51 protein-coding genes, 3 pseudogenes and 1 riboswitch (2 of these 55 only partly in view) are annotated in these 56,541 nt (G+C 71.8%); of the genes and pseudogenes, 31 read left to right on the forward strand and 23 right to left on the reverse strand.

Annotation, left to right across the window (positions count from 1 at the left end; genetic code table 11):
* From NAMU_RS07510 to NAMU_RS07560, 11 genes are all read left to right on the forward strand, one after another.
* On the forward strand, window positions 1-1,661 hold the 3' portion of the coding sequence (locus tag NAMU_RS07510; RefSeq protein WP_015746807.1) for an Rne/Rng family ribonuclease. Its footprint begins 1,582 nt before the window's first position; 1,661 of the gene's 3,243 nt are visible here — the last part of the coding sequence; its start codon lies off the left edge, out of view; it ends in the stop codon at window positions 1,659-1,661.
* 268 nt (window positions 1,662-1,929) lie between these two features.
* Window positions 1,930-2,241, forward strand: coding sequence for a 50S ribosomal protein L21 (rplU, locus tag NAMU_RS07515; RefSeq protein WP_015746808.1), 312 nt, complete (start codon window positions 1,930-1,932; stop codon window positions 2,239-2,241).
* Window positions 2,242-2,288: 47 nt separating this feature from the next.
* Window positions 2,289-2,573, forward strand: a complete 285-nt coding sequence (gene rpmA, locus NAMU_RS07520) for a 50S ribosomal protein L27 (protein WP_015746809.1) — start codon at window positions 2,289-2,291, stop codon at window positions 2,571-2,573.
* A 101-nt stretch (window positions 2,574-2,674) separates the two neighbouring features.
* Window positions 2,675-4,189: a GTPase ObgE gene (obgE, locus tag NAMU_RS07525; RefSeq protein ID WP_015746810.1), complete on the forward strand. Its 1,515-nt coding sequence runs from the start codon at window positions 2,675-2,677 to the stop codon at window positions 4,187-4,189.
* Window positions 4,190-4,200: 11 nt separating this feature from the next.
* On the forward strand, window positions 4,201-5,424 hold the full coding sequence (gene proB, locus NAMU_RS07530) for a glutamate 5-kinase (RefSeq protein WP_083786011.1): 1,224 nt from the start codon (window positions 4,201-4,203) through the stop codon (window positions 5,422-5,424).
* Complete coding sequence (locus tag NAMU_RS07535) at window positions 5,411-6,757, forward strand: glutamate-5-semialdehyde dehydrogenase (protein WP_015746812.1); 1,347 nt, start codon at window positions 5,411-5,413, stop codon at window positions 6,755-6,757. The genes proB and NAMU_RS07535 overlap by 14 nt, the downstream gene beginning before the upstream one ends.
* 16 nt (window positions 6,758-6,773) lie before the next feature.
* Window positions 6,774-7,394, forward strand: a complete 621-nt coding sequence (gene nadD, locus NAMU_RS07540; protein ID WP_015746813.1) for a nicotinate-nucleotide adenylyltransferase — start codon at window positions 6,774-6,776, stop codon at window positions 7,392-7,394.
* Entirely contained in the window at window positions 7,391-7,804 is a 414-nt protein-coding gene (gene rsfS, locus NAMU_RS07545; protein WP_015746814.1) for a ribosome silencing factor, read from the forward strand. The genes nadD and rsfS overlap by 4 nt, the downstream gene beginning before the upstream one ends.
* Complete coding sequence (locus NAMU_RS07550; protein WP_015746815.1) at window positions 7,801-8,448, forward strand: histidine phosphatase family protein; 648 nt, start codon at window positions 7,801-7,803, stop codon at window positions 8,446-8,448. Before rsfS ends, NAMU_RS07550 begins: the two co-directional genes overlap by 4 nt.
* 33 nt (window positions 8,449-8,481) lie before the next feature.
* On the forward strand, window positions 8,482-9,378 hold the full coding sequence (locus NAMU_RS07555) for an ATP-grasp domain-containing protein (RefSeq protein WP_015746816.1): 897 nt from the start codon (window positions 8,482-8,484) through the stop codon (window positions 9,376-9,378).
* 6 nt (window positions 9,379-9,384) lie between these two features.
* The gene (locus NAMU_RS07560) at window positions 9,385-10,224 is read left to right on the forward strand and encodes an LLM class F420-dependent oxidoreductase (protein ID WP_015746817.1); all 840 of its coding nucleotides are present in this window, start codon (window positions 9,385-9,387) and stop codon (window positions 10,222-10,224) included.
* A gap of 346 nt (window positions 10,225-10,570) precedes the next feature.
* Here NAMU_RS07560 and NAMU_RS29120 read toward each other — a convergent pair whose 3' ends face one another.
* The gene (locus NAMU_RS29120; RefSeq protein ID WP_138179997.1) at window positions 10,571-10,828 is read right to left on the reverse strand and encodes a hypothetical protein; all 258 of its coding nucleotides are present in this window, start codon (window positions 10,826-10,828) and stop codon (window positions 10,571-10,573) included.
* 575 nt (window positions 10,829-11,403) lie between these two features.
* Here NAMU_RS29120 and NAMU_RS07565 point away from each other — a divergent pair.
* Window positions 11,404-12,216, forward strand: coding sequence for a hypothetical protein (locus NAMU_RS07565; RefSeq protein ID WP_015746819.1), 813 nt, complete (start codon window positions 11,404-11,406; stop codon window positions 12,214-12,216).
* Between the two features lie 9 nt (window positions 12,217-12,225).
* Here the strand turns inward: NAMU_RS07565 and NAMU_RS28115 are convergent, their stop codons facing one another.
* The 3 genes and pseudogenes from NAMU_RS28115 to NAMU_RS07575 form a co-directional block, all read right to left on the reverse strand.
* Window positions 12,226-13,698, reverse strand: a complete 1,473-nt coding sequence (locus tag NAMU_RS28115; RefSeq protein ID WP_169312476.1) for a cutinase family protein — start codon at window positions 13,696-13,698, stop codon at window positions 12,226-12,228.
* A 193-nt stretch (window positions 13,699-13,891) separates the two neighbouring features.
* The gene (locus tag NAMU_RS27135; RefSeq protein WP_015746821.1) at window positions 13,892-14,557 is read right to left on the reverse strand and encodes a hypothetical protein; all 666 of its coding nucleotides are present in this window, start codon (window positions 14,555-14,557) and stop codon (window positions 13,892-13,894) included.
* A 289-nt stretch (window positions 14,558-14,846) separates the two neighbouring features.
* Window positions 14,847-15,065: pseudogene (locus NAMU_RS07575) on the reverse strand (ATP-binding protein); the annotation flags it as partial.
* A 141-nt stretch (window positions 15,066-15,206) separates the two neighbouring features.
* Here NAMU_RS07575 and NAMU_RS30385 point away from each other — a divergent pair.
* Together NAMU_RS30385 and NAMU_RS07585 are read left to right on the forward strand one after the other, a co-directional pair.
* Window positions 15,207-16,394, forward strand: a complete 1,188-nt coding sequence (locus tag NAMU_RS30385) for a ComEA family DNA-binding protein (protein WP_217180775.1) — start codon at window positions 15,207-15,209, stop codon at window positions 16,392-16,394.
* Between the two features lies 1 nt (window position 16,395).
* Complete coding sequence (locus NAMU_RS07585; RefSeq protein ID WP_015746823.1) at window positions 16,396-18,768, forward strand: ComEC/Rec2 family competence protein; 2,373 nt, start codon at window positions 16,396-16,398, stop codon at window positions 18,766-18,768.
* Here the strand turns inward: NAMU_RS07585 and NAMU_RS07590 are convergent.
* The 5 genes from NAMU_RS07590 to NAMU_RS07610 all read right to left on the reverse strand — a co-directional run bounded on the left by NAMU_RS07590 (window position 18,760) and on the right by NAMU_RS07610 (window position 23,552).
* Window positions 18,760-19,656 carry an LLM class flavin-dependent oxidoreductase gene (locus tag NAMU_RS07590; protein WP_015746824.1) on the reverse strand — a complete coding sequence of 299 codons (897 nt, stop codon included), beginning with the start codon at window positions 19,654-19,656 and terminating at the stop codon, window positions 18,760-18,762. The two genes, NAMU_RS07585 and NAMU_RS07590, sit on opposite strands and share 9 nt — an antisense overlap.
* 7 nt (window positions 19,657-19,663) lie before the next feature.
* Window positions 19,664-20,557 (reverse strand): DUF6319 family protein, encoded by an 894-nt coding sequence (locus NAMU_RS28850; RefSeq protein ID WP_015746825.1) that lies wholly within the window; start codon window positions 20,555-20,557, stop codon window positions 19,664-19,666.
* 36 nt (window positions 20,558-20,593) lie between these two features.
* Window positions 20,594-21,484, reverse strand: coding sequence for a MurR/RpiR family transcriptional regulator (locus NAMU_RS07600; RefSeq protein ID WP_041370056.1), 891 nt, complete (start codon window positions 21,482-21,484; stop codon window positions 20,594-20,596).
* A 122-nt stretch (window positions 21,485-21,606) separates the two neighbouring features.
* Window positions 21,607-22,572, reverse strand: a complete 966-nt coding sequence (locus NAMU_RS07605) for a phosphotriesterase family protein (protein WP_015746827.1) — start codon at window positions 22,570-22,572, stop codon at window positions 21,607-21,609.
* Window positions 22,569-23,552 (reverse strand): NAD(P)-dependent oxidoreductase, encoded by a 984-nt coding sequence (locus NAMU_RS07610; protein ID WP_015746828.1) that lies wholly within the window; start codon window positions 23,550-23,552, stop codon window positions 22,569-22,571. Before NAMU_RS07610 ends, NAMU_RS07605 begins: the two co-directional genes overlap by 4 nt.
* Before the next feature lie 236 nt (window positions 23,553-23,788).
* Between NAMU_RS07610 and NAMU_RS07615 the strand changes: the two genes are divergently transcribed.
* Window positions 23,789-25,027 (forward strand): IS110 family RNA-guided transposase, encoded by a 1,239-nt coding sequence (locus tag NAMU_RS07615; RefSeq protein ID WP_015746829.1) that lies wholly within the window; start codon window positions 23,789-23,791, stop codon window positions 25,025-25,027.
* Window positions 25,028-25,044: 17 nt separating this feature from the next.
* Here the strand turns inward: NAMU_RS07615 and NAMU_RS07620 are convergent, their stop codons facing one another.
* Complete coding sequence (locus NAMU_RS07620) at window positions 25,045-25,638, reverse strand: glucose-6-phosphate isomerase family protein (protein ID WP_015746830.1); 594 nt, start codon at window positions 25,636-25,638, stop codon at window positions 25,045-25,047.
* 550 nt (window positions 25,639-26,188) lie between these two features.
* On the opposite strand from NAMU_RS07620, the gene eda reads away from it, so the two are divergent.
* The 12 genes and pseudogenes from eda to NAMU_RS07680 all read left to right on the forward strand — a co-directional run bounded on the left by eda (window position 26,189) and on the right by NAMU_RS07680 (window position 38,044).
* The gene (eda, locus tag NAMU_RS07625) at window positions 26,189-26,878 is read left to right on the forward strand and encodes a bifunctional 4-hydroxy-2-oxoglutarate aldolase/2-dehydro-3-deoxy-phosphogluconate aldolase (protein ID WP_015746831.1); all 690 of its coding nucleotides are present in this window, start codon (window positions 26,189-26,191) and stop codon (window positions 26,876-26,878) included.
* Window positions 26,875-27,735, forward strand: coding sequence for an SDR family oxidoreductase (locus NAMU_RS07630; RefSeq protein ID WP_015746832.1), 861 nt, complete (start codon window positions 26,875-26,877; stop codon window positions 27,733-27,735). The genes eda and NAMU_RS07630 overlap by 4 nt, the downstream gene beginning before the upstream one ends.
* Window positions 27,736-27,746: 11 nt before the next feature.
* Window positions 27,747-28,856, forward strand: coding sequence for a galactitol-1-phosphate 5-dehydrogenase (locus NAMU_RS07635; RefSeq protein ID WP_015746833.1), 1,110 nt, complete (start codon window positions 27,747-27,749; stop codon window positions 28,854-28,856).
* Entirely contained in the window at window positions 28,853-29,956 is a 1,104-nt protein-coding gene (locus NAMU_RS07640) for a zinc-dependent dehydrogenase (protein ID WP_015746834.1), read from the forward strand. Before NAMU_RS07635 ends, NAMU_RS07640 begins: the two co-directional genes overlap by 4 nt.
* Window positions 29,953-31,467, forward strand: a complete 1,515-nt coding sequence (gene glpK / locus NAMU_RS07645) for a glycerol kinase GlpK (protein ID WP_015746835.1) — start codon at window positions 29,953-29,955, stop codon at window positions 31,465-31,467. Before NAMU_RS07640 ends, glpK begins: the two co-directional genes overlap by 4 nt.
* Window positions 31,467-32,455: pseudogene (locus tag NAMU_RS31720) on the forward strand (shikimate dehydrogenase family protein). Before glpK ends, NAMU_RS31720 begins: the two are co-directional and overlap by 1 nt.
* Window positions 32,456-32,541: 86 nt before the next feature.
* A complete protein-coding gene (locus tag NAMU_RS07655; RefSeq protein WP_015746836.1) occupies window positions 32,542-33,678 on the forward strand; it encodes a sugar ABC transporter substrate-binding protein in 1,137 nt (378 codons plus the stop codon).
* A 35-nt stretch (window positions 33,679-33,713) separates the two neighbouring features.
* Window positions 33,714-35,297: a sugar ABC transporter ATP-binding protein gene (locus NAMU_RS07660; RefSeq protein ID WP_015746837.1), complete on the forward strand. Its 1,584-nt coding sequence runs from the start codon at window positions 33,714-33,716 to the stop codon at window positions 35,295-35,297.
* Window positions 35,294-35,545, forward strand: a complete 252-nt coding sequence (locus NAMU_RS07665) for an ABC transporter permease (RefSeq protein ID WP_041368551.1) — start codon at window positions 35,294-35,296, stop codon at window positions 35,543-35,545. Before NAMU_RS07660 ends, NAMU_RS07665 begins: the two co-directional genes overlap by 4 nt.
* A gap of 77 nt (window positions 35,546-35,622) precedes the next feature.
* Window positions 35,623-36,378 (forward strand): annotated as a pseudogene (locus NAMU_RS30875) (ABC transporter permease).
* Between the two features lies 1 nt (window position 36,379).
* The gene (locus tag NAMU_RS07675) at window positions 36,380-37,258 is read left to right on the forward strand and encodes a sugar phosphate isomerase/epimerase family protein (protein ID WP_015746838.1); all 879 of its coding nucleotides are present in this window, start codon (window positions 36,380-36,382) and stop codon (window positions 37,256-37,258) included.
* 3 nt (window positions 37,259-37,261) lie between these two features.
* Window positions 37,262-38,044 carry an SDR family NAD(P)-dependent oxidoreductase gene (locus tag NAMU_RS07680; protein ID WP_015746839.1) on the forward strand — a complete coding sequence of 261 codons (783 nt, stop codon included), beginning with the start codon at window positions 37,262-37,264 and terminating at the stop codon, window positions 38,042-38,044.
* Here NAMU_RS07680 and NAMU_RS07685 read toward each other — a convergent pair.
* Both NAMU_RS07685 and NAMU_RS07690 read right to left on the reverse strand, forming a co-directional pair.
* Window positions 38,041-39,456 carry an NAD(P)/FAD-dependent oxidoreductase gene (locus tag NAMU_RS07685; RefSeq protein ID WP_015746840.1) on the reverse strand — a complete coding sequence of 472 codons (1,416 nt, stop codon included), beginning with the start codon at window positions 39,454-39,456 and terminating at the stop codon, window positions 38,041-38,043. The genes NAMU_RS07680 and NAMU_RS07685 overlap by 4 nt on opposite strands.
* 80 nt (window positions 39,457-39,536) lie before the next feature.
* The gene (locus tag NAMU_RS07690; RefSeq protein ID WP_015746841.1) at window positions 39,537-41,795 is read right to left on the reverse strand and encodes an ATP-binding protein; all 2,259 of its coding nucleotides are present in this window, start codon (window positions 41,793-41,795) and stop codon (window positions 39,537-39,539) included.
* 78 nt (window positions 41,796-41,873) lie between these two features.
* Here NAMU_RS07690 and NAMU_RS07695 point away from each other — a divergent pair, with 78 nt between their 5' ends.
* Complete coding sequence (locus NAMU_RS07695; protein ID WP_041368555.1) at window positions 41,874-42,167, forward strand: hypothetical protein; 294 nt, start codon at window positions 41,874-41,876, stop codon at window positions 42,165-42,167.
* Window positions 42,168-42,264: 97 nt separating this feature from the next.
* Here NAMU_RS07695 and hemL read toward each other — a convergent pair whose 3' ends face one another.
* The 8 genes from hemL to hemE are packed head-to-tail and all read right to left on the reverse strand — an operon-like array spanning window position 42,265 to window position 50,804.
* Window positions 42,265-43,575, reverse strand: a complete 1,311-nt coding sequence (gene hemL / locus NAMU_RS07700) for a glutamate-1-semialdehyde 2,1-aminomutase (RefSeq protein WP_015746842.1) — start codon at window positions 43,573-43,575, stop codon at window positions 42,265-42,267.
* On the reverse strand, window positions 43,572-44,564 hold the full coding sequence (gene hemB / locus NAMU_RS07705; RefSeq protein WP_041370070.1) for a porphobilinogen synthase: 993 nt from the start codon (window positions 44,562-44,564) through the stop codon (window positions 43,572-43,574). Before hemB ends, hemL begins: the two co-directional genes overlap by 4 nt.
* A complete protein-coding gene (locus NAMU_RS07710) occupies window positions 44,561-45,352 on the reverse strand; it encodes a uroporphyrinogen-III synthase (protein WP_015746844.1) in 792 nt (263 codons plus the stop codon). Before NAMU_RS07710 ends, hemB begins: the two co-directional genes overlap by 4 nt.
* A complete protein-coding gene (gene hemC, locus NAMU_RS07715) occupies window positions 45,349-46,266 on the reverse strand; it encodes a hydroxymethylbilane synthase (protein WP_015746845.1) in 918 nt (305 codons plus the stop codon). Before hemC ends, NAMU_RS07710 begins: the two co-directional genes overlap by 4 nt.
* On the reverse strand, window positions 46,263-47,486 hold the full coding sequence (locus NAMU_RS07720; RefSeq protein ID WP_015746846.1) for a ferrochelatase: 1,224 nt from the start codon (window positions 47,484-47,486) through the stop codon (window positions 46,263-46,265). Before NAMU_RS07720 ends, hemC begins: the two co-directional genes overlap by 4 nt.
* Window positions 47,483-48,202 (reverse strand): hydrogen peroxide-dependent heme synthase, encoded by a 720-nt coding sequence (hemQ, locus tag NAMU_RS07725; protein ID WP_015746847.1) that lies wholly within the window; start codon window positions 48,200-48,202, stop codon window positions 47,483-47,485. The genes NAMU_RS07720 and hemQ overlap by 4 nt, the downstream gene beginning before the upstream one ends.
* Complete coding sequence (locus tag NAMU_RS07730) at window positions 48,199-49,638, reverse strand: protoporphyrinogen/coproporphyrinogen oxidase (RefSeq protein WP_015746848.1); 1,440 nt, start codon at window positions 49,636-49,638, stop codon at window positions 48,199-48,201. The genes hemQ and NAMU_RS07730 overlap by 4 nt, the downstream gene beginning before the upstream one ends.
* A 47-nt stretch (window positions 49,639-49,685) precedes the next feature.
* Window positions 49,686-50,804: a uroporphyrinogen decarboxylase gene (hemE, locus tag NAMU_RS07735; protein WP_015746849.1), complete on the reverse strand. Its 1,119-nt coding sequence runs from the start codon at window positions 50,802-50,804 to the stop codon at window positions 49,686-49,688.
* A 137-nt stretch (window positions 50,805-50,941) separates the two neighbouring features.
* On the opposite strand from hemE, the gene NAMU_RS07740 reads away from it, so the two are divergent.
* Entirely contained in the window at window positions 50,942-52,234 is a 1,293-nt protein-coding gene (locus NAMU_RS07740) for a glutamyl-tRNA reductase (protein ID WP_041368559.1), read from the forward strand.
* 97 nt (window positions 52,235-52,331) lie between these two features.
* Here NAMU_RS07740 and thrC read toward each other — a convergent pair whose 3' ends face one another.
* A complete protein-coding gene (gene thrC / locus NAMU_RS07745; protein ID WP_015746851.1) occupies window positions 52,332-53,621 on the reverse strand; it encodes a threonine synthase in 1,290 nt (429 codons plus the stop codon).
* A 13-nt stretch (window positions 53,622-53,634) separates the two neighbouring features.
* A riboswitch (SAM riboswitch) is annotated at window positions 53,635-53,775 on the reverse strand.
* A gap of 132 nt (window positions 53,776-53,907) precedes the next feature.
* Here thrC and holA point away from each other — a divergent pair.
* Window positions 53,908-54,897, forward strand: coding sequence for a DNA polymerase III subunit delta (gene holA, locus NAMU_RS07750; protein ID WP_015746852.1), 990 nt, complete (start codon window positions 53,908-53,910; stop codon window positions 54,895-54,897).
* Window positions 54,898-54,929: 32 nt separating this feature from the next.
* Here the strand turns inward: holA and rpsT are convergent, their stop codons facing one another.
* Window positions 54,930-55,190, reverse strand: coding sequence for a 30S ribosomal protein S20 (gene rpsT, locus NAMU_RS07755; RefSeq protein WP_015746853.1), 261 nt, complete (start codon window positions 55,188-55,190; stop codon window positions 54,930-54,932).
* Window positions 55,191-55,331: 141 nt separating this feature from the next.
* Complete coding sequence (locus tag NAMU_RS07760) at window positions 55,332-56,255, reverse strand: lipase family alpha/beta hydrolase (RefSeq protein WP_015746854.1); 924 nt, start codon at window positions 56,253-56,255, stop codon at window positions 55,332-55,334.
* A gap of 105 nt (window positions 56,256-56,360) precedes the next feature.
* Here NAMU_RS07760 and NAMU_RS07765 point away from each other — a divergent pair, with 105 nt between their 5' ends.
* On the forward strand, window positions 56,361-56,541 hold the 5' portion of the coding sequence (locus NAMU_RS07765) for a dihydrofolate reductase family protein (RefSeq protein WP_245544909.1). The gene runs 548 nt beyond the window's last position; 181 of the gene's 729 nt are visible here — the first part of the coding sequence; it begins with the start codon at window positions 56,361-56,363; its stop codon lies off the right edge, out of view.

Consider the following 56,541-nt stretch of genomic DNA (forward strand, 5'->3'; position numbering starts at 1 on the left):
TCCGGACCGCCGCCGAAGGGGTCTCCGAGGAGGAGCTGGCCCGTGACGTCGAGCGGCTCAAGGCGCAGTGGGAGGAGATCTCCCGCCGGGCGCAGGCCAAGGGCAGCGCCCCGACGCTGCTCTACGCCGAGCCGGGCACCCTGATCAAGGTCGTCCGCGACCTGTTCAACTCCGACATCAACCGCCTGGTGGTCGACGGCGACGCCGGCAACGACACCGTCTGGGGACCCGTCTCCGACTACGTCAACGCGGTCGCGCCCGAGCTGGCCGACCGGCTCGTCCGGTGGGACCACGACGGCCAGGACGTCTTCGCCAACTACCGGATCGACGAGCAGATCGCCAAGGCCCTGGAACGCAAGGTCCACCTGCCCTCCGGCGGGTCGCTGGTCATCGACCGGACCGAGGCGATGACCGTCGTCGACGTCAACACCGGCAAGTACACCGGCTCGGGCGGCAACCTCGAGGAGACGGTCACCAAGAACAACCTGGAGGCGGCCGAGGAGATCGTGCGGCAGCTTCGCCTGCGCGACATCGGCGGCATCATCGTCGTCGACTTCATCGACATGGTGCTGGAGTCCAACCGCGAGCTGGTCATGCGGCGGCTGACCGAGGCGCTGGGCCGGGACCGCACCCGTCACCAGGTCGCCGAGGTCACTTCGCTGGGCCTGGTGCAGATGACCCGCAAGCGCATGGGCACCGGGTTGGTCGAGGCGTTCTCCGAGCCCTGCCCGCACTGTGGCGGGCGCGGCATCGTGCTGCACGAGATGCCGTTGGCCACCGCCGGCCAGGAGAGCGCACCCGCCCCGGCCCGGGGCAAGGGACGCCGGCGCGGCCGCGACGGCGGCAAGCCGGCGCCGGTCGAGGAAATCGTCATCCCGCGGGTCGAGCTGGCCGCCGGCCGTCGCCCGGATCCGCGTGGGCCCAAGCCGCCGCCGTCGGTGTTCGGCGCCCACGACTCCCATGACCCCCGTGACGCCGACACCGGCGAGCACGACGAGCAGCCGATCGAGTCGTCCGGCCGCCGCGACGACCGCGAGGCCGATCTGGTGATGGCCGTGGCGGACGCCGCCGCGATCGCCGCCGAGGCCGCCGACGAAGCGGGCGAGCCGGTGGCGACCGGCGAGCCGGCGGCCGGCGGGGTCGACGACTCGGTCCCGGACGCCCCGACCTCTCCGGAATCTGCGGAACCGGTGGCATCCGGGTCACCGGCCGAGGCCGGCGACGTCGTGATGACCACGGCACCGGCGGCCGAGGCCCCGGCATCGGCGGCCGAGCCCGTCCGTGAACCGGTGGCCGCGCCCGAACCCGTCCCGGCCCCGCCGGCGGCGGCCGAGCCGCCCCGGTCGGCACCCCGGCGACGGCGGGCCGCGGGCCGCCCGGCCGGCGCCCCGTCCACCACGGCGGCCGCGGTGGACATCGTGGTCAGCCCGGTGGCGGAGGCGGCCGGCAATGGTCACGCCGCCGCGACCGAGCAGGAGCCGCGCACCGGCGGGTACCTGGTCGAGGATGCTCCGGTGCGCACCACGCGCCGGGCGGCGTCCCGTCCGGCCGGTCCGTCGGCCCCGATCGACGGGGTGCCCGACGGGGAGATCGATGGCGAGATCTCCGGGGACCCGGACGGGGGAGACGTGATGGCGCAGACCGCCGGCGCCCAACCCTGACGGTCCCGCGACCCGGCCGGTTTGCCCCGGCCGGGCGGGCCGCGTACTCTGGGCTGTCGGCACGCTGCGCTGCAGCGTGCTTTCGTACTGCCCTGGTTGACCCGCTGAGCACGGGTCGGCAGAACCTTGTGTTCGCGGGGCGTGCCTCGGAGGTGCCACCGTCTCTCGCCGAGCGAGGGGTGGCCGGTGCGCCGGGGACACACCAGCAGGACGGGACCGCTCGACCCACCACTGACATGGCACGACAAGAGGCAGGAAGGCGCGTCTGATGTACGCGATCGTCAAGACCGGCGGCAAGCAGTACAAGGTCGCTGAGGGCGACGTCATCGAGGTCGAGAAGCTCAAGGGCGACCCGGGCGCTGCGGTGACCCTGCCGGCCGTTTTGGTGGTCGATGGCCCGTCCATCACCACCGCCGTCGAGAAGCTGGCCGATGTGACGGTGTCCGGTGAGGTCGTCGCCCACACCAAGGGGCCGAAGATCGTCATCCACAAGTTCAAGAACAAGACCGGTTACCACAAGCGGCAGGGCCATCGTCAGCCGCTGACCAAGGTCCGCGTCACCGGCATCTCCGTCGGCTGAGCCGACACTTCTCGATCCAGCTAGAAGCCAGGTAGAAAGAGGCCGTCATGGCACATAAGAAGGGCGCGTCCAGCTCCCGCAACGGTCGTGACTCCAACGCCCAGCGGCTCGGGGTCAAGCGGTTCGGCGGGCAGTCGGTGAACGCGGGCGAGATCATCATCCGGCAGCGCGGCACCAAGTTCCACCCCGGTGAGGGCGTGGGTCGCGGCCGCGACGACACCCTGTTCGCGCTGGTCGCGGGCGAGGTGGCGTTCGGCGTCAAGCGCGGTCGCAAGACCGTCAACATCGTCTCCCCGGAGCCGGCCGCCGTTCCGGAGCCGGCCGCCGTCTGACGCTTTTTGCAATGACCTCGACAGGGGCGGCCCGTATCGACGGGACCGCCCCTTTCGTGGTTTCCGCACTTCCTGCTCGCGCCCCCTGAAAGGAGGCGACCATGGCCCGATTCGTGGATCACGCGGTGCTGCACCTGCAGGCCGGCAACGGCGGTCACGGCTGCGCCTCGGTGCACCGGGAGAAGTTCCGCCCGCTGGGCGGCCCGGACGGCGGGAACGGCGGCAACGGCGGCGACGTCACCCTCGTCGTCGACGACAGCGTGCACACCCTGCTGGACTTCCATTTCCGGCCGCACGCCAAGGCCGGGAACGGTCGGCCCGGACAGGGCGACAACAAGGACGGCGCCAACGGCGAGGCCCTGGTGCTCAAGGTGCCCGCGGGCACCGTCGTGCTCGGCCCGGACGGGACCGTGCTGGCCGACCTGGTCGGTGCCGGGTCGCAGTACGTGGCCGCCCGCGGCGGCCGGGGTGGGCTGGGCAACGCCGCGCTGGCTTCGCGGGCCCGCAAGGCGCCGGGTTTCGCGCTGCTCGGCGAACCCGGCGAGTTCGCCGAGATCGTGCTGGAGCTCAAGTCGGTCGCCGATGTCGGGCTGGTCGGTTTCCCCAGCGCCGGCAAGTCCTCGCTGGTCTCGGTGCTGTCCGCGGCCCGGCCGAAGATCGCCGACTACCCGTTCACCACGCTGGAGCCGAACCTGGGTGTGGTCACCGCCGGCTCCGAGGTGTTCACCGTCGCCGACGTGCCCGGCCTGATCCCCGGGGCCAGCCAGGGCAAGGGTCTCGGTCTGGAGTTCCTGCGGCACATCGAGCGGTGCTCGGTGCTGGCCCACGTCATCGACTGCGCGACCTACGAGACCGGCCGCGATCCGCTCTCGGACATCACTGCGCTGGAGTTCGAGCTCGCCGAGTACGGCGCCGACCTGGCCAGCGACCTGACCGAGAAGCCTCGGCTGGTCGTGCTGAACAAGATCGACGTGCCGGAGGCGCGGGAGCTGGCCGAGTTCGTCCGGCCCGATCTGGAGGCCGCCGGCTACCGGGTGTTCCTGATCTCCGCCGTGACCCACGAGGGCCTGTCCGAGCTGAAGTTCGCGATGGCCCAGGCCGTCGCCGCCGACCGGGCCGCCCGCCCGGCCGCGCCGGCCCCCCGGCTGGTCGTGCGGCCCAAGCCGGTGGACTCCGAGGAGTTCCAGGTCAGCATCGACCCCGAGGTCGAGGGTGGCTTCGTGGTCACCGGGGCCCGGCCGCAGCGCTGGATCCGGCAGACCGACTTCACCAACGAAGAGGCCGTCGGCTACCTGGCCGACCGGCTGGCCCGGCTCGGGGTCGAGGAGCAGCTGGCCGCCATCGGGGCCCAACCGGGGGCGCCGGTCACCATCGCCGACATCACCTTCGACTGGGAGCCGACCACGCTGGCCGGCGTCGACACCGTGCCGATCACCGCGCGCGGCACCGACCAGCGGCTGGCCCGCAGCGACCGGGTCGGCGCGGCCGAGCGCAAGGCGCTGCACCGGTTGCGTCGCGGGTTGGACGTCGACGGGCACACGCTGGACTCCTCCCTGGACTCGTCGGTGGACAGGCCGGACCCGACCCCGGACAGTCGGGCCGGGTCGCAGTCGTGACGCGCTCGGCCCTGTCCGCGCCCCGGCTGGCGGTCGGGCGGGCCCGCACCGTGGTGGTCAAGGTGGGGTCCTCCTCGCTGACCACCTCGGCCGGGGGCCTCGATCCCGCGCGGCTGGACACGCTGGTGGATGCGGTGGCCGGCCGGGTCGCGGCCGGCTCGCAGGTGGTGCTGGTCTCGTCCGGGGCGATCGCCGCCGGGCTGTCCCCGTTGGGCCTGCCGAAGCGGCCGCGGGACCTGGCCACCCAGCAGGCGGCCGCCTCGGTCGGCCAGCAACTGCTCGCGCATCGCTACGCCTCGTCCTTCGCCCGGTACCGGCTCACCGTCGGTCAGGTGCTGCTGACCAGCGACGACGTCGTCCGGCGGGCGCATTACCGCAACGCCCAGCGCACCTTCGGCAAGCTGCTGGCCTTCGGGGTGGTGCCGGTGGTCAACGAGAACGACACGGTGGCCACCGCCGAGATCAAGTTCGGTGACAACGACCGGCTCGCCGCGCTGGTCGCGCACCTGGTCGGCGCCCAGGCGCTCATCCTGCTCTCCGACGTCGACGCGCTCTACGACGGCGATCCCCGGCTGCCCGGCTCGTCGCCGGTGTTCGAGGTGCCGGATGCGTCCGTGCTGGCCGGGGTGGGCATCGCCGCGTCCAGCAGCGACGTCGGCACCGGGGGGATGGCCTCCAAGCTGACCTCGGCGCTGACCGCCACCGGGGCGGGGATTCCGGTGCTGCTGGCCTCGGCGGCCGACGCGGGCGCCGCGCTGGCGACCTCGCCGCCCGACGACGACACCTGCGGGCCCACGGTCGGCACCGCCTTCGCGCCGGCCACCCGGCGCACCTCGGCGCGGCTGTTCTGGCTGCGGCACGCGGCCACCTCGTCCGGCTCGATCGGGTTGGACCACGGGGCGGTCACCGCCGTGCTGGGCCGCCGCAAGTCGCTGCTGCCGGCCGGGATCACCCATTTCTTCGGCGATTTCGAGTCCGGCGACGTCGTCGACCTGCTGGCGCCGACCGGCGAGATCGTGGCCCGGGGTTTCGTCGGGCACGACGCCGGCGAGCTGCCCGGCATCATCGGCCGCTCGCTGCCGGAGCTGCCCGAGCAGTTGCGGCACCCGGTCGTGCACGCGGACGACCTGGTCGCGGTGCCCACGGCCAACGGCCTGGGCAGCGTCGGGACCGGGTCTAGGGTCGAATCAGCATCAGAGCAGCGCAGCGGAGGTTCCCAGCATGTCCACTCTTGAGCAGACCGCCCCCGAGCAGACCGCTCCCGAGCAGACCACCGGCGCCCGGCGGGCGTCGGTGCCGGCCACCCGCGAGGAGGTGCTGGCCTCGGCGCGGCGCGCGCGGGTCGCGGCGGCCGAGCTGGCGGTGGCCACCCGGGCGATCAAGGACGGCGCCCTGCGGGCGATGGCCGACGCCGTGCTGGACCGGCGCGAGGAGATCCTGCGGGCCAACGCGCTGGACGTCGAGGCCGCGGTCGCCGCGGCCACCCCGGACTCGCTGGTGGACCGGTTGCGGCTGACGGCGTCCCGGGTCGAGGCGATGGCCGCCGGCCTGCGCGAACTGGCCGGGCTGCCCGATCCGGTCGGCACCATCGTGCGCGGCTCGGTACTGCCCAACGGGCTGGAGCTGCAGCAGGTGCGGGTGCCGATGGGCGTCGTCGCGATCATCTACGAGGCGCGACCCAACGTCACCGTGGATGCCGCCGGGATCGCCCTGAAGTCGGGCAACGCGGCCCTGCTGCGCGGCTCGGCCTCGGCGCACGAGTCGAACAAGGTGCTGGTGGCGATCCTGTCGGCGGCCGCCGCGGCGGCCGGGTTGCCCGCCGACGCGGTGCAGCTGGTGCCCGGGACCGACCGGGAGTCGGTCACGCACCTGATGACCGCGCGGGGGCTGGTCGACGTCATCATCCCGCGCGGCGGGGCCGGCCTGATCGCCGCCGTCGTCAACGGCTCGACCGTGCCGGTCATCGAAACCGGCGTCGGCAACTGCCATGTCTACGTGGACGCCACCGCCGACCACACCATGGCGCTGCAGATCCTGGTGAATTCCAAGGCGCGCCGCCCGTCCGTCTGCAACGCGGCCGAGACCCTGCTCGTGCACGCCGATGCCGCCCCGACGTTCGTGCCGCTGGCGGTCGCCGCGCTGCGGGAGGCCGGGGTCGTCGTGCACGCCGACGCGGCCGTCCGCGAGCTGGTTGGCGACGTGCCGGGCGTGGTGCCGGCCACCGACGAGGATTTCGACACCGAGTTCCTGTCCCTGGACATCGCCGCCGCGGTGGTCCCGGACATCGACGCGGCCATCGCGCACATCACCGCGCACGGGACCGGGCACACCGAGGCCATCGTCACCTCCACCCTGGCCGCGGCCCAGCGGTTCACCGCCCGGGTCGACGCGGCCGCGGTGATGGTGAACGCCTCGACCGCGTTCACCGACGGCGGCGAGTTCGGGTTCGGGGCGGAGATCGGCATCTCCACCCAGAAACTGCACGCCCGGGGGCCGATGGGCCTGGCCGAGCTGACCAGCACCAAGTACGTGGTCACCGGCACCGGGCAGATCCGGGCCTCCTCGTGATCGTGGTGGTCGCCGGATGAGCCCGGCGGCCCGCCGGATCGGGGTGATGGGCGGCACCTTCGACCCCATCCACCACGGTCACCTGGTCGCGGCCTCCGAGGTGGCGCACCAGTTCTCGCTGGACGAGGTGGTCTTCGTGCCCACCGGGAACCCGTGGCAGAAGAGCGGCGAGAGCGGGGCCGAGCACCGCTACCTGATGACGGTCATCGCCACCGCGTCCAACCCGCGATTCCGGGTGTCGCGGGTCGACATCGACCGTCCCGGACCGACGTACACCCGGGACACGCTGGAGGATCTGCGCGAGGCCGACCCCGGCGCCGAGCTGTTCTTCATCACCGGGGCGGACGCGCTGGCCGCCATCATGTCCTGGAAGGACCCGGAGGAACTCGCCGGGCTGGCCCACTTCATCGGGGTCACCCGGCCCGGTTACCAGCTGACCGATCCGAACCTGCCCGGCGGCCGGGTCACCCTGATCGAGGTTCCGGCGCTGGCGATCTCGTCCACCGACTGCCGGGACCGGGTCCGTTCGGGCGCTCCGGTCTGGTACCTGGTGCCCGACGGGGTTGTCCAGTACATCGCCAAACACCATCTGTACCAAGAAGAATCAGTGTCTGAACGAGGAGAGATGTCGATATGACGGCAACCGAGGCCAGCATCGAGCTGGCGACGATCGCCGCGCAGGCGGCGGCCGACAAGAAGGCGACCGACATCCTGCTCGTGGACGTCTCGGACCGGTTGGCGATCACCGACGTGTTCGTGATCGTCACCGGCGGCAACGAGCGGCAGGTCGGCGCGATCGTCGACGAGATCGAGGAGAAGATGGGGGCCGCCGGCTCGCGCCCGCCGCGGCGGGAGGGGCAGCGCGACGGGCGTTGGGTCCTGCTGGACTTCGTCGACATCATCGTGCACGTCCAGCATCCCGAGGAGCGGGTATTCTACGCCCTGGACCGGTTGTGGAAGGACTGCCCGGTGATCGAGTTCACCGACCAGGCCCTGGCCGGCACCGATTCGGTCACCAATGGCACGGAAGCGACGCTCGCTCAGTGACTCTCGAGCATCTGATTCTCATGCGGCACGGGGAGACGACCTGGAACCGGGCCCAGCGCCTGCAGGGTCACCGGGACATCCCGCTCTCCGACGTCGGCCGCGCTCAGGCGGTGGACGCGGCGCCGTCGTTGGTGGCCCTGCGTCCCGAGGTGATCGTGGCCTCCGACCTGTGCCGGGCCCAGCAGACCGCGGAGGCGGTCGCGACGCTGACCAATCTGCCGGTCGGGGTCGATCGGCGGCTGCGGGAAACCTCCATGGGCAAGTGGGAGGGGCTGACCCGGGACGAGGCGATCGCCGACTGGCCCAAGGAGTGGAACGCCTGGCGGACCACGTCGGCGCACGCCAGCCCGCCGGGCGGGGAATCCCGCTGGCAGGTCGCCGCCCGGGCCGCAGCCGTGGTCTACGAGCTGGACGCCGGGAACGCGTCCCGGGCGCTGCTGGTCACCCACGGCGGGACCATCGTCGGGCTGACCGGGCGGCTGCTGGTGCTGCCGGAGGACTCCTGGGGCACCCTGGTCGGGGTCGGCAACTGCCATTGGGTGGTGCTGCACCGGTACGCCGGCGCGTGGCGGCTGCACTCCTACAACGCCGGGCTCGGCGGTCTCGTGCTGCCCAAGGGTGAGGACCAGGTCGCGGGCACCTGATCGGCCGGAGAGCCGCCGCGTTACCCTCGCCTGATGCGAGTGGCCATCGTGTCGGCGACCCCGGCGTTGGGAACCGACGACGACGAGCCGCTGCTGGTGCCGGCCCTGCACGCCGCGGGCGCGGATGCGCAGATCGTGGTCTGGGACGACCCCGCGGTGGTCTGGTCCGCCTTCGACGTGGTGGTGCTCCGCTCGACCTGGGACTACACCATGCGGCGGGACGAGTTCCTGGCCTGGGTGAGCGCCACCGACGCGGTGACCCGGCTGCGGAACCGGCCGGACGTGGTCCGCTGGAACAGTGACAAGGTCTACCTGCGCGACCTGGCCGCGCTCGGGGTGCCGGTGGTGCCGACCACCTTCTTCATGCCGGGGGAGCGCCCGACGCTGCCGGAGCACACGCCGTTCGTGGTCAAGCCGACGGTGTCGGCAGGCAGCCGCAACACCGCCCGGTACGCCGCGGACGAACGGGCGGTCGCGCTGGGGCACGCCCGCTGGCTGCTCGACCGTGGCCGGACGATCATGTTGCAGCCGTACGTGGCCAGCGTCGATGACCGCGGTGAGACCGCGATGGTGTTCCTCGGCGGCCGGTACAGCCACGCGGCGAGCAAGGCCGCGCTGCTCGAGCCGGGCGCCCGGGCCAGCGAAGACAAGCTGTTCGCCACCGAGAAACTGGCCCCCGTGCAGGCGTCCGACGCCGAACGGCAGGTGGCCGAGGCGGTGCTGGACGCGATCCCGTTCCCGCGGGAGGAACTGCTCTACGCCCGGGTCGATCTCGTGCTGGGCGACGACGGCGATCCCGCGGTGCTGGAGCTGGAGCTGGTTGAGCCCTCGCTGATGTTGCCGCAGGCCCCGGCCCGGGCGGCCGCCGATCTGGCTCAGGCGATCCTGCGAACAGCCGACGTAACCTCCCCAGTGACGGAAAGGGCCTGACGGGCAATGGATATCGGACGGTACGGGGTCTGGCGGCACAAGGACCGGATCACCGCGGCCCAGGCCCGGCGGATCGAAGAGCTCGGCTACGGCGCGATTTGGGTCGGGGCGTCGCCGGCGGGTGACCTGAGCCCGATTCCCGAGTTGCTGGCCGCGACCGAGCGGATCGTGATCGCCAGCGGCGTGATCAACATGTGGGCCACCGGCGCCGAGGTGGCGGCGCAGGCCTACCACCGGCTCGCCGCCGAGTACCCCGGGCGGTTCCTGCTCGGGGTCGGGATCGGGCACCGTGAGACGTCCGCGGGGTACCAGAGCCCGTACGCGACGATCGTCGACTACCTGGACCAGCTCGACGCCGCCGGCGTTCCGGCCGCTGAGCGGGTGCTGGCCGCGCTGGGACCGCGGGTGCTGCGGTTGGCCGGGGAGCGGACCGCCGGTGCGCACCCGTACTTCACGACCCCCGGGCACACCCGGTTCGCCCGCTCCGTGCTGGGCGCCGGCCCGTTGCTGGCGCCCGAGCAGAAGATCGTGCTGGACACCGACGGCGCGCGGGCCCGGGCGATCGCCCGGCCGACCGTCGAGTACTACCTGTCCCGGGTCAACTACGTGAACAACCTCAAGCGGGACGGCTGGACCGACGAGGACGTCGCCGGCAGCGGTTCGGACGCACTCGTCGACGCGCTCGCCGTGCACGGGGACGCCGCCACGCTGGCCGCCGGTCTGACCGCGCACCTGGACGCCGGGGCCGACCACGTCTGCGCCCAGGTGCTCACCGAGGCCGGCGGCGATCCGCTGCCCGCGCTGGAGGCCGTGGCCGAGGAGTTGGGGTTGTCGGCCGCGGGCTGAGCAACCGTGGGGATACCACAGATCGTTGCTCAGGTCCGTCCCCAAAAGAGCTCCGGTCTTCGACCAAGAAGAGTCAGCTGCCGCAGGGAGACCGCTAGGCTTGGACAGGTCGCCCTTCGAACCCCGTCACGCGATAGGCAAGAAGCTGACCTTTGGAATGATCGCCGTCCGTTCGGGTCGAGACCGGTGCGGACGGCTGTAAAAGCATCCTGTCGGCGTCTTCGACCCAAACTTAAAAGGATTCGTGCCGCCGGGAATCTCGCCCCGGGGACCCATCGACAATTTGTGGTTCTGGTGCTCAGGCCGGACGCATCGGGTTGCGAGGAGTCGATTCCTCGAGTTTCGGTCAGTGCTTTCTTGGTGATGGCCGAAGCATTGCGCGGTTCTTGATCGATTTCGGGTCAAGTCGAAGACCGCGTGCTGGGATGCGGTCGATGATGGCCTGCTCGCGTCCATGCCCAAATTTCACGCGATACGTCGTGACGAAGAATCCGGACCGCCCGACGATGACGCCGGCTGTGCCTTTCGCTACGTGGAATCGCCGGAGACGGTCCTGGAGCGCGCGCGTCGCGATGACATGCGTGCCCGTGCTGAAAATCGCCACACCGCACCTCCTAGTGAACGCGAGCCTATCGGCTGCCGGTCACTCGCTCACCTTGACCAGGTTCGAAGGAGAACCTGAACTGGGGGCGTGCAGAGAGTTGCCGCACCTTTACTGTAAGTGAGCGGCAACAGATGAACCTCGTTCTGATCTCAAGCTCGACATCATGCCGGGTGCGTGGCGAACTGGCTACCATTGAGCTCTCTCCAGAACACGAGAGCCAGGTCGCACAGTACATTGATCAGACATCAATACTTACCATCGAGCGAAGTTACATTTAAGTGCGCATCTCGCAAGTAGACCCAACCAAGATGCAATCACTGACAGCACGGGCGGTACGGCCGGCTTCACCCTCTCGGACGTGATGGCCTCTCACTCCCAATCGGTCCTCAACAACAATTTCGCTAGCCTGAACCGGCAGCTGGACGCCATGTGGACGGCTCTAGTGGCTGCTGGGATCATCAAGAGAGCCGCGTAGCGCTCGTCTCCTAGATCAACATCCCGAGCGCATCCACCCTCTGCGACGTAGTCTGCTGCTCAGGGGTAGTTCCGGCAGGGTCGCGGGGACAGGGGGCTCGATGTACTGGTTCCATGTGGACGAGACGAACACCGATCCGAAGCAGGGGACGTTCCTGATTCACGGCGGGCTCGTGATGAGCGCTGCGCAGATGCAGCAGGTTCACGCCATCGTCGGCGGTGTCCGCTCAAACTACGGATTCGGGCCGTCAGACTCGTTCAAGTTCCAAACGGCGTCGCGTCCTCAACATATCCCGATTCCTGCATGGAACGCAGCAAAGAACGTAGTGTTGCAGGCAGCAGCGTCGCTCGGGATAGAGATGCTGGTTTTGGTGACCCATCACGATATCGCGTCCGGCATTAACAGTAAGCGCAAAATGGAGTACGCCATGAATCGCGTGCTCATGCACTATGACCGGAGCTACTTGAACTCCAAGAGCAGTGTCGGAGCCGTTTGCTTCGACCGAATCGAAGGCAAGGACGGCTACCCCTACCTGAAGAGGCGGTTCCAGGAGCCTCTTGAGCTGCCAAGTGGGTTTAAGCCACCGTTGGAACGTGTGATCCACTACTCAATGAGCTGCGACGGGGCGTCTCATATCAGTTCTCTGGTTGATATCGCACTTGGAGCATTTCGGTTCTGCGCGAACTACGTGGCTCCGGCCAGCATCGGTACAAAGGGAAGCCAGCAGGCTGCCGAGACATTACGTGGTTTGATTGTTCCACTTCTGTGGGGATTCAGCTTTGGTCGCGGCGTCAAGACATTCCGGGAGTTTGGCTTTATCTGGTCGCCGCGACAAATTCAGGTGCCGCGGTACCGGGAAGACTACGAACAGCTCACTGACTGGTTCGAGGAGCGGGGAGCGGCGTCGGGGTGACGAAGTCGGTCAGGGTAACGTGAAGTCATTGAAGGTATAGCCAAACCGGGTTCCATCCGATCCCTCACACGCTGCAAGAACGTGGAACAATGGGTCGGGGGTTACAGGTGCAGTGATTGATACTGGAGACCAGTTTCCGCCGCCCATGAGCGTGGCAGGAACGGTCTTAGTGAGCTTGCCGGTGTGATCTTTTGTCGAGTAGACGAATACTGCGACCGCCACGCTGTTGGTGGGTATTGGACACGGTGCGGCGGGAGATACCTCAAACGTGTAGTTGATCTCGTCGGTCGCAACCGATGTCCTGAGCGCTAGACCGTTGGTGAATGCGTAAGGAAACAGGTTGGAGCGGTACGTCACGCTATACGACGAATCCCGACATTCGAAGTAGAGGTTGCCTTGCTCAGCTGGCCAGACTCCCAGTCCCGTAGTGGGATCAGTCACGAGATTCTGGGCTGGTGGATATCCTTTGAAGTTTCCGTTCCAGCCCGATGTTTGAATAGCGAAGGTCCCATCTGCGTTGATAGGAAGGTCCGGACTTCTATAGTCACCGTTGGCCAGGTGAATGCCCGCGGAACTAGAGCCAGCCGGACAGCTGGAACTAACTACAGGCTGGGTTCCAAACGGCGACGGGCCAGACGGATTGATTGCGATGGCTTTCGGCGTGAACGGCCGGACGCTAAGCATGCTGGAAAGCCATTTTATCGCCTTCGAGTTGCCCAAGAGTTTGTAGTTGTCGTGCGGCGTCGGCTGGCCAGTAATGAAAGCGGCAAGGCCCAGCACTCCTGCCGCGATTGGCTGACACATTGGGTCCTGAGGTATGCAGTAATCGTAGGCCCGGCTAGCGAAGGCCGCCGGTAGCGGACGCGCGACGGCGTTGACTCCTGCGAGGTTCTTCAGGAAGGCCGACACTGCTAATGAGGCAGGAGTTCCATGCGCAGCGAGAAGCCCGGCGAGGTACCCGGCTACGGGGAGGGTGAGGATACCGTTGCCAGTCTTGCCCCCGTAGGAGTACGACTTCGAAGCATTGTAGAGTGGGTCGCCGATCAGATATACAGCCTTAATGGCTTGCTTTTGCTGCTGATTTGTCAGCTGGCTAAGGGCTGTCGTAATAACGAGAGCGCCCTGCGAGTAGCCCATTAGCACGATCTGTGGACTCGGGTTACAGGAGCGTTCGAGAACGACCTGGATCTGACGCACTGTGTCGGCCACCCCGTCACGAATACTCTTGGTCATGTCACCGGTGGCCGCTGACGCGACAGAGACGGCCGGGTAGTCCACTGGCGAAAGTTCAACGCGTGCGGCCAGCTGCGTTCTCCACGGCTGGTAGATATTCTTGTAAAGCGATTCGCCGATTCCGTAAAACTGATCGGGCCCTGCGCCCTTTACCGAACTGGGCGGTTCGGCCGACCCTCTTGCGCCGATCACCACGACATCGGGGCAGCTTGCCGCCGATGCTGGCGTGGCTACCAACACCGTCACCATCGAGGCGATGAGTGTCAGGATTGCTGTGACAGCAACCGGCCGGTTTTGCGCTTGCCTCGACCGTCGGTGCATGTCTGCCCCCTGCGTTGCTCACGAGTTCGGCGGAGCGTTACACGGAGCCGGCACAGCCCGCAACATATGGGGCTGATGGTATAGACGGAGCGAAGAGTACAAACGGCGTGTAGCCGAGCGGCTATGTTCGGATCGGCTTGTGATCCGCCGGGAGTAGCCCTTCCCCCTTGAGGAACTTCAGCCACGCGTCGGCACACACCTCGCACAATTCCAGCGCATCGCGCTGGCCGGTGACAGCTCCGGATTGGCTCTCCCACTTGATGCTGGCGACCCCGCTGCTGTCGACGCGCTCGACCCACGCGGTGATCAAGTCAGGCGGGTTCTTGCTTTTGGACACGCGGATGTTGTGCTTCGAAGTCTGGGCGAATCCGTCGCAGATGCTCAGCTCGGGGTGCGTGCGGACGAATGTCAGGAGCTGGTCTTCGGTCAACCGCGTCTCATTCGGATGCTCCCAGAGCCAGTCGGCCAGCTCGCGGCAGGTCTTCAGCACGTTCTCTATCTGGATGCGCAACGCGACGTTGCCTGTGGAGTCGACGCCGTAGAGCTGACGAAGCTCGGCCAGCTGCCACTCGACGTCGATCCACTTCTGCTGCCATGCGCCCTGCTTGTTGTGGCCGATGCTGACGCTGGCGGTCATGCCCATGAAGGCGAAACCGTCAGCCGCGACTACCTGGATGTTGACGCCTCTGCGTTCACCGCCGCATGACGGGCACGGTCGGCCGGCGGGCGTCTCGTCGAGGTTCGCCGAGCAATCTGCGCAGGTCGTGGTTGCCGAGGTGGTCGTCATCGTGCCTCCCGTACGTGCAGGTCTGGATGTTGTTGCGCGTCAACCACATGTACATCCGCCGGCCGACGCGTCCAAACCGCCCTGTGCACACCCTGTGGACACCCGGTGGATGGCGTGCTCAGACTCATCGTCGCGGTCCCCAATGCTTGTGGACGACCTGGGGGAAACCACACGGGTGTAAGTTCGTCTGTGCAGGTCAGAGGCCCTATTTGGGCTAGTCTGATGTGCATAACTATCCGTGTCCGCTATCGGCGTGTCGCGTCCAGCGTGGCGCAGGCGGTCTACGCCTTCATTCACTGGCGGGTTGCCGGCTGCGGTAAAAGTCGCCGGTGGTGGTGAGGACGTCGGCGTGGTGCACGAGGCGGCCGATCATGGCGGCGACGTCTTCGTCGTCGGAGAAGATCTCGCTCCACCGACCCAAGGACAAATTGTTGGCGACCAGAACCGAGTCCTGCTCGGAGCGGGAGGCGATGAGCTGGACAAACAGGTTCGAAGCGTCTCGGTCGAAAGCGCTCGGGGGCGCCGGCCACCGGTTGACGCTGCGAAGTCGGTCCGGGGTTGACCGGCGGGTCATCCCCATGTCCGATTTTCATCCACAATCCCGGCGACGGTGACCTGCGGGGTGAGTTGGACTCCTAGCGTCGGTGTCGTGCGTGCCCGTCCTGATCCGCGAGAACGGTTGGCGCCGTTGCGGCGCCGGCCGGTGCCGGCGGCGGCCTTTCCCGAGCCGACGCCGGCCGTTCCGCCCGCGGCCAAGTCTGAGTCGGCGCCGGCCGCGCCCGAGCCGAAGCCGCCCGAGCCGGCGGCGGTGCGGCCGGTCCCGGATGCCGGGGCGATCGGCGGGTGGGTGCCGGAAGTCGCCGGCGCGGATGTCGAGGCTCCGTCCGATCCGGGCGGCGGTCAGGGCGAATTCGACCCCTTGGCCCAGTTCGACGACTTCGACGACTTCGACGATTTTGACGAGTCGGACGAGTTTGGCGAGGTCCACGAGTCCGACGCAGTCGACGAGGAAGAACTCGACCCGCCGGTGGACGAGCGGGCCGGCGAGATCCCGGCCGAGCCTGAGCCGACCGCCGAGCCGATGCGGCCGCGGGCGCATCGGATCAATGGGCGGTGGGGGCGGTTCGCCGAGTTGTGGGTGCCTGAGCCGTTGCGCAATTCGCGGGTCGACCCGGGTCGGCGGGGGATGATCGTGCTCGTCCTGGTGGCGGCGGTCGCCGCGGTGGTGGCCGCGGTCGGGGTGTGGCGGGATCGTCCGGAGCCGCGTCCGGTGGAGACGTCGATGGTCGCCGCGGCCGGGCAGCTGACCGTATCGTCCGGCGCCGACGCATCCGGGGCCACCGGCAGTGCTTCGGCGAGCCCGACGCCGGCACCCAGCGAGATCCTGGTGTCGGTGACCGGTCTGGTGGCCAACCCGGGGGTGGTGCGGTTGCCGCCGGATGCGCGGGTGGCCGATGCGATCGCCGCGGCCGGGGGGACCGGACCGGGGGCCAACCTGACCGGGATGAACCTGGCCGCACGGCTGACGGACGGAGACTCGGTGGTGGTCACCGACACCGGCGTCGCGGCCGAGTCGGCATCGGGAGGGGCCGCTGCGGCAGCTGCGGGGTCGGGCGGCGGATCCGGGGGCCCGGCGGCCGGGGGACTGGTGAACCTGAACACGGCGGACGAGGCCGCCCTGGACACGTTGCCCGGCGTCGGGCCGGTGATGGCGCAGAACATCATCGCCTGGCGCAGCGAGCACGGGAAGTTCAGCAGCGTCGAGCAACTGCAGGAGATCAGCGGCATCGGGCCGTCCCGCTACGCGCAGATCTCGGCCCTGGTCACGGTGGGTTGAGGTGGCCCGTTCCGGCCGCGACGACGAGAACGCGGCGCCGCCCGACCTGCGGCTGGTGCCCGGCGCCGTCGCGCTCTGGGTCGGCAGCCTGATCGTGCTGCTGGCCGGAGTTCCGGCCGCCTGGTGGACGGCCGCCGTCGTCCTGCTCGCGGTGCTGGCCGGCCTGGTCGCCCGCCCGGCCGGCGCGATGGTCTGGCTGCCGGTGGCCGCATTCCTGCTCGCCGGTGCGGCGATCACCGGCCTGCGGCAGGCCGAACGGGCGGCCGACCCGGTCACCCTGGCGGCCGACCAGCGGTCCTGGGCGCACCTGACCGGTGCCGTCGGCGGATTCCCCCGGCAGGTGATCGGCGGCTTCGCGGCACCGGGGACGGGTGCCGCCGGCGATCAGCGGCAGTGGCGGATCCCGCTGACCGTCCGGACGGCCGAGGTGGCCGGTGCCGGATCGACCAGCACCGTCCAGGTGGCGGTGCTGGGCACCGGCCCGGCGTGGGCGGCGCTGTTGCCGGGTCAGACGATCGACGTCGCCGGCCGGCTGTCCGCGTCGACATTCGCCGGGCTGCCGATGATCTCGCTGACTGCCCGGGATCCACCGCAACTCGTCGACGACGCCTCGGCGGCGTCGGCGGTGGCCGGGTCGATCCGGTCGGCGCTGACCCGGACGGCCGACGGGCTGGATGGCGACGCCCGCGGGTTGCTGCCGGGGTTGGTGGTCGGCGACACCGGCGGCATCGACGAGCGGCTGACGGCCGACGCGAAAACCACCGGCGTGAGCCATTTGCTGGCCGTGTCGGGGTCGCACTTCGCCATCCTGTGCGGGGTGGTGATCATCGTGCTGCGCCGGTTCGGGCCGTGGACGGCCGCCGCCGGGGCGGCTTTTACCCTGGTGGGCCTGGTCATCCTGGTCGGGCCGGCGCCGTCGGTGCTGCGGGCCGCGGTGATGGGCGGGGTGGGCGTCCTGGCCCTGTTCACCGGGCGCACCCGGTCGAGCCTGCCGGCCCTGGCCGCGGCCGCGATCCTGCTCCTGGTGCTGGACTCGGACCTCGCGCTCAGCGCCGGGTTCGCGCTGTCGGTGCTGGCCACGGCCGGCCTGGTCCTGCTCGCCCCGCTGTGGTCGGGGGTGCTGCAGCGCCGGGGTGTGCCGGCGGGATGGGCGGACCTGCTGGCCATCCCGGTCGCCGCTCAGGTCGTGACGATGCCGGTGATCGTGCTGATCAGCGGGGCGATCTCGGTGGTCGGGGTGCCGGCCAATCTGCTGGTCGCGCCGGTGGTCGGACCGGCGTTGATGCTGGGCATGCTGGCCGCCCTGACCGGTCCCTGGTGGCCGGACGGGGCCGCGTTCTTCGCCCAGCTGGCGGCGCCGCTGCTGAACTGGATCGGCTGGGTCGCGCACACGTTGGCCCGCTGGCCCACGGCGACGGTGCCCTGGCCGGCGACCCCGGTGGGCGCCGCGGTGCTGGTCGGGGTCACGGTGGGTGCGGTGCTGGTGCTGCGGCGGCGATGGGGTCGGTTGCTCGTGATCGCCGTCGTGGTCGGGGTTGTGGTGGCGGTCGTCCCGACGAAGGTCTGGGTGCCGGGCTGGCCGATCGACGGGTGGCTGCTGGTCGCCTGCGAGGTCGGGCAGGGGGACGCGTTGGTGCTGGCCACCGGTGAACCGGGGACGGCCATCGTGGTGGACACCGGGCCGGATCCGGGGCTGGTCGACGGGTGCCTGGACCGGCTCGGCATCGGTACGGTCGCGCTCATCGTGCTGACCCATCTGCACGCCGATCACGTGGACGGGCTGCCCGGCGTGCTCGACGGTCGCGGCGTCGGCGCGATCGCGGTGGGGCCCGGGCGGGAGCCGGCCGGGTCCTGGCGCGCGGTGAACCAGCAGGCCGGGGAGCGGCAGGTGCCGGTGGTCGGGTTCCGTCCCGGCGATGTGATCGGTTCCGGGGCCGTGCGGTTGACCGTGCTGGCCCCCGGACGGGAGTTCCACGGCACCGACTCGGACCCCAACAACGATTCGCTGGTCATCATGGCCGAGGTCGCCGGAACCCGGATCCTGCTCACCGGTGACATCGAGATCGAAGCGCAGCAGGCACTTCTCAACGCCGGAGCGGATCTGGATGCGGACGTGCTCAAGGTTCCGCACCACGGCTCGGCGGACCTGCTGCCCCGATTCGTCGACCAGGTCTCTCCCGGCACCGCGGTGATCGGCGTGGGCGCCGACAACGACTACGGGCACCCGTCGGCCAAGGCGCTCAACCTGCTGGCCGCGGCCGGTGTGCGCACGGTGCTACGGACCGACACCCAGGGCGACGTGGCCGTCGGCGTCGAGCAGGGCCAGTTGGTGGTGGCCGAACGAGGGGCGACCCTGGCCGCCCGGTCACCCTGATCGACGAGCGTGCCCGACCGCCTCCCGGACGGCGGGTGCGACCTGGTCGGCGAACGTGCGCAGCGTGGACTCGTCATCGGAGGAGAGGATGAACGTGGCCACCCCGTCACTCAGGGCCAGCGACGTCAGCTCGTCCACCCACTGGTCGACCGGTCCGTCCAGCCGGCCGGTGCCGGTCGGGGCGAACGATCCGGACAGGTTGACCCAGCGGCGGATCGCGCGGGGATCCCGGCCGGCGTCCTGGGCGGCCTCGTCGATGGTCGAGTTCCCGCGGGCCAGGCCGCCGTCGGGCAGGTTGGCCAGGGTCGGCAGCCAGCCGTCGGCCTGCTGCCCGACCAGCCGCAGCATCCGGGGACCGTAGGCGCCCAGCACGATCGGGATCGGCCGGGTGGTCGCCGGTCCGCGCTTGGCCCCGGCGACGTCGTAGAACTCACCGGACACCCGCAACGGGCGGCGCTCATCGGTGGTCCAGATACCGCGGATGATCTCCAGCGCCTCCGCCAGGGCCTGCACCGCCTCACCCGGGGTGCGGCGCGGACCACCCATCGCGGCGATCGCATCCCAGAACCCGCCGGCGCCCAGGGCCAGGTCGACGCGGCCGCCGGAGAGCAGATCCAGGCTGGCCGCGGCCCGGGCCAGGACGGCCGGCTGCCGCAGCGGCAGGTTCAGCACGTTGCCCGACACCCGGATCCGGTCGGTGCGGGCGGCCACCCAGGTCAGCAGGGTCCAGGTATCCAGGAACCGGGGCTGGTAGGGGTGGTCCTGGAAGGTGACCAGGTCGTACCCCAACTGTTCGCACAGCACCGCATGCTCGACCGGGTCGCTCGCCGGGGCGTTGCCGGGCGTGAGGAAGGTGCCGAACTCCAGCGGCTGGCCGTAGTCGGGCATCCTCGGCTCAGCTTTCCGGGCCGCGAGGCCCCGGTTCGGGCAGTCCGGCTAGCTCGGCCTGGACCTGCGCGAGCTCGGCGGCCAGCGCGTCGGCCCGGGCCTGCGCGGCCTGCCGCTGCTCGTCCAGGACGGCGCCGACCGCCCGGCTCAGGGTGTGATCGCCCAGCATCCCGACCAGCTCCCAGACGCGGGCCGGCGGCACGGACCCCTGCCGCAGCACGACCTTCGACCCAACCTTGGCCTCGATCCGCCACTGCGGCGGGTCGGCGTCGGTGGTGGCGATGCTGATTGCGACGGCGGGGCTGCGCCGCTTGGCCGCGGACTTCGCGGCCGGCTTGCCCGAAGACTGGCCGGTGGCCTTGGGTCGAGCCGGCGCCGGTGGCGTCGGGACCGCCGCGGACGGGCTGGCGGGGGCAGGCTCCGGCTCGGGCCGGGGCGGCCGGACCGGCCCGCCGATGTCGGTCGGCCGTATCAGCTCCCGGAAGGCGATGCGATCGGGACCGGACGGCGCGACGGCGGGTGGGGGCGAATGCCCCGCCGACCCGTTGCTCGCCGTCCCGTTGCTCGCCGTCCCGTTGCTCGCCGTCCCGTTGCTCGCCGTCCCATTGCTCGCCGCTCCGTTGGTCGCGCTGCCGTTGGCGGTCGCCCCGCGGGTCGGGGTGGCCAGATCGGCCGGCGCGAACGGCAGCACGTCCTTGGCCCCGTTGAGGCTGAGCTCGACGTGGATGAACTCCTCGCCGTCGGTCGCCGGGTCGCCGATGCGACGCACCCGGCCGACCGACCCGGTGGGGAACTGCGCGCTGCGGGCGATGGCGACCCGGACGATCTTGCCCTCGTCCAGGCGCGATCTCAGGTCGTCGACATCGATCGGCGGAGCGGCGAGGCGGCGGCGCGGTGGCATGACCCTGATCCTGCCATCGGGCACCGACAGTGCGGGTTACGCCATGCGGGAGTGCTGGATCGCGGCGGTGTAGGTCTCCTCGAGATGCTCGAGGGTCTGGTCGAACCGGCGGGCCGCGAACGTGGCGTACAGGGCGTCGATGACCAGCAGCTGGCCCCACTTGGAGGTGACCGACTCGCCGTAGAGGCCACCGCCGGGGATGGTCGCGGTGAACAGGGCCACGTCCGCGACCCCGACCAGTGGTGAGTCGGCGTCGGAGGTGACGGCGATCGTGGCCGCACCGTGCGAGCGCGCGATCCGCATCGTGTCGACGATCGCGTCGGTGCGGCCGGAGTCGCTGATCCCGATGACCACGTCGCCCGCGGTGAGGTTGGTCGCGGACATGATCTGCACGCTCTGGTCGTGGAACAGCAGGCACTTGCGGCCCGCGCGGATGAATCGCATGACCCCGGCGTCGGCCGCCACGCTGGACAATCCTTGCGCGACAAACGCGATGACGGAGGCGTTCTCGATCAGATCGACGGCCGCCGACAGGGCCTCCGGATGCAGTCGCTGGGCGGTCTGTCGCAGCGCCTCGGCGCTGCTGCGTTCGACCTTGCCGATCACCGAGTCCGGTGGTTCGTCCCGGCTGATCCCCTCGTAGACGTACTGCGTCTCCGGGCCGGCCGCCGCGGCCCGCGTCGCGAACGTTGCCTCGGCGATGCCTAGCCGCAACGAGCGGTAACCGTCCAGGCCCAGTTCCCGGACGAACCGGGACACTGTCGAGTCGGCCACGCCGGCCGCGTCGGACAACTCGGTGATGGTCATGGTGCGGGCCCGCTCCGGATCGCCGAGCACCAGTTCGGCGATCTGCCGCATCGCCGGCGCCATGTACGGCATCCGGCTCGCGATCTCGTGCAGCAGGTTGCCCGCCCCGGTGCTGGTCATGGGGACAGTGTCCACGACCGACCAGCGCGCGTGCGGGAGCGCCGTGACCGGGGCCGCGCACAGGTGGGACGGGCCGGCCGAACCGCGGTCCCGGGACCGATGGTCCGGCCGCCACGGCTCGCTCACCATGCGCGAGCCTCGCGCCGGGTCAGCCAGCGGGCCGGATTGGCGACCAGGACCCGGTCGACCAGCTCGTCGCCGCCGGCCCGCCGGAGCCGGGGCACGAACCGGTCGCCCAAGTAAGCCAGGCCGGGCAGCCCGCCGTAGGCGACGTAGCGGGTGCGGCGAGCGACGTCGCCGCCAAGCAGGATGCGGTCGGCCGCCCCCAGCTCGGCCGCCGCCAGCAGGCAGTCCAGCACCACCGAGTCGGGCCACGACTTGGTCCGGGCCACCCCGTCGTACCCCAGGTAGGCCCCGGCCTGGGCCAGTTCGGCGTGCAGGCCGGGGTCGGGATTGCGGTCGATGTGGGCCAGGGCAACGGCGTCGGCCGGCACCCCGAGCTCACCCAGGACGCTCAGCGCGTCGACCGCGGCACTGCCGTGTTCCAGGTGCACCATCACCGGGGCCCCGGTGGCGGCATGCGCGGCGGCGACGGCCTCGAGCACGCGGCGTTCGGACGGGCTGATCGCCCAGTAGTCGATGCCGGCCTTGAGCACCCCGGCCCGCACCGGCTCGCCGTCCGGGCCGGCCGCCGGGTCGGCGCCCGGCCGGTCCGCCACCGGCATCCCGGTCAGGACATCCCGGATCAGCAGATCGGCCAGGTCGGCCGCCGACAGCTCGTGCAACCAGTGCGCCGGACCGTAGTGGGCATCCCGGTGCACCCCGGTGGTGGCGACGACCCGGAGCCCCGTGGCGGCGGCGATCCGGGCGACCGCGGCCGGGTGCCGGCCCAGGCCGATCGGGGTCGCGTCGACCATTGCCCGGAACCCGGAATCCCGCAGGCGCCCGGCTTCGGCGGTGCTGGCCGGTTCGTCGTCCAGGTCGTCACCGGGGAGCAGCGGGCTGATCTGGAACAGGTGCTCGTGATAGTCGACCCGCCCCAACATCTGCGGGTCCACGTCGCCGAGCACGGTGCGCACCATGCTCATGTCAGCAGTCTCTCCCGGCCGACCACGACCACCGCCGGGTCCGGCTCGCCGCCGGCCAGCACGGCGCGGACCGCGGCGACCGCCCCGAGCCCCATCAGGTCCACCGCCTGCACGGTCTGTGCCGCGGTGTGCGGGGTGACCGTCACCCGATCGGCGAGACTCCCGACCAGCAGCGGACTCTCGGCGCCGCCGGCTTCGGTGGACAGCGTGTCGGCGGCGTAGGTGGCGACGCGGCCGTCCTGCAGGGCCCGGGCCAGCGCCGCCTCGTCGACCAGTCCGGCCCGGGCCGTGTTGACCAGCACCAGACCGGGTGCCGCGGTGGCCAGCCAGTCCTCGTCGACGACCAGGGTGTCCCCGGGGGCGTGCAGGGTGACCACGTCCGCTTCCACCGGAATGACCTCGGGGGCAACCGGTTCGGCCCCGGCGGCGGCGATGTCGGCGGCGGGCACGAACGGGTCGGTGGCCAGCACCCGACAGCCGAAGCCGCGCAGGCGCGCCGCGACGCCCCGGCCGATCCGCCCGAAGCCGACCACGCCGACGGTCAACGACCCGAGCTCGCGGGCCCGTTCACCCACCGACCAGGACCCCTCGCGCACCCGGCGATCACCGGCCGCGACCCCGCGCAGGGCGGCCAGCAGCAGCGCCACCGTGTGGTCGGCGACCGCGCCACTGTTCGCGCCGGGGGTGTTGGTGACCAGCACCCCGCGGCGCCCGGCCGCGGCCAGGTCGACCGCGTCCACCCCGACGCCGTACCGGGCGACGATCCGCAGCCGCGGCGCCGCGGCCAGGTGGGCGTCGGTGACCGGGCCGGTGCCGGCGATCCAGGCGTCGGCCCCGGCCAGCAGCGGAGCCAGCGCGGTCACGTCATGGTCGGCCGGGCCGCGGAGCACCCGGACCCCGTCGGCCGACAGCTCGGCGGACAGGTCGCGGGTGCCGGTGCCGAACGAGCGGGCGGTGACCAGGACCACCGGCCCGGTCACTGGTGAACACTCCTTGTTGCGGGCCCTGAGAGGGTGCTCGTTGTAGGGACTCGGCGGGAGCCGGGGTGACGGCCTTCGTCGGTCGCCGTTCGACGGCCACGATGACACTGCCGCCCCCGGTTCTCGCGGGGCTGTAGACCGGCAACAGAGGGACGCGCCGCAGAGCGCCAGTCAGTGACCGCCCGGTGATCGGCCTCCTCGCCGAGTCGTCGCTGCCGTTGTGAGGAGTTGTTGAGTTGTCCCTGCCTGAATGCGATTTCTACGTCGGTATCGATTGGGCCGCCGAAACGCACGCCGTGTGTGTGCAGGACGCGGCCGGGAAGATCACCGCGCAGTTCACGATCGAGCACACTGCCGACGGTTTCGCGACCCTGTTGGCCCGCCTGGGTCGGTTGGCCAGCGACCCGATGCAGGTCAGCGTCGCCCTGGAACGGCCCGACGGTCGGCTGGTCGACGCCCTGCTCGAAGCGGGCAACCCGGTGGTGCCGGTCAGCCCGAACGCGATCAAGACCTGGCGCGACGGGGAGGTACTGTCCGGCGCCAAGTCCGACGCCGGCGACGCCGCCGTCATCGCCGAATATCTGCGGCTGCGGTCGCACCGGCTGCGGCCGGCCACCCCGTTCACCCCGGCGACCAGGGCGCTGCGTACGGTCGTACGCACCCGCGATGACATCGTGGCCATGCGGACCGCCACGGCGAACCAGCTGACCGCCCTGCTCGATGCCCACTGGCCCGGCGCCACCAAGGTTTTCGCCGATATCGAGTCGCCGATCGCGTTGGAGTTCCTGACCCGGTACCCGACCGCCAAACACGCCGCGGGCCTGGGTGAGAAGCGCATGGCCGCGTTCTGCGTCAAGCACGGCTACTCCGGTCGCCGCTCGGCCGCGGAGCTGCTGACCCGATTGCGGGCTGCGCCGGCCGGCACCACCGACCCGGACCTGGTCGAGGCCGTCCGGGACGCCGTGCTGGCGCTGGTGGCCGTGCTGCGCACCCTGGGCGAGACCCGCAAGGACCTGGACCGGTCGGTGACCGCCCACCTCGGGGAGCGCCCGGACGCCGCGATCTTCACGTCGCTGCCAAGGTCGGGTCAGATCAACGCCGCCCAGGTGCTCGCCGAGTGGGGCGATTCTCGGCAAGCCTACGACTCGCCCGACGCCGTCGCGGCGTTGGCCGGCCTGACCCCGGTCACCAAAGCGTCCGGTAAATATCATGCCGTGCATTTCCGGTGGGCCTGCAACAAACGATTCCGTAAAGCGATGACCACGTTCGCCGACAACAGTCGCCACCAAAGCCCGTGGGCCGCCGAGGTCTACCGCAGAGCTATCCAACGCGGGCACGACCACCCGCACGCCGTCCGGGTCCTGGCCCGCGCCTGGGTGCGCGTGATCTACCGCTGCTGGCTCGACCGAGAGCCTTACGACCCGGCCAGGCACGGCAACGCGAACAAGATCAACAGCGGGCAACTTGCGGCCTGAGGTTGACACAGAGGGTGTCATGCGATGGCCTGCGTGTCCACCCGGAACGGGCGCCGCACCGGGCCCTGCGGACCACGGAAAATCCGCTCGCCCATGCCGTTCTCGACCACCCACTGGTAGTCATGGCCGGCCGAGCCGGGGTAGACGGCCAGGAACTGGTACTCGTCGTCGCCGGTGTTCACGCTGCGGTGTGCCCAGCCGGGCGGCATGTACCCGATGACCCCCGGGGTCATCTCGATCCAGGACGTCGTCGTGCCGTCGAAGGTCAGCAGCCCGCCGGTCCCGCGCAGGCACAAGTAGATCTCGCCCTGCGGATCGGGGTGCTGGTGGCCCTTGGTCATGTAGAACTCGCCGCCCAGGGTGCCCGGGGCGATGGTGGTGATGGACTGGGGCAGTTCCCGCGGCAGCTCGGGCACCGGCGAGGACGCGACCGTGTAGACGATCGGGTCGGGCCCGTCGGCGAGTTGCCGGCGCAGCCCCTCCTGCTCGAAAAGTCCTTCCAGGCTGGACATCCGGCGCACCAGGACGGGGCCGGCCGGTTCGGCGGTGGCGGCCGGGCTGTCGAACACGATGCGCAAGGGCGCCAGTGGCGGGGCGAGGAACGACGGCATGAAGGCGGGTCCTTTCCGGACGGCGATCGGGGGGATGGGACGAGAGCATGGCAGACATGAAAAGAAATTTGCAAGCATTGTTTACTGCGAAGAAATTTCTGCCGCCCGCGTCACAGTGGCCCGGGGGAGGTGCGGACGGGGCCGCCGATCTCCGCAGCCGACCGGCGGTGCCCGGATGGCCTGCGCGGATCAAACAGCACCAAATGTGACCAAAGTGCAGCGAATCAACGAGTTCAGCCGCGCCGGGGTAGTTGATCCGCGCGGAAAGCGGTGAGGGGAGGTGACGCTACGAAATTTCTACGACAGGTATTGACGACTCTCGAAATTCCTGCCAGAGTCATCGGCACACCAGTTCGGCGGGCTTGCCCCGACCGGCCGGCGACACCCCCAACGGAGAGGGAAGGGTCCGACGATGACGCCCATCGCTGCAGTCCCCGGGACCCCGACCGTCGACCCGTGGAAGTCGTCCCCCAGTGCTCACCCGGACTCCGCCACGCCGGCGACCGGTCCGGGCCGTTCCCCCCGCCCGCCCCGCCGCAGAAAGGTCCGCATGAACCACCAAGACATCGAGAACCGTCTCCGGGAAACGGGTGTCGTGCCGGTGGTGACCATCCGGAACGCGACCGACGCCCCCGCCCTGGGGGCTGCGCTGGCCGCCGGTGGCCTGCCGATCGCGGAGATCACCTTCCGCACCGATGCCGCGGCGGAGGCCATCGCCCAGCTGCGCCGGTACACCCCCGAGGTGCTGGTCGGGGCCGGCACCGTGCTGGACGTGCCCACCCTGCAGGCCGCCCAGCGGGCCGGCGCCGTCTTCGCGGTCGCGCCCGGCCTCAACCCCGAGGTCGTCGACGCCGGTCGCGAGCTGGGCCTGCCGGTCATCCCCGGGGTCAGCTCGCCCACCGACATCGAGGCCGCGCTGGCCCGAGACATCACGCTGGTCAAGTTCTTCCCGGCCGAGGCGGCCGGCGGTCTGGCCTTCCTCAAGGCCGTGTCCGCCCCCTACGCCGGGGTGTCCTTCATGCCGACCGGCGGCATCACCCCGGCCAACCTGTCCGACTACCTGGCCCAGCCGTTCGTCGCGGCCTGCGGCGGTTCCTGGATCGCCACCGAGAAGGCCATCGCCGAGCAGCGTTTCGACGACATCGCGGCCGCCGCCCGGACCGCCCGGGCGCTGGCCGCGCCGTTCCGCAGCACCCACCCGACCGTGACCCGAGCCCCCCTGGAAACGAGGAGCGCATGAGTACCGCCACCGATTACGTCCCCGACTACATCGCCACCCCCGGCACCGCCCTGGCTGGGAAGGTCGCCATCGTCACCGGCGGCGCGTCCGGCATCGGCGACGCCGTCGGCCGGGTCTTCGCCGCCAACCAGGCCAAGGTCGTGCTGGTGGACGTGGACACCGATCGGCTCAAGAAGGTGGTGGCCAGCATCCAGGACGGCTCCCCGGAGGCCACCGTGGTCGGGGTGACCGCCGACGTCACCGACGAGGCCGCCGTGCAGGCGATCTTCGCGCAGGCCGTCGCCGACTGGGGCCGGGTGGACCTGGTCGTGAACAGCGCCGGCCGGGACTCGCTGTCCCCGCCGGTCACCGAGGTCACCCTCGAGGAGTGGAACGCCACCATCGGGCCGAACCTGACCGCGGTGTTCCTGATGTGCCGCGAGGCGTTCCGGGTGATGCAGACCCAGGAGTCCGGCGGCCGGATCATCAACATGGGCTCCTCGTCGACCCGGCTGGCCTCGGGCCCCGGGCACAGCCCCTACCGGGCGTCCAAGCACGGCATGCTCGGCTTCAGCAAGAACATCCTGCTCGAGGGCAAGGGCAAGAACATCGGCGTGACGGTGATGAACCCGTCGCACGTGGCCACCCCGATGACCCAGATCATCGACAAGGGCCTGTACGACGGCGACATCCCGGCCTACGTGGACGGCTGGCTGGACGAGAAGGAAATCCGCGAGGGCATCCACGCCAGCTGCATCGACGTGGCCAACGTGGCCGAGGCGGCGCTATACGTGGCGACCCGCACCCCGGACGTCACCATCCCGACCTTCTCGATGTACCCGACCCACAAGGCCCATCGCTACGGCATGGAAATCTGAGGAAACCGATCATGAAGGCAGTCGTGCTCGACGCCCCCGGCGTCCTGCGTCACGGCGAGGTGCCCGACCCGCAGCCGTTCGGCGAGCGGCCCGTGCTGGTCCGGGTCGGCGCCGTCGGAGTCTGCGGATCCGACCTGCTGCGGGTCGGTCACGGCACCGCGTACCACTACCCGCTGGTCCTGGGCCACGAGTTCTCCGCGGTCGTCGAGCAGCCTCCGGCCGGCTCCCGCTTCAGCCCGGGGGACCGGGTCGCGGTCTTCCCGCTGCTGCCCAACCCGGACGACCCGCTCACCGAGATCGGCGAACCGGCCCTGGGTTCGGGCTACGACTACTTCGGATCCCGCCGCGACGGGGGACTGGCGGAGCTGCTCTGGGTCCCCGAGCGCAATCTGGTGCCGGTCCCGGCGAGCATGCCGCTGCTGCACGCGGCCATGGTCGAGCCGGCCGCGGTGGCCCTGCATGCGGTGCGCAAGCTGTCCGTGCCGGCCGCCGGCTCGGCCCTGGTGATCGGCGCCGGCCCGATCGGGGCCCTAGCCGCCCAGTGGCTGCGGGTGCTGGGCTGGAGCCGGGTCCTGGTCGCCGACGTCGATCCCCGCAAGCGGGCGGTGATGGCCGATCTGGGCTTCGAGACGATCGACCCGGGTGATCCGGCCGCCGGTGGGACGGTGGCCCAGGTGCTGGCCGCCACCGGCCGCGGCGTGGATGCCGCAGTCGAGGCCAGCGGGCTGCCGGCCACCCTGCTGCAGACGCTGGAGGCCACCGCCCCGCGCGGCCAGGTGCTCATCCTGGGCGATCTCAAGGGCGACGTCACCATTGGCCGGGCGCTGATCTCGTCGCTGATCCGCCGCGAACTCATTGTCTACGGCACCTGGAACTCGACGATCGGCCCGGCCGGGCACAGCGAGTGGGACATGGTGGTCGACGCGGTCGCCACCGGCCGGATCGCGCTCGCCCCGCTGATCAGTCACGCCGCCCCGCTGGAGACCGCGCCCGAGTTGTTCGCCGATCTGCTGGCCCGCCGGCAGTGGTCGAACAAGGTGCTCTTCGCGATCTCGCCGGAGGCGCGGTCCGAAGCGGCCGCCCTGGCCGCCGGCGAATCCGCCCTGGCCGGTGCCCGATGAGGGCCGCCGTCTTCCACGCGCCCGGCACCGTCGTGCTGGAGGACCGGCCGATTCCCGCGGTCGGGCCGGGCGATCTGCTCATCAGGGTGCAGGCCGCCTCGGTCTGCGGCACGGATCTGCGCATCTTCAACTACGGCCACTTCAAGCTCGCCCCCGGCGCCCACCGGGTGCAGGGTCACGAGACGGCCGGCGAGATCGTGGCCACCGGCGACGAGGTCACCGGGTACGCGGTGGGCGACCGGGTCAGTGTCACCCCCAACGTCGGCTGCGGCCGGTGCCCGATGTGCCTGCGCGGGTTGAACAACATGTGCCCGGATTACGAGGCCTTCGGGGTCAGCCTGGACGGCGGATTCGCCGAATACCTGCTGGTGCCGGCCTTCGCGGTGCAGCGGGGCAACGTCTTCCACCTGCCGGCCGGTCTGGACTACACCCAGGCCGCCCTGGTCGAGCCGTTCTCGTGCTGCCTGCGGGGGGTGCGGTCGGTCGGGATCGGTCCCCAGGACGACGTGCTGGTGGTCGGGGCCGGGCCGATCGGGGCGTTCACCGTCATGCTGGCCCGGCTGGCCGGGGCCCGGCGGATCATCGTGGCCAACCGCAGCCGGGGCCGGCTGGCGCAGCTGGCCGGCTACGGCGCCGACACCCTGATCGAGGTCGGCGACCGGGACCTGGTCGAGGCGGTCAAGGCCGAGACCGGCGGCCGCGGCGTCGATGTCGCCATCACCGCGGCCTCCAGCGCGCAGGTGCAGGCGGACGCGGTGCAGCTGCTGGCCACCCACGGCCGGCTCAACTTCTTCGCCGGGCTCAGCGGTCGGGGCGGCCCACCCACGGTGGCCATCGACACCAACCGGGTGCACTACCAGGGCCTGACGCTGACCGGCACGACCGGATCGAGCAACGCCGACTACGCCGACGCGCTGCAGATCGTGGGGCAGGGCCGGGTCGACCTGAGCGGCCTGCTCACCCGGACGTTCTCGGTCGAGGACATCCACGAGGCCTTCGCCTACGCCGCGTCCGGCGCCGGCATGAAGGCCGGCATCGCCTTCGGCACCGACCCGTCCGCCCGCGCAGCGGACCTGGAACAGGCAGGAGTGCCCGCATGAGCGGCAGCGTCGTGATGGCGATGGACGCCGGCACCACCGGCATCCGGGCCATCCTGTTCGACAAGGCCGGCGAGGTCGTCGCCGAGGCCAGCCAGGAGTTCCGGCAGATCTACCCGCAGTCCGGCTGGGTCGAGCACGACCCGGTGGACATCTGGAACACCCAGCTGACGGTGGCGCACAAGGTCCTCGACGTGGCCGGCCTGGCCGCCGACCAAGTGGCCGCCATCGGCATCACCAACCAGCGGGAGACCACCGTGGTCTGGGACCGGCACACCGGCCACCCGGTCTACAACGCCATCGTCTGGCAGGACCGGCGTACCGCCGGCCGGTGTGACGAGCTCAAGGCTTGGGGGCTGACCGATCACGTCCGGCGGACCACCGGGCTGGTCATCGACGCGTACTTCTCCGGCACCAAGATCGACTGGATCCTGCGCAACGTGCCCGGGGCGCGCGAGCGGGCGGCCGCCGGCGACCTGCTCTTCGGCACGGTCGACAGCTGGCTGATCTGGAACCTGACCGGCGGCGCGGGATCGTCGGCGGCGGTGCACGTCACCGACTACTCCAACGCCTCGCGCACCATGCTGTTCGACATCAACCGGCTCGACTGGGACCCGACCATGCTGGCCGAGCTGGACATCCCGCGGTCGATGCTGCCGCAGGTGCGGCCGACCAGCGAGATCTTCGGCCACACCGACGCATCGGTGTTCTTCGGCGTCCCCGTCCCGGTCGCCGCGGCGGTCGGCGATCAGCATGCCGCCCTGTTCGGCCAGGCCTGCTTCGAACCCGGCATGATCAAGTCCACCTACGGCACCGGTGCCTCCCTGCTGATGAACACCGGTGAGCGGCCGGTGTTCTCGGACAAGGGCCTGCTGACCACGGTCGCCTGGGGCGTGGACGGGCAGGTCCAGTACGCCCTGGAGGGACTGATCTTCGTCTCCGCCGCCAGCATCCAGTGGCTGCGGGACGAGCTGAAGATCATCTACGACTCGGCCGACACCGAGTACGCGGCGCTGCGGGTCCCGGACTCGGGCGGGGTCTACTTCGTCCCCGCGTTCGTCGGGCTGGCCGCGCCCTACTGGGACCCCTACGCCCGCGGCGGCATCCTGGGCCTGAGCTTCGGGGTGAACCGCAACCACGTCATCCGCGCGGCGCTGGAGGCCATCGCCTACCAGATCCGGGATCTGACCGACGCCATGCAGACCGATTCCGGCATCCCGCTGGTCGAGGTCAAGGTGGACGGCGGCGCCTCGAAGAACAACTTCCTCATGCAGTTCCAGGCCGATCTGCTCGGGGTGCCCGCGCTGCGGCCCGTCGTCACCGAGTCCTCCGCCCGCGGCGCGGCCTTCCTGGCCGGCCTGGCCGTCGGGTTCTGGGCCGATCGGGCCGAACTGGTCGATTCCTTCCGGCTGGACCGCCGGTTCGAACCGGCCATGAAGGCCGACGAGGCCGACCGGTTACATGCCGGCTGGCTGCGGGCCGTCGAGCGGGTCCGCGACTGGGAGGAGCACTGATGAGCACCGCACCGGTGACCAGCCCGGTCACCTTCACCCCGGCGAGCTCGTCGACGTTCTACTTCATCGGCGTGAGCACGGCGAAATCGTCGATCCAGCAGGTGTTCCCGGCCTGGGCCCGGCACCTGGGCCTGGATGCCCGGCTGGCCGGCATCGATCTGGCCCTGGACGACGACCCGGTGAACTACCGGACCGTGGTGCAGGGCATCAAGGACGATCCGTGCTCGCTCGGGGCGCTGGTCACCACCCACAAGCTCAACCTCTACCGGGCCGCCGCCGACCTGTTCGACGACGTCGGCCCGGACACCCGGACCCTGGGCGAGGTGAGCAGCATCTCCAAGCGCGGCGCCAGCCTGTACGGGGACGCGAAAGACCCCATCACGTGTGCGCTCTCGCTCGACGCGGTGGTCGGCGACGGCTACTGGGACCGGACCGGGGCCGAGCTGCTGCTGCTCGGGGCGGGCGGCAGCTCGCTGCCCTGACCCTGGCCCTGCACCGGCGGGCGCAGGCCGGGCAGCCGGTGCCGGCCCGCATCGTGGTCAGCAACCGGCGGCCCGGCCGGATCCAGGAGATGCGCGAGATCCACGACCGGATCGGCTTCGCCATTCCGATCGACTACCGCGTCGCGCCCGAACCGGCCGACAACGATGCCCTGGTCGCCGCGCGGCCGGCCGGCACGGTGATCGCCAATGCCACCGGCCTGGGCAAGGACCGGCCGGGGTCCCCGCTGACCGACGCCGTCCGGTTCCCGGAGGCGGCGATCGCCTGGGACTTCAACTACCGCGGCGATCTGGTCTTCCTTGACCAGGCCCGGGCCCAGGCCGGCCGCGCCGGGGTCCGCGCGGTGGACGGCTGGTTCTACTTCCTGCACGGCTGGACCCGGGTCATCGCCGAGGTCTTCGCCGCCCAGTTGCCGGCCGGCATTCCGACCGCCGGACCGGAATTCGACGAGCTCTCCCGGATCGCCCGCAATCCCGGCACCGCCTGACGTCCCGCCCGCCGACCCGCATTCCCGTCCTGCCGCTCCGACTTGTCCCTGACAGTGCCGTCACTCCCGACAGGAGACCCATCCCCATGCGTTCCTTCCGTTCCCGCCGGACCCTGCGCGCCACCCTGCTGGCCGCGACCTGCGCGCTGACCCTGGTCGGCACCTCCGCCTGCGCCCTGACCGGGGGTGGCAGTTCCGCCTCGACGGGCTCGGTCTCGGCCGCCGCGGCCGACCGGTCGGTGCAGGCCGGCTCGGGTCAGACCCCGACCTACCCGGCGCCGATCCCGTTGGCCGAGGGCGCCGCCGCGTCCCTGGACAAGCTGTCCTACGACGGCGGCACCCCGACCATCGCCTACCTGCCGATGGGCACCGAGTTCAACTACCACCTGGCCCTGTACGAAGGCATCAAGTCGGTGCCGGGAGCCGAGAGCTTCATGCTCTCGCCGTATTCCGGCAGCGACCAGGCCGGCCAGCTGGGCATGCTGCAGGACGTCACCTCCCGCCCGGACGTCGACGCCATCCTGCTGATCAGTTTCGATGAGCATTCGCTGGCCCCGCTGGTGCAGAAGGCGGTGGACGCCGGCAAGGCGGTCATCATCATCAACTCCGACATCCCCAACTACCCGTCGCCGGTCGATGGGGTGGTCGGCGTCTCGCAGCGGGTGGCCAACAAGAAGCTGGCCCAGTACGCCGTCCAGCAGTCCGACGGAAGCCCGCGCCAGGTGGGCATTCTCAACGGTGAGCCGAGCTATCTGGACACCGAGCGTTCGGGCGGCTTCATCGACGGCCTGGCCGGCTCGAACTGGACGGTGACCGCGCAGGTCAACGGCGGCTGGAGCGTGGAGAAGGGCAACACCGCGGCGATGGACCTGCTGCAGGCCAACCCCGGGGTGACCGTGCTGTACGCGGCCAACGACTACATGGCCGAAGGGGCCGCACTGGCGGTCAAGTCGCTGGGCCGCACCGACGTCCAGGTCTACGGGTACGACGGGGACACCGCCGCCATCGAGGCCATCGCCAACAAGGACGGCATCACCGCCACCACCAACACCAACCCGGTCGCGATGGGCGCGATGGCCGCGCAGTACGCCATCGACCTGCTGAACCGCAAGGCCCAGGTCGGCTACGTCGACGCGCCGACCGAGATCGTCACCGCCGAGAACGCCGCGACGATCCTGCAGAACCCGGACGGCCTGTTCCCCAAGCCCTCCCAGGACTACTGAGCCCGGCCGGTCACCGACAAGAAGGGCGGACGACCATGACGGTCGACGAACGGACCCAGCAGCCCGCGTCCCCGGAGGCAACGCTGTGGGAACTGCACGACATCACCAAGGTGTTTCCCGGCGTGCGCGCCAACGACGGCATCTCGATGGTGTTGCACGCCGGACAGATCCACGGACTGCTCGGTGAGAACGGTTGTGGCAAGTCCACCCTGATCAAGATCCTGTCCGGCGTGCAGCAGCCCGACTCGGGCGAGCTGCGGCACCGCGGGCGTCCGGTCACTATGGCCACCCCGGCCGCGGCCCGGGCGCAGGGGGTGGCCACCGTCTACCAGGAATTCTCGCTCATCCCGCACCTGACGGTGGCCGAGAACATCTCCATGGGCCGGCATCCGCGGCGGCGCGGCGGTCTGCTGGTGGACTGGAAGGCGGTGGCCACCGGGGCCGGCGCCATCCTGGCCGAGCTCGGCCTGGACATCGATCCGCAGACCCGGGTGGCCGACCTGTCCGTGGCCGAACAGCAGTTGGTTGAGATCGCCAAGGCGCTGTCCCAGCAGGCCACCCTGCTGATCCTGGACGAGCCGACCACCGCCCTGGGCCAGCAGGAGATCACCCTGCTGCACGGGCTGCTGCGCCGGCTGCGCTCGCGCGGTGTGGCCATCCTGTACATCTCGCACCGGCTGGACGAGGTGGTCGAACTGGTCGACTCGTTCACCGTGCTGCGGCAGGGCAAGGTGGCCAGCGCCAGCGGGCAGACCCGGCTCGACGTGGGCGAGATCGTCACCGCGATGATCGGTCAGGACGTCGGCGAGCACTACCCCAAGGAACGCAACGCCACCGACCAGGTCGTGCTGACCGCCCGCGGGCTGCAGACCGCGACCCGGGTCCGCGGGGTCGATCTGGATCTGCGCCGCGGGGAGGTCCTCGGCCTGGGCGGGGTGATCGGGTCCGGCCGCACCGAGATCGCCCGGGCGCTGTTCGGGGCGGACCCGCTGACCGGCGGCGAGATCGCCGTCGACGGCCGCCCGCTGCGGCTGCGCGGCCCGCAGGACGCGATCAGGGCCGGCATCGCGCTGGTCCCGGAGAACCGCAAGTACGACGGCCTGTTCTTCAACTTCGCCGCCGGGCCGAACATCACCATGGCCCGGTTGGGGGCGGTGCGTCGCGGCCTGCTGTTCGACCACGGCAAGGAGCGGGCCACCGCGCAGCGCTACATCACCGATCTGGAGGTCACCCCGGCGGCCGCCGCCAAGACCGTCAACCTGATCTCCGGCGGCAACCAGCAGAAGGTGCTGATCGCCCGGTGGCTGTTCACCGGGTCCCGCATCGTCATCCTCGACGAGCCCACGCAGGGCATCGACATCGGCGCCAAGCTGGCCGTCTACCGGTTGATCAACGAACTCACCCGGGCCGGCCACGCGGTCGTCATGATCAGCTCCGACCACAACGAACTGCTGGCGATGAGCGACCGGATCGCCATCGTCAAGCACGGCCGGGTCACCGCGATCCGCCCGGCCGACCAGGTTTCCCACACCGATCTGGTCTCCGCCGCGGAAGCCCCGCACCAGCACCCGGTTCCGGCCGACAACCCCCTCACCGTCAGCACAGGAGAGTCCCGATGAAGCGCTCGTCCCTGGCCGAATTCGCAGGGCCCGCGCTGGCCCTGCTGGTCATCCTGGTCATCGTCGCGGTGACCACCCCCAATTTCCTGGCCACCGACAACTTCCAGAACATCGCCCTGCAGGCGGCGGTGCTCTCGATCGTGGCGATCGGTTCCACCGTGGTCATCCTCACCGGAGGCATCGACCTGAGCCCCGGGTCGATGATCGCGTTGCTGACCATGCTGCTGGCCTCGCTGACCGGAAAATAGGTACGCATGAGGCTGGTGGTGCTGCTGGTGCACATTTTCACGCCTCTGTGGCGTCACCGGAAGGGACAGGGTGACTGATGAAACTCGACGGCTGGAGCCTGGTCTTCGCCATCCTGGCCGTGCTGGCCGGCGGCGCCGCCCTCGGCGCCATCAACGGCTTCTTCGTCGCCTACCTGAAGATCCCCGCGTTCATCGTCACCCTGGCCGCGCTCTCCGCGTTCAAGGGTCTGGCCCTGACCATCGGCGGCGGCACCCCGATCTTCTCGCTGTCGCCGTCCCTGGAGGCGATCTTCTACGGGCAGGTGTTCGGGATCCCGCTGCCGTTCCTCTACGTCCTGGTCCTCTACGCCATCGCCATCGTAATGCTGAACTACACCAAGTTCGGCCGCGAGATCTAAGCGATCGGCGGCAACGAGAACGCGGCCCGGCTCTCGGGTATCCGGGTCAAGCGGGTGCGCATGCTCGCCTTCGTCATCGCCGGCGGCTGCGCCGCGGTCGGTGCGGTGCTGCTGGCCGCCCGGCTGAACTCCGGCTCGCCCAACTACGGCACCCTGATCGAGCTGCAGGCGATCGCCGCCGCGGTGGTCGGCGGGGCCAGCCTGGCCGGCGGCCGCGGGCACATCTTCAACACCCTGATCGGCGTGCTGATCATCACCGTGGTGCAGAATTCGCTGAACCTGAACGCGGTGTCGCCGGCGATCCAGAGCATCGCGATCGGCCTGATCATCCTGCTGGCCGTGGGCATCGACATCTGGCGCGGGCAGATCTCCCGCGAGCTGGTCGCCAAGCTGGGCCGCCGGCGCGAGCCGGCCCTGGCCGGAAAGGGGAACTGAAATGAACCGGCCGATCAACCAGTTGGGCCTGCATTCGCTGGTCTACACCGCGCAGTGGGACGAGGCGGCCGCCCGGGACGTGTTCACCCGGGCCGCCGGCCTGGGCTATGACCTGGTCGAGGTGCTGATGTTCGACCCGGCCGCGACCGACACGGCCATGACCGCCCGGCTGGCCAAGGAATACGGCGTCGGCGTGATCACCGCGGTGTGCGGCACCCTGACCGCGGACATCTCCAGCGCCGATCCGCAGGTCGCTCGGCGCGGCGAGGAATTCGTCGAGCGGGCGATCGTCGCGGCGGCCGAGATGGGTTCACCCGCCCTGGGCGGCCCGAGCTTTTCCGCCGTGCACCGCTACACCACGGCGCCCTCGCCCGTGGCTCGGGAACGAGCAATCGAGATCTACGGCCGCATCGCCGAGCGGGCCTCCGCCGCCGGGATCCGGGTCGGTCTGGAGGCGCTGAACCGGTACGAGAGCAACTTCATCAACACCGTCGGGCAGGCCGCCGAGCTGGTGCGGGCGGTCGGCTCCGACGCGCTGTTCGTGCACGGCGACCTGTTCCACATGAACATCGAGGAGGCCGGGCTGGGGGCGGCGTTCGAATCGGTGGCCGACGTGCTGGGCTACATCCACGTCGCCGAGAGCCACCGCGGACCGCTCGGTGATGGGACCATCGACTGGGACGACGTGTTCGCCGCGCTGGCCCGCATCGGCTACACCGGCCCGATCACCTTCGAGTCGTTCTCGCCGAGCGTGCTGGGCCCGGAGTGGGCCAGTCTGGTCGCGCTGTGGCGCGACCCGTGGACCGATCCGGACAAGGTCGCCGGCGACGCGCTGGCGTTCCTGCGGAACAAGCTCACCACCCACCAGAAGGGCCTGTAGGCAATGGATCTCGGACTGAGCGGGCGGCGCGCCCTGGTCACCGCGTCGACCGGTGGCATCGGGCTGCGGATCGCCGCCGCCCTCGCTCGCGAAGGGGCCGAGGTCGTCGTCAACGGGCGCTCGGCCGACCGGGTCGCGGCGGCCGTCGAGCGGCTGACGGCCGACGGCGGCGCGGCCACCGGGCTGGTCGCCGACGCCGGCACCGCCGACGGGTGCGCGACGATCATCGAGCAGCAGCCGGACGTGGACATCCTGGTCAACAACCTGGGCATCTACACGCCGATCCCGATCGACGAGTCCACCGACGAGCAGTGGTTGGAGCTGTTCGGCATCAACGTGCTGTCCGGGGTGCGGCTGACCCGGCACTACATCGGCGGCATGCTGTCCCGGAATACCGGCCGGGTGGTGTTCATCTCCAGCGAGGCGGCCCTGACCCCCGCGCCGGAGCTGCCGCACTACAGCGCGACCAAGACCATGGAACTGTCCATCTCCCGCAACTTCGCCGAGCTGACCAAGGGCACCGGGGTGACGGTGAACGCGGTGCTGCCCGGCTCCACCCGGACCGAGGGCGTGCAGGAATTCGTGCAGAACCTGTTCCCGGAGCTGCCCTACGAGCAGGCCGAGGCCCGGTTCATGGCGCAGAACCGGTCCACCTCGCTGCTGGCCCGGCTGATCGACCCGGACGAGATCGCCGATGTGGTGACCTTCGTCTGCAGCGCCCGCTCGGGGGCCATCAACGGCTCGTCGCTGCGGGCCGACGGCGGCATCGTGCGGACGGTGTTCTAGCCGCGCCCGGACCCCACGTGCGGCCCCGGCTCAGTGGTGTTGATCATGGGAGGAGTGCCGTTATCCGTCCCGGATAACGGCACTCCTCCCATGATCAACTTGGAAGGGCGGGCCGGGCGCAGCACCCGGGCCACCACGGCCGGGGCCAGCAGGCTCGGTGGCGGCTCCAGCAACGCGGTCACCCGGATCAGGGCGGCGGCCACCGCCGGGTCGTGGCGGGCGGCGCGCTGGACCCGCCGCACATAGCGGCCGAGGACCCGCCCGACCACGCCCGGGGACGGGGCCAGCACCCCGGGCAGGGCGCCGACCGCGCCGGCCACCAGCTGCCAGGCCTGGTCGGCGATCCGCGCGGCGACGGCCGGGTACCCGGCGACCGAACCGGTGCGGTCCAGGGCCGACCGCAGCGCGAGGGCCTGCAAGGCGGCCAGGCTCATTCCCTGGCCGAACGTCGGGTCGATGCTGCAGATCGCGTCTCCGATCGCGAGGTATCCCGCGGGCAGCGCCGGAAATCGCCGCCGCCGGCAGTCCGGAAAGTGGTAGGTCCACGCCGGATGCGCGGCCGGGCGGTCGCGCAGCAGGCTGGCGATGTCCGGGGTGACCAGGCCGCCGGCGAAGGAGATCAGCCCGTCGGGGTCCTGCGGGACCGGTTGATCGGCGTAGGCGAACAGGGTGATCGTCCAGGTGCCGTCCTCCTGGCGCAGGGCCACCCCGCCGCGCGGAACCGCCGGGGTCGCCGCCGCCACCAGGAAGCTGCGCCCGCCCAGATCGTCGTCCCGGGCCGGCACGTGGATCGTGATGTACCGCAGACCGACCACGATCCGCTCCTGAACCGGTGGCCGCGCGCCGATCCGGGGGAACCACCGGCCGGCCCGACCGGACCGGCCGGAGGCGTCAATCACCAGGTCGGCGCCGATCGTCCGGTCCTGACCGCCGGCCCCGCTGGTCTGCACGCCGGTCACCCGCGTCGCGTCCCCCCGCAGGCCGAGAACGTCCACCTCATCATGAATCTCGACGGTGGGTAGCTCCCGTACCCGATCCCGGACGACGTGTTCGAGCTCCAGGCGGGAGGCGCCGAGGCCGCGCACGCCCAGGTCGCAGTCGCTGATCAGCCCGCCGCCGATCCACCACCGGCCGGCCCGGCCGAGGTCGCCGTTGCTGATGCCGCCGTCGGCGATGACCTGGTCGGTGAAGCCGGGCAGCAGGTGCTCGATCGACGCCCGGCCGGAGGCCAGCAGGGCATGCGAGTGCCGGGCGTGCGGGGTGCCGGGTCGGGTCGCCGGGCCGGCCGGCAGCACATCACGGTCGAGCACCACGACCCGGCGGGCGTGCGGGGCGACGGCCGCGGCCGCGAGCAGGCCGGCGACGCTGGCGCCGATGACGGCCACGGTGTCCAGGGCGGGTGAGGTGGGCATGGCGGGCTCCTTCCGAACGGGAGGACACCGTCGCGGATCGGACTGCTCACCCACCAGGTCATTCGGTGGTCAGGTTCTGGTCATTCCCGCTCGGGTGGGCCGTGCACCTCCCACTCCCACAGCCGCTCCTGGACCAGCCGGGTGCCGCGGGCCAGGTGCCGCCGATAGGTGCTGAACGACGTGCCGATCACCTCGGCGGCCCGTTCCTGCGACCCCGCGGGTCGCAGGTAGGTGCGGTCGATGGCCCGTCCGGCCAGCTCGGTCCGCGGATCCCGCCGGAGCTCGGCCACGGCGCGCCCGACCAGGCGGGGCAATGCCTTCGTCGGGTCGTCGTCGGGGTCGAGCAGGCCGGAGCCGGCCAGCGGGTGGGCCCGAAGGCGCTCGGGCCGCGGCAGATCCTTGAGCAGGCCGGCGACCGCGTCGTCGAAGTCGGTGCGGGACAGGGCGATCCGGGCGGCGACCGGTGGTGGTGCGGTTCCGGCCTCGTCCAGTTCCTGCCCGGCCATCGCGGCCAGCCAGGAGTCGAACCCGCCGCGGGCGAAATCGCGGGCCCAGACGGCAATCTCGACCGGTTCGCGGCCATCGCCGGGCACCGGGCAGGAGCCCAGCCGCTCGAACCCGACGTAGCGCCACATCGGCGCCCAGACCGGTTCCAGCGCCGTGGTGAGCACCGCCCAGCCCAGCCCCCGGGTCCGCCACGCCCGCAGGCTCAACGCCGCCGCCTGATCGGCGACGACCCCCGGCGCCTGCGGATCGTCGGCGGCGACGACCATCTGCAGCAGCACGGCCTCACCGGGCTCCGGGGGTCGGCGCCGGGCCAGCCGGTCCCACGTCCAGCGGGCGACCGGGTCGTGCTCGAGGTCGTCGGCCCCGGCCCGGTCCAGCCGGACGACCATGCCGGCTCCGGTCCGCCGGCCCTGTCCGTCCTCGAACACCGACCACGCCTCGGGCTGCGCGGCCACCCAGTGTGCGGCGGCCGCCGTCCGGTACTCGGCCGCGCAGGTCCGGCGCAACCAGGCCAGTTCCTCGGGATCGGTCCGGATCGGCCGGGTCACCACCCCGCCCAGATCCTCGAACGCGTACAGGGACGCGGCGGCCGGGTTGTGCCGGTGCAGGTGGAACAGGTCGCCGGCCAGCCGGTCGTGCTCGCGGTCGTCGGCCCGGGCCAGCCGGTCGACGATGACCCGCCGGATCGCCGCGTGCAGGGCCAGGAACGCCGCCCGGTCCCGCCAGCGCAGGTCTCGGTCGAGCACGTCCTTGACCAGGTCGTGCACGCTGAGCCCGTCCGGATGCGACTCCGCGTAGGGCCGGGTCCGCAGCCAGGACATCAGCGCATCGGCATCGGCATCGGAGTCGGCGTCGGCGTCGGCGTCGTCCTCGTCCACCGGGGCGGTGGCGGCGGGGCGGTCCAGGGCCAGGACCGCCCGGAGCAGGGCCCGGTCCACCCGGCGGGCGTGCCCGCACACGTGCAGCGCGCGACGCTGCCGGGCGGTCGCGCCGTCGTCCAGGAACCGCTCGACCAGGACGGCGGTCACGTCGGGGTGACCCAGCAGGCTGCCGGCCCGCAGCGGGGAGGCCGGACCGGACTCCCGATGCACGTCCGCGGCGACGACGATCGCCAGCGGATGCCCCCGGCTGGAGGTGGCCAGCAGCGCCGCGTCCTCGGGGTCGTCGATCCCGTGGTCGGCGATCAGCTCCGCGGCCGCCGGCCGATCCAGGTTGCGGACGGCCAGCACCAGCCCGCAGGCGAGGAACGCCGGGTCGGCCCGCCAGGACGCGAGCGGCGGCTGGCGGCCGGCGATCACCACCCGGGCCTGCGCCGGCAGGTCGGGCAGCCATTCGCGCCAGAACCAGGACGCAAGGCCCGCCAGCGCCTCGAACCGGTCCAGCAGCAGCACGGTCTCCGCGCCCAGCTGACCCTGCACCGCGGATCGGAACTCGGCCGGTGTGGGCACCACGTCGGCGCCGTCCAGCCGCAGGGTCGGCCGTCCGTCCAGCTCCAGGTCGTAGCCGAAGGCGTCGAGCAGGGCGGATTTGCCGACGCCACCGGGACCGTGCAGGAAGGCCACCAGCATCTCCGGGGTCCGCACCCAGCGGTGCAGCCGCGCCAACTCGTCGGCCCGCCCGCGCAGGCGTCGTCGCCGGGCCCGGGCGAGCACGGTGCCCGCCCGGGGGAGGCCGGCGGTGGTGATTGCCGCGGTTTCGTCCGATTCGGACATGCCCCCATCGTCGCGCATCCCGCGGTCCGGCGTCAGATCCGTGGCCCAGCCGGCCCGGGCCACGCCGGGCAGGATGACGGGACGGGCCCGCACCCGCGGCCCCGCGTTCGAGTTGATCATGGGGGAAGTGCCGTTATCCGGGACGGATAACGGCACTTCCGCCATGATCAACACCAGAGGAGGGGGGAGCAGTCACCCATGACCAGCAACGACGAGGGGCTGCGCCGGGATCACGCCGAGCAGCGGCTGACCATCCTGGCGGCGATCGACGAGGCCCTGCGCCGGCACGCCGAAGTCCTTCCGCTGATCGTCGGGGCCGCGGACCGGGCCGCCGCCCGGACCGCGATCGGCGCGCTCCTGCGCATCGAGGAGACCGCCGCGACGGCGGTGTTGGCCCTGCAGTGGAGCGACCTGACCCAGGCCCGGCGCGCGGTGATCGCGGCCGAGCGGGCCCAGCTCGAGGCATCCTTGGCCGCCCCCGGACCGAGTTGATCATGGGGGAAGTGCCGTTATCCGTCCCGGATAACGGCACTTCCCCCATGATCAACACCAAGAGCAGGGGCGGAGCAGACCCGGCCCGAGCGGTCGCTCAGCCCAGCGCCTGAGCCGCCGCGCGGGCCGCCCCCGGCAGCGCGGCGGCGATCGTCTCCAGCGCCTGCTCGTCGTGGGCGGCCGAGACGAACCAGGCCTCGAAGGCCGACGGCGGCAGGTAGACGCCGGCGTCGAGCATGGCGTGGAAGAACGCCGCGAACGCGGCCACCGACTGACCGCGGGCCTGGTCGTAGTTGGTCACCGGGTGCTCGGCGAAGAAGATCGAGAACAGATTCCCGGCCCGCTGCAGGCGATGCGGGACCCCGGCCGTGGCCAGCTCGGCCGACACGAGATCGCCGACGGTGGCCGCGGTCGCGTCCAGGTGCGCGTAGACCGCCGGGGTGCAGTGCCGCAGGGTGGCCAGCCCGGCCGCGGTGGCGATCGGGTTCCCGGACAGCGTGCCGGCCTGGTAGACCGGCCCGTTGGGGGCGAGCATGGCCATGATGTCGGCCCGGCCGCCGAACGCGCCGACCGGCAGGCCGCCGCCGATCACCTTGCCGAACGTCATCAGGTCCGGCTGCCAGCCCTCGACGGCCCCGTCGTGCCCGAACATGCCGGACGGGCCGACCCGGAACCCGGTCATCACCTCGTCGGTGATCAACAACGCCCCGTCGCCATGGGCGATCTCGGCCAGCCCGGCGGTGAACCCGGGCTGCGGCGGCACCACGCCCATGTTCGCGGCCGCGGCCTCGGTGATGATCGCCGCGATCTCGCCCGGGTGCGCGGCGAACGCCGCCCGCACCGCGTCCAGGTCGTTGTAGGGCAGCACGATGACCTCGGCGGTGGTGGCCGCGGTGACGCCGGGGGAGTCGGGCAGGGCGAAGGTCGCCACCCCCGAGCCGGCCGCGGCCAGCAGCGCGTCCACGTGCCCGTGGTAGCAGCCGGCGAACTTGACGATCTTGGGGCGGCCGGTGAACCCGCGGGCCAGCCGGACCGCCGACATGGTCGCCTCGGTGCCCGAGGACACCAACCGGACCTGCTCGACCGGGCCGACCCGGGCGACGATCTCCTCACCCAGCAGCACCTCACCGGGCCCCGGGGTACCGAAGGACAGCCCCTTGGCGGCGGCCTCGGACACCGCGGCCAGCACGGCCGGGTGGGCGTGGCCCAGGATCATCGGACCCCAGGACCCGACCAGGTCGACGTAGCTGTTCCCGTCGACATCGGTGATCCGGGGACCGTTGCCGGACACCATGAACCGGGGAGTGCCACCCACCGAGCGGAACGCCCGGACCGGGGAATTCACCCCGCCGGGCGTGACCGCCTGGGCCCGCTCGAACAACTCCCGGCTGCGTGCGTCTGTGCTCACGAGAAATCCCTCCCGGCGGACAGTTCCGCCGCCACCTCGGCCGCCCAGTAGGTCAGCACGATCTGCGCGCCGGCCCGCCGGATGCCGGTCAACGTCTCGGCGATCGCCCGGTTCCGGTCGATCCACCCGTTCGCCGCGGCCGCCTCGATCATCGCGTACTCGCCCGAGACCTGATACGCAGCCACCGGAACCGTGGTCGCGGCGGCCACGTCTGAGAGCACGTCCAGGTAGGCCATGGCCGGCTTGACCATGATCAGGTCGGCGCCCTCGGCAACGTCCAGCGCCACCTCCCGGGCGGCCTCCCGCCGGTTGGCCGGATCCTGCTGGTAGGTGCGCCGGTCGCCCTGCAGGGCCGAGTCGACGGCCTCCCGGAACGGGCCGTAGAACGCCGAGGCGTACTTGGCCCCGTAGGCGAAGACCGCGGTGTCGGTGTGGCCGGTGGTGTCCAGGGCGTCGCGGACCGCGCCGACCTGGCCGTCCATCATCCCGGAGGTGCCGACCATGTCGCTGCCGGCCTCGGCCAGGGCCACGGCCATCTCCCGGTAGCGCAGCAGGGTGGCGTCGTTGTCGACCGCGCCGTCGGCGGTGAGCACCCCGCAGTGCCCGTGGTCGGTGAACTCGTCCAGGCACAGGTCGGCCATCAGCACCGTGTCCGGGCCCACCTCGGCTCGCAGGTCGGCCATGGCCAGGTTGAGAATGCCGGCCGGGTCGGTGGCCTGGGAGCCGACGGCGTCGCGGACCGAGGGCACCCCGAACACCATCAAACCGCCCACCCCGGCGGCCACCGCCTCGGCGGCCGCCCGGCGCAGCGAATCCCGGGTGTGCTGGAGCACCCCGGGCATCGAGGTCAGCGGGGCGGGCTCGGTCAGCGACTGCTTGAGGAACACCGGCAGCACGAGATCGGCCGGGTGCAGCCGGGTCTCGCGCACGAGCCGGCGGATGGGCGCGGTGCGCCGCAGTCGCCGGGGACGGACGGTCGGATACATCAGGCCTCCTGGATGGTGCGGGCGTAGGACAGCAGGGCCTGGACGTAGGCGCGCGATCCGGGTTCGGCCGCGGTGAAGGCGATCTCGCGGCCGGCGGCGGTGGCCGCGGCGCGGGTCGGCGCTCCGATCGCGCCGAATGCGGTGCCCGGCGCGATGGTGACGCCCTGCAGCGCCTGCACGGTGCTCGGCGAGGTGAACAGCACCGCGTGGAAGTCGCCGGCGGCCAGCCGCCGGGCGATCTCGGGCTCGGGTGGCCGGACCACGGTGCGGTAGGCGATCACCGGACGGACCTGAAAACCCTTGCCGGCCAGGGCCGCTGGCAGGGTGTCCGGGGCCAGGTCGGACCGGGGCAGCAGCACCGACTGATCGCCGGCGGCCTGCGGGAAGACCGCGGCCAGGGCGGCCGCCGAGCCGCGGGCGGCCGGTTGCAGGTCGACCGGCAGGCCGGCCGCGCGCAACGCCCGGGCGGTGGCCGGACCGACCGCGGCGACCCGGGTGTCGGCGGCGATCACCGGGTCGACGGTCAGCGCCCGGGCCCGGCCCACGACCGCGTCGACCGCGTTCACCGAGGTGAAGGCGACCCAGGCGTCCTCGCCGCGGGACAGGCCCAGCACGGCCAGATCCAGCGCGGCGGTGTCGGCGGGCTCGGCGATCCCGATCAGCTCCACGACCTCCGGCCGGGCACCGGCCGCGGTCAGCGCCTGCACCAGGTCCGCGGACCGCTCGGCCGGCCGAGGCACCAGTACCCGCCACCCGGCCACTGGACAGGTGCCGGTCGCCACCGGGTTCACCGGGCTCCCAGCAGGCCGGCGGCCCCCTGGCCGATCAGGTCGGCCGCGGCCCGGGCGCCGAGATCGGCCGCGGCGGCCGGCGATCCGGCCCGGTGCACGCGGAACTCCGAGCTCCCGTCGACCGCGACGACGACCGCCCGCAGGGTCAGGGCGTCCCCCTGAACCTGGGCGAATGCGCCGACGGGGGCGCTGCAGCCGGCCTCCAGGTCGCGCAGCAGCACCCGTTCGGCGACCACCGCGGCCCGGGTCGGCGCGTCGTCCAGCGTCCGGGTCGCCTCGGTGAACCAGGTGTCCGCCCCGGACCGGCACTCCACGGCCAGCGCGCCCTGGGCCGGCGCGGGCAGCATCCGGTCGGCGTCCAGGACGTCGGTGATCGCGTCGGCCCGGCCGAGCCGGTTCAAGCCGGCGGCGGCCAGCACCACCGCGTCCAGGTGACCCTCGCTGACCTGTCGCAGCCGGGTGTCCACGTTGCCGCGGATCGGCACCACCGCCAGATCCGGGCGCCGGGCCAGCAGCTGCGCGGCCCGCCGGGGGGATCCGGTGCCCACGGTGGACCCGCGGGGAAGGTCGTCCAGCCGCAGCCCGTCACGGGCGCAGAGCGCGTCGAACGGGCTCTCCCGCTCCGGGACGGCGGCCACCGTGATGCCCTCGGTCGGCGCCGTCGGCAGGTCCTTGTAGGAGTGCACGACGATGTCGGCCCGCCCGTCCAGCAGCGCCTCGCGGACGCCGGTGACGAACACCCCGGTGCCACCGATGGTGGCCAGCGGCCCGGTGTTCACGTCGCCCTCGGTCCGGATGCGGACGAGTTCGACCGTGGCTCCGGCCAACCGGGCGACCCGGTCGGCGATCATCCCCGACTGGGCCAGGGCCAACGCGCTGCCGCGGGTGCCGACCCGCAGAACCCTGCTGCTCACGGGGATGTCGCACACACCCCGGGGATGCCCGAGGCGGCCAGCCGCTCGCCGTCCACGTCCAGCCCCTGCCAGTCGGCGGCCGAGTCGACCGCCGCGGTGGTCGGCCGGGTGACCCGGGCGTTCACGCAACAGCGGCTCGCGCAGAAGTCGGGCCGCCGGATCGCGCCGGCCAGGCCGCCGGCCGAGCCATCGGGGCCGGCCAGGCGCTCCCGGATCAGGGCGACCAGCTCGGCCACGAACCGGGGATCGGTCCCGGGGGTACCGACGCGGGCGAAGAACAGCCCGGCCGCCTGGGCGGTGTCCGCCGCCTCCCGGTCCAGATCCCAGATGACCTCGACATGGTCGGAGACGAAACCGATGGGCACCACGATGACCCCACGGGTGCCAGCCTGCGCCAGGGCGGTGATGACGTCGTTGACGTCGGGTTCCAGCCACGGCACCGACGGCGGCCCGGACCGCGACTGGTAGGCCAGTTGCCAGGCCGGAACCTCGCCCACCCGAGCCGCGACCTCGTCGATGACGGCGGCGGCCACGGCCAGATGCTGGGCCACGTAAGCGCCGCCGGACCCGTGGTCGCCCAGTTCGGCCGACCCGGAGGTGTCGGCCATCGTGGTCGGGATGGAGTGAGTGGTGAACACGATCTGCAACTCGGGCACGGCGACGCCGGCCGCCCGCGCGGATGCGATCGCCGCGGCCGTGCCGTCCACGAACGGGGCCCGGAACCCGGGCCGGTCGAAGTACGGCCGCACCTTGTCGATCCGCACCCGGCCGACGAGATCGGTGGAATGCAGAGCCATCCCGAAGTCCTCGCGGTACTGCCGGCACGAGGAGTACGACGAGTACGCCGAGGTCGCCACCCCGAGCAGCCGGACCTGTCCGTCGGTGTGCGCCTGACCGACCACGTCGGCCAGGTAGGGCGCCCAGTTCCGGTTGCCCCACAGCACCGGCACGTCGAGCTCGGCCTGTAACGCGGCCTGCAGGTTGCGGTTCTGCTCGTTGATCGGCGAGCGCCCGCCCAGGGCCTGGTAGTGGTGCGACACCTCGACCAGCCGCTCGTCGGGGATGCCGCGGCCGCGGGTCACGTTGCGCAGGAACGGCATCACGTCGTCGGGACCCTCGGGGCCGCCGAACCCGGCCAGCAGCACCGCGTCGTAACCGGGGACCGTGGGATCGCCGGTCGGGCCAGCGGTCTGGGCCGCGCTCGGGGGACTGACCGTCATCGCAGAACCTCGACCACCCCGGCCTCGTCCACGCGGCGACCGCTGAAGAAGGGGACCTCCTCGCGGACGTGCAGGCGGGCGCCGGACGCGCGCAGGTGGCGCATCAGGTCGACGGTGTCGTGCAGCTCGTCGGCCTCCAGGGCCAGCAGCCACTCGTAGTCGCCGAGGGCGAACGCGGCGACGGTGTTGGACAGCACCTGGTCGTACTCGCGGCCCATCATGCCGTGCTCGACCAGCATCCCGCGGCGCTCGGCGTCGGGCAGCAGGTACCACTCGTAGGAGCGGACGAACGGGTAGACGGTGGCCCAGTTCTTGGCCGCGGCGCCGGCCAGGAACGCCGGCACGTGACCTTTGTTGAACTCGGCCGGCCGGTGCAGGCCCATCGCCGACCAGAACGGGGCCAGACTGCGACCGACGCTGGTGCGGCGCAGCGACCGGGCGGCGGACTGCAGCTGCTCGGCGGTCGGGGCGTACCACCAGACCATCAGGTCGGCGTCGGCCCGCATCCCGGACACGTCGTAGTAGCCGCGGATGCTCACCCCCTGCTCGGCCAGCTCGGCGGACAGCTCGACCAGCTCGGTGGTGGCCTTGTCCACGGGGGCGTCCAGCTCGTCGGTGCGGGCGTAGACGGAGTACGCGGTGTAGACGATCTGCTCGTTGATCTGCCGGGCCGTCGGCCGGGTTCGGGCCGGCGCCGCTGTCTGCTCGTTCGTCACGCAGACCATCCTGCCCGACCGGGGCCCGCGCCCGGCCCTCCGGTCGCGTTGAACTGGCCACAGCCGGCGGCGGTCAGGCTGGCGATCAGCGCGGCGGCCTGGCCGCGGGCGTCGGCGATGACGGCGCCCAGGCCGGTGCCGGCCATCGCCGAGCCGACCACGGTCAGCCCCGCCGGCGCGGCGGCGGCGCGCAGGGCGGCCACCGCGGCCGCGTGGCCCGGCCGGGGCACCGGCAGGGCCGAGTCCCAGCGCACGACGGCGGTGCCGACGACGTCACCGGGGCGCAGCGGCACTCCGAGCAGTTCGCCGGCGTCGGCCAGGGCCAGCGCGGGCAGCTCGGCGTCGCCGGGGAGCACCTCGCCGGCGCCGCGGCCGTAGGACAGGCGCAGCACGTGCCGGCCGGGGCCGGCGGCCCGGGCCAACCAGGGCCACTTGGCGGTGGCATGGGTCAGCGCCTTGGCCCCGGGCCCGCGGGCCCGGCGGGCGACCAGGATGCCCGTGCCCCGCGGGGCGGCGTCCAGGCGTTCGTCGTCGAGCACCAAGGTGACCAGGGCGACCGGGGCGACCGGCTGGTCCAGCGCTGCCGTCAGCGCGTGGTCGATCCGGTCGGGCATCAGCTCGCGGGTCACCGGGGCGGGCAGGGCCAGCAGGACGTGCCGGGCCGGCACGGTTCCGGCGTCGGTGTGGACCTGCCAGCCGTCGGTCAGCCCGGACAGCCCGGTCAGTCCGGTCACCCGGACCCCGGTGCGCACGGTGCCGCCGGCCGCGGTGACCGCGGCGACCAGCGCGGGCACCAGGGTGTGCAGCCCACCCTCGAGCGAGGCCACCGCCGACCCGGGCCGGCCGCCGGCGCCGCGCAGCTGCCGGGCGGCCCCGGCCAGCGAGCCGGCCTCGGCCAGGGCGGCGGGCAGGGCGGGGGCGACGGTGGCGATGTCCAGGACGTCCGGGTCGGCCGCGTAGACGCCGCCGGCCACCGGTTCGACCAGCCGTTCCAGCACCCGCCGGCCCATCCGGGTCCGGACCAGGGCGCCCAGCGAGCGGTCCGGCCCGCGAACCGGGAGCAGCCGGTCGGCGCCGGCCCGCAGGGCGCCCGGCAGCCCGATCACCCGGCGCACGTCGGCGGCGAAGGGTCGGCCTGGGATGCCCAGGAACGCCAGGGCCGGCAGCGGCGCGGCGCCGCCGGCGTGCCGGACCCAGGCGCCCACCGGTGAGGGCTGGCGCACCCGGTCGGTCAGTCCCAGCTCGTCGATCAGGGCGGCGGTGGCCGGGCGGGCCACCGCGAACGATTCGGCGCCGGCGTCCAGGTCGAGCCCGCCCACGGTGTGCGCGCAGACGACCCCGCCGGCCCGCGCCGCGGCCTCCAGGACCAGCGGGCGCAGCCCGGCCCGGGCCAGATCCAGGGCGGCGCTCAGGCCGGCGAGGCCGGCGCCCAGCACCACCACCTCCGGCCCGGAAGCGGGGTCCGGCCCAGGATCCCGCGGGCTCATTCCGGCCGGGAATGCACGAACTCGACCAGCTCGGTGAGCACGTCCGGGTCGGTGTCCGGCGGGACGCCGTGACCCAGGTTGACCACGTGCCCGGGGGCGGCCCGGCCGCGCCGGATCACATCCTCGGCGTGCGCATGCAGGGCCTGACGGCCGGCGAACAGCAGGGCCGGGTCGATGTTGCCCTGCACCGGCGTCGCGCCGCCCAACCGGTCGCTGGCCTCGTCCAGCGGGATCCGGTGGTCGATGCCGACGACGTCGGCGCCGACGTCGCGCATGGCGGTGAGCAGCTCGCCGGTGCCGACGCCGAAATGCACCCGCGGCACCGGCAGGTCGGCCACCGCGGCGAACACGGCCGCCGAGTGCGGGGCGACGAACCGCTCGTAGTCGGGCCGGCTCAACGCGCCCGCCCAGGAGTCGAAGACCTGCACCGCCGAGGCGCCGGCCAGGATCTGGGCCCGCAGGAACGCGCCGGTCACCCCGGCCACCCAGGTCAGCAGCGCGTGCCAGACCTGCGGCTCGGCGTGCATCAGGGTCTTGGTCAGCCGGTGATCGCGGCTGGGCCCGCCCTCGACCAGGTAGGAGGCCAGGGTGAACGGGGCCCCGGCGAAGCCGATCAGCGGCGTCGACCCGAGCTCGGCGACCACGCCGGCGGCCTCGGCCGCCACCGGCGCCAGGGCGTCGGGATCCAGCGTCGGCAACGCGGCGACGTCGGCGGCGGTGCGGATCGGGGCGGCCACCACCGGGCCGGTCCCGGCCACGATCTGCACGTCGATCCCGGCCAGCTTGAGCGGCACCACGATGTCGCTGAACAGGATCGCCGCGTCCACGCCGTGCCGGCGCACGGGCTGCAGGGTGATCTCCGCGGCCAGCTCGGGCATCAGGCAGGACTCGAGCATGCCGATGCCCCGGCGGACCTCGCGGTACTCGGGCAGCGACCGGCCGGCCTGGCGCATGAACCAGACGGGCCGGTGGGCCGGCCGGGTACCCCGGTAGGCGGCCAGCAGCGGCGCCCCGGCGGTGCGGCCGTCGACCAGCGGATGGGTCGGGGGGAGCGCGTCACCCATCGGGCCGGCGGCGGTCCCGGTGGCGGTCTCGGAAGCAGTCATCCCTGCCATCGTGTCACCTCGGCCACCCGGCCGGCCGGCGCGGTGCCCGGCTCCGGACAAAAGTCCTGGTCAGACCGGGTCGGCAAAGCTAGGTGAGGCTTGCCTTCGTACCGGGCCGGACGGTCCCACCGGTAGCATTCCGGATCATGCTCATGGTTCTTGGCGCCAGCCATCACGACCTCGAGCTGACGCAGTTGGACCGGCTCGCCATGCACCCGACGCTGCTCAGCCGGGCCGTCGGCGAGCTGGCCCGCCAACCGGACATGCCGATCGACGGCGCCGTCGTCGTCTCGACCTGCAACCGGCTCGAGATCTACCTGGACGCCGCCCGGTTCCACGACGCGATCGAGGGCGTCGCCGCCCAGCTGGCCCAGGTGACCGGGCTGGACGCGGTCGAGGTCGCGGCCATGCTCAAGGTCCGGGTGGGCGCGCCCGCGGTGGCCCATCTGTTCACCGTGGCCTCCGGGCTGGACTCGATGGTCGTCGGCGAGGTGGAGATCGCCGGGCAGATCGCCCGGGCGCTGCGCGAGGCGCAGGCCGCCGGCACCGTCTCGCCCCCCATCAACCAGCTGTTCCAGACCGCGGCCCGGGTGGCCAAGCAGGTCGCCACCGAAACCGGGCTGGGCGCGGCCGGCCGGTCGGTCGCCTCGGTCGCCCTGGACATCACCGGCGTCGGCCCGGGCGGGCCGGGCGCGCAGACCGCGCTGATCATCGGCACCGGCGCCTACGCGCGGGTCGTCGCCGCCGAGCTGCGCACCCGCGGGGTCACCCAGCTGCTCGTGCATTCGCCCAGCGGCCGCGCCGACACCTTCGCCGACCGGCACGCCGCCACCGCCGTGTCCGCCGCCGACCTGGTCGCGACCATGGCCCAGGTCGACCTCGTGGTGGCCTGCAGCGGGCAGTCCGCCGGGATGCTCGACGAGGCCATGCTGGCCGCCGCGGTCGCCGCCCGGTCGCGGCCGTTGCCGATCATCGACCTGGCCCTGCACCCGCATGTCGCCGGACCGGCCCGGGCAGTGCCCGGGGTGCGTGTGGTGGACCTGCATTCGGTGCAGCAGCAGGTCGATCCGGCCCACCTGGACGCTGTCGTCTCCGCCCAGGACATCGTCATCGCCGGCGTCGCCGCCTTCGAGGAGCGGATGGCCATCCGGCGGTTGGATCCGGCCGTGGTCGCGTTGCGCCAGCACGTCACCGGCACGGTGGAGAAGGAACTGGACCGGCTGCGGGCCAAGTACCCGGCCGACGTGGCCGCGGACGTGGAGCGGGCCCTGCACCGGGTGACCCAGGCCCTGCTGCACACCCCGACGCTGCGCGCCCAGGAACTGGCCCGCACCGGTGACGGCGCCGGTTACGTCCAGGCCCTGCACACGCTGTTCGGCATCGACATCACCGAATCGGAGACCGCGGCGCACCCGGTCGCCGCCCTGCGCACCAGCTGAGCCCACCAGCACCGCGCACCAGCAGAGCGCACCAGCCGAGCACTCCGAGCCGGGCGGCCCGTCGACGACGAACGACGACGAACCGCCCGCACCGGGGTCAGGCCAGTCCGGCCGCCTCGAACGCACCCAGGGTCGGCTTGATCGTCGCGGTCGGCCCGACCTCGCCGGCGATCGCGTCCAGCGTCTTGAGGCCGTCACCGGTGTTGAACACCACGGTCTCGGCCTCGGGGTCGAGCTGGCCGCTGGCCAGCAGCTTGCGCAGGGTGGCGATGGTGACGCCGCCGGCGGTCTCGCCGAAGATGCCCTCGGTGCGGGCCAGCAGCTTGATGCCGGCGATCACCTCGTCGTCGCTGACGTCCTCGATCGCCCCGCCGGTGCGCCGGGTCACGTCCAGCACGTACGGGCCGTCCGCCGGGTTGCCGATGGCCAGCGACTTGGCGATGGTGTCCGGCCGGACCGGCTTGACCACGTCCCAGCCCTGCTTGAACGCCTCGGACACCGGCGAGCAGCCGGTCGCCTGGGCACCGAACACCTTGTACGGCGTGGGTTCGACCAGGCCCAGCTCGCCCAGCTCGGTGAAGCCCTTGTCCACCTTGACCAGCTGCGCGCCGGAGGCGATGGGGATGACGACCTGCTCGGGCAGCCGCCAGCCGAGCTGCTCGGCGACCTCGAAGCCCAGGGTCTTGGAGCCCTCGGCGTAGTAGGGCCGGACGTTGACGTTGACGAACGCCCAGTCCTCCTGCTCGGCGGCGATCTCGCCGGCCAGCCGGTTGATGTCGTCGTAGTTGCCGTCGACCGCGACCAGGGTGCCGCCGTAGGCGGCGGTGGTCAGGATCTTCTGCTGCTCCAGATTGGCCGGGATCAGCACGACGGACCGGATGCCGGCCCGGGCGGCGGCCGCGGCGACCGCGTTGGCCAGGTTGCCGGTGCTCGGGCAGGCCAGCACGGTGAAGCCGAGCTTGCGGGCCGCGGCCAGCGCGACGGCGACGACGCGGTCCTTGAACGAGTGGGTCGGGTTCCCGGAGTCGTCCTTGACCCAGAGCCGGCGCATGCCCAGCTCCTTGGCCAGGTTGTCGGCCCGGATCAGCTTGGTGTTGCCCGGGTTCATGTTCGGGGTCTGTGCGACGTCGGCCGGCACCGGCAACAGGTCGGCGTACCGCCAGATGTTCGCCGGACCGGACTCGATCCGCTGCTTGAGGGCGTCGCCGCGCAAGGTGAACTCGTAGGCCACCTCGAGCGGCCCGAAACACTCCATACACGCGTAGTACGGGCCCAGTTCGACGCGGTTGCCGCACTCGCGACAGGACAGCGCGACGGCGGGACCCAGATCGATGCCGGGCGCGGAGGCGGAACCGGCGGACCCGGGGGTGGACAGCACAGAGGTCATGACGAGGCCTTTCTGCTCATCTTCCCCGCCGAAGCGGGACGGAAGTGGCACCTGCTGTCGATCGGCCCCGGACGCGCGGTCAGGAGATGACGATCATCAACAGTGGTTGCCGGGGCTTCATCGGGCCGTGTCCCTCTGCCCCTCTGGATGAGGTGGGTTCTTCAGTTGTCCGGCAATCGTAACGCATCTCCCGAGGCCGCCGACCGGTCGCGACGGCCGGCCGCGACGACTGGCCGGGGGTCGTCGATCGGCGGTGCGGCGGCCGGTGTCACAGCCCCCTGGCACCATGTCGGGCATGGCGCAGACGGGATCCGGGTCGGGTGAGCTGACCCCGCTGGTGCTTCTCACCGGTGACGAGCAGCTGCTGGTCGACCGGGCGATTTCCCGGGCGACGGCCGCGGCCCGCCGGATCGAGGCGGGCGCCGAACGCCGCGACGGCGTCGCCGCCGGGCTCACCGTGGGGGAGTTCTCCGACCTGGTCGCGCCGAGCCTGTTCGCCGAACCCCGGGTGGTGGTCATCCGCGGCGCGCACGAGGCCGGCAAGGACCTGGCCGCCGCGCTGATCGGGTACACCAAGGACCCGGTCGAGGGGGTGTGGCTGGTCGTCCAGCACGCCGGCGGCGCCCGCAACAAGGCCATCGGCGAGGCCCTGACCAAGGCCGGGGCCACCGTGGTGACCTGCAACAAGATCACCCGGCTCAACGAGCGGATCGACTTCGTCCGGGCCGAGATCCGGCGGGCCGGCGGCACCACCAACCCGGCCGCGGTGACCGCGCTGGTCGAGGCGGTCGGCTCGGATCTGCGGGAGCTGGCCGCGGCGGCCGACCAGCTGGTGGCCGACACCGGCGGCACCGTCGACGAGCAGGCGGTCCGCCGCTATCACCGGGGCCGGGCCGAGGTCACCGGGTTCACCGTGTCCGACGCCACGATGTCCGGTGACCTGGCCGGCGCGCTGGAGTCGCTGCGCTGGGCGCTGGGGGTCGGGGTGGCGCCCGTGCTGGTCGCCGATGCGCTGGCCGATGGCGTCCGGACGGTGGCCAAGGTGTCCGGGGCCAAGGGCGGCAATTCCTACGCGATCGCCTCCGCGCTGGGCATGCCGCCGTGGAAGGTCGATCGAGCCCGGGGGATGGCCCGCGGCTGGTCGACCGACGGGTTGGTCGGCGGCATGGCGATCGTGGCCGAGCTGAACGCCGCGGTCAAAGGCGCGGCGGTCGATGTCGAGTACGCGTTGGAGCGCGCGGTGATCGATCTGGTGGCAGCACGAAAGCGCCGGTGACCCGCTCGGTCACCGGCGCCGGAAGCGGTGGATCAGACCTGGTTGACCAGCTGGGTCAGCGCCGACTTGCGGTTGGCGGCCTGGTTCGCGTGGATGACGCCCTTGGAGGCGGCCTTGTCCAGGCTGCGGCAGGCGGCCTTGAGCTCGACCTCGGCCGCCGTCTTGTCGCCGGCCTCGGCTGCGGTCCGCACCTTGCGCACGGCCGTCTTCAGCGACGACTTGACCGACTTGTTGCGCAGTCGCGCAGCTTCGTTGGTGCGGTTGCGCTTGATCTGGGACTTGATGTTGGCCACGCCGGAATGCCTTCGTTTCGTCGTTGGGAGTGACCGACACGTTCGTCGATCGTGGGTGTGACGCCGTCGGGCACACACGGCGGTCCACTTTACCAGCCGCCACAAGCCGGTCACAAACCCGAGCTGATCTTCCCGTAGCGATCAGGGGCAACGATACGCGGTCGGCTCGGGCCGGCCGTCGCTGTCCAGCGCGGCGCCCACCCAGCCGACCACCCCCGGGTCGGCGGGCAGGTCCAGGTGCGAGACCGTCGCCCGGGGGCATCGGTCCTGGATGACCAGCGACCGGACCCGGTCGGCCGGCCCAACCGGCGACTGCCCGTCCACCGGCGTCACCACGGTGTCGTCCCGGCTGGAAATGGTCGCGTAGCGCACCTGCCCGTCCAGGTCGCCGCCGGCGTCCAGCTCGGTCAGCAGGGCCGAGCCGGCGGTCTGATCCGCGCAGGCCGGACAGGCGGCCGCCGGCACCCCGGTGAGCAGGTCCGCGGTCGAGCCGTGGAACGACGGCGCGATCAGCACCGCGCTGGCCACCGCCGGGGCCAGACCGTCCAGCCGCAGCGCGGTCCGCAGCACCAACCCACCCTGGGAGAACCCGACCACGTCGACTTGATCGGCCCCGGTCGCGGCGCGGACGTCCTGGACGAAGCCGGCCGCGGCGCTCGCCGAGTCACGGACCGGGGCGACGCCGGCCAGGGAGTAGTTCAGGCCGTAGACGCAGCGCCCGCCGGCCTGCAGCGCCGCGGCCAGGGCGGTGAAATTGCTCTGCACCGTGGAGAACGTGCCGGGCAGCAGCACCACCGGCCGCTCCGCCGACCGGCAGGACGGGTCGTTCACTCCGGGGACGTGCACATCGGGAAGGGGGGACCGGATCCGGGACGGGGACGCAGTCGGTGCCAGGGTCGGCACCGACGACGAGGGGGTCGGGGCAGCGGTGGTCGGGACAGCGGTGGTCGGGACGGCGGTGGTGGCCGGGTCGGTCGGCGCGCCGGCGGCGGAGCAGGCGCCGACCGCCAACAACAGCCCGACCAGCACCGATGCCGGTCGGCCGGCCCGAACAGTGCGCCTCATCGCCTGCCACCGTAGAGCCGGCCGGGGTCCCCGGAGAAAGTCGGAAGAAAAAGTCGGAAGAAAAGTCGGCCCGGCTGTCGTCCGGCGCGGTGGTCGTTCGTGGTCATGGTGCAAGGGGTGATCGAGCCGGTCACCCACCCGGACCGCAAGGAGTCACCGATGAAGCTCAGCCTGAACATCTTCGTCAGCCTCGACGGCGTCATGCAGGGCCCCGGCGCCCCGCAGGAGGACACCACCGGAGGTTTCACCCGGGGCGGCTGGCTGGTCCCGCACCTGGACGAGGAGT

Origin of the sequence: Nakamurella multipartita DSM 44233, assembly GCF_000024365.1 — a bacterium.
Classification (GTDB): domain Bacteria; phylum Actinomycetota; class Actinomycetes; order Mycobacteriales; family Nakamurellaceae; genus Nakamurella; species Nakamurella multipartita.

What these genes read in the sequence shown, in the direction of transcription:
- holA (WP_015746852.1), top strand. Translation starts at nt 53,908, where the DNA reads ATGTCGGGCATGGCGCAGACGGGATCCGGGTCGGGTGAGCTGACCCCG.
- hemE (WP_015746849.1), bottom strand. Translation starts at nt 50,804, where the DNA reads ATGGCAGGGATGACTGCTTCCGAGACCGCCACCGGGACCGCCGCCGGC.
- NAMU_RS07640 (WP_015746834.1), top strand. Translation starts at nt 28,853, where the DNA reads ATGAGGGCCGCCGTCTTCCACGCGCCCGGCACCGTCGTGCTGGAGGAC.
- NAMU_RS07655 (WP_015746836.1), top strand. Translation starts at nt 32,542, where the DNA reads ATGCGTTCCTTCCGTTCCCGCCGGACCCTGCGCGCCACCCTGCTGGCC.
- NAMU_RS07760 (WP_015746854.1), bottom strand. Translation starts at nt 56,255, where the DNA reads ATGAGGCGCACTGTTCGGGCCGGCCGACCGGCATCGGTGCTGGTCGGG.
- rpmA (WP_015746809.1), top strand. Translation starts at nt 2,289, where the DNA reads ATGGCACATAAGAAGGGCGCGTCCAGCTCCCGCAACGGTCGTGACTCC.
- NAMU_RS07605 (WP_015746827.1), bottom strand. Translation starts at nt 22,572, where the DNA reads ATGAGCATGGTGCGCACCGTGCTCGGCGACGTGGACCCGCAGATGTTG.
- NAMU_RS27135 (WP_015746821.1), bottom strand. Translation starts at nt 14,557, where the DNA reads ATGACGACCACCTCGGCAACCACGACCTGCGCAGATTGCTCGGCGAAC.
- NAMU_RS28850 (WP_015746825.1), bottom strand. Translation starts at nt 20,557, where the DNA reads ATGCCACCGCGCCGCCGCCTCGCCGCTCCGCCGATCGATGTCGACGAC.
- eda (WP_015746831.1), top strand. Translation starts at nt 26,189, where the DNA reads ATGAACCACCAAGACATCGAGAACCGTCTCCGGGAAACGGGTGTCGTG.
- NAMU_RS07635 (WP_015746833.1), top strand. Translation starts at nt 27,747, where the DNA reads ATGAAGGCAGTCGTGCTCGACGCCCCCGGCGTCCTGCGTCACGGCGAG.
- rplU (WP_015746808.1), top strand. Translation starts at nt 1,930, where the DNA reads ATGTACGCGATCGTCAAGACCGGCGGCAAGCAGTACAAGGTCGCTGAG.
- NAMU_RS07680 (WP_015746839.1), top strand. Translation starts at nt 37,262, where the DNA reads ATGGATCTCGGACTGAGCGGGCGGCGCGCCCTGGTCACCGCGTCGACC.
- NAMU_RS07560 (WP_015746817.1), top strand. Translation starts at nt 9,385, where the DNA reads ATGGATATCGGACGGTACGGGGTCTGGCGGCACAAGGACCGGATCACC.
- NAMU_RS07740 (WP_041368559.1), top strand. Translation starts at nt 50,942, where the DNA reads ATGCTCATGGTTCTTGGCGCCAGCCATCACGACCTCGAGCTGACGCAG.
- NAMU_RS28115 (WP_169312476.1), bottom strand. Translation starts at nt 13,698, where the DNA reads ATGGTGACGGTGTTGGTAGCCACGCCAGCATCGGCGGCAAGCTGCCCC.
- NAMU_RS07685 (WP_015746840.1), bottom strand. Translation starts at nt 39,456, where the DNA reads ATGCCCACCTCACCCGCCCTGGACACCGTGGCCGTCATCGGCGCCAGC.
- NAMU_RS07720 (WP_015746846.1), bottom strand. Translation starts at nt 47,486, where the DNA reads ATGACGGTCAGTCCCCCGAGCGCGGCCCAGACCGCTGGCCCGACCGGC.
- NAMU_RS07620 (WP_015746830.1), bottom strand. Translation starts at nt 25,638, where the DNA reads ATGCCGTCGTTCCTCGCCCCGCCACTGGCGCCCTTGCGCATCGTGTTC.
- NAMU_RS07535 (WP_015746812.1), top strand. Translation starts at nt 5,411, where the DNA reads ATGTCCACTCTTGAGCAGACCGCCCCCGAGCAGACCGCTCCCGAGCAG.
- NAMU_RS07590 (WP_015746824.1), bottom strand. Translation starts at nt 19,656, where the DNA reads ATGCCCGACTACGGCCAGCCGCTGGAGTTCGGCACCTTCCTCACGCCC.
- NAMU_RS07555 (WP_015746816.1), top strand. Translation starts at nt 8,482, where the DNA reads ATGCGAGTGGCCATCGTGTCGGCGACCCCGGCGTTGGGAACCGACGAC.
- NAMU_RS07660 (WP_015746837.1), top strand. Translation starts at nt 33,714, where the DNA reads ATGACGGTCGACGAACGGACCCAGCAGCCCGCGTCCCCGGAGGCAACG.
- nadD (WP_015746813.1), top strand. Translation starts at nt 6,774, where the DNA reads ATGAGCCCGGCGGCCCGCCGGATCGGGGTGATGGGCGGCACCTTCGAC.
- NAMU_RS07565 (WP_015746819.1), top strand. Translation starts at nt 11,404, where the DNA reads ATGTACTGGTTCCATGTGGACGAGACGAACACCGATCCGAAGCAGGGG.
- NAMU_RS07690 (WP_015746841.1), bottom strand. Translation starts at nt 41,795, where the DNA reads ATGATCAACTCGAACGCGGGGCCGCGGGTGCGGGCCCGTCCCGTCATC.
- NAMU_RS07600 (WP_041370056.1), bottom strand. Translation starts at nt 21,484, where the DNA reads ATGACCAGCACCGGGGCGGGCAACCTGCTGCACGAGATCGCGAGCCGG.
- thrC (WP_015746851.1), bottom strand. Translation starts at nt 53,621, where the DNA reads ATGACCTCTGTGCTGTCCACCCCCGGGTCCGCCGGTTCCGCCTCCGCG.
- rsfS (WP_015746814.1), top strand. Translation starts at nt 7,391, where the DNA reads ATGACGGCAACCGAGGCCAGCATCGAGCTGGCGACGATCGCCGCGCAG.
- NAMU_RS07665 (WP_041368551.1), top strand. Translation starts at nt 35,294, where the DNA reads ATGAAGCGCTCGTCCCTGGCCGAATTCGCAGGGCCCGCGCTGGCCCTG.
- NAMU_RS07630 (WP_015746832.1), top strand. Translation starts at nt 26,875, where the DNA reads ATGAGTACCGCCACCGATTACGTCCCCGACTACATCGCCACCCCCGGC.
- obgE (WP_015746810.1), top strand. Translation starts at nt 2,675, where the DNA reads ATGGCCCGATTCGTGGATCACGCGGTGCTGCACCTGCAGGCCGGCAAC.
- glpK (WP_015746835.1), top strand. Translation starts at nt 29,953, where the DNA reads ATGAGCGGCAGCGTCGTGATGGCGATGGACGCCGGCACCACCGGCATC.
- NAMU_RS07695 (WP_041368555.1), top strand. Translation starts at nt 41,874, where the DNA reads ATGACCAGCAACGACGAGGGGCTGCGCCGGGATCACGCCGAGCAGCGG.
- NAMU_RS07675 (WP_015746838.1), top strand. Translation starts at nt 36,380, where the DNA reads ATGAACCGGCCGATCAACCAGTTGGGCCTGCATTCGCTGGTCTACACC.